The 57463-nt window shown below is 56.1% G+C and carries 52 protein-coding genes and 1 pseudogene (2 of these 53 running past the window's edge); 20 read left to right on the forward strand and 33 right to left on the reverse strand.

The genetic code is table 11. From position 1 onward, the window contains the following. Both mrdA and ABLV75_RS04790 read right to left on the reverse strand, forming a co-directional pair. Window positions 1–1386, reverse strand: partial view of a penicillin-binding protein 2 gene (gene mrdA, locus ABLV75_RS04785; protein ID WP_348854896.1) — the 5' portion only. The gene continues 534 nt to the left of window position 1, outside the view; only the first 1386 of its 1920 coding nucleotides appear in the window; the start codon lies at window positions 1384–1386; the stop codon falls past the left edge of the window. 186 nt (window positions 1387–1572) lie between these two features. Next, a complete protein-coding gene (locus tag ABLV75_RS04790; protein ID WP_004101997.1) occupies window positions 1573–2175 on the reverse strand; it encodes an XRE family transcriptional regulator in 603 nt (200 codons plus the stop codon). A gap of 43 nt (window positions 2176–2218) precedes the next feature. On the opposite strand from ABLV75_RS04790, the gene ABLV75_RS04795 reads away from it, so the two are divergent. After that, entirely contained in the window at window positions 2219–2932 is a 714-nt protein-coding gene (locus ABLV75_RS04795; RefSeq protein WP_032728240.1) for a B3/4 domain-containing protein, read from the forward strand. A 31-nt stretch (window positions 2933–2963) separates the two neighbouring features. Here the strand turns inward: ABLV75_RS04795 and ABLV75_RS04800 are convergent, their stop codons facing one another. Continuing rightward, a complete protein-coding gene (locus tag ABLV75_RS04800) occupies window positions 2964–3428 on the reverse strand; it encodes a DMT family transporter (protein ID WP_004101994.1) in 465 nt (154 codons plus the stop codon). Window positions 3429–3437: 9 nt separating this feature from the next. After that, on the reverse strand, window positions 3438–3872 hold the full coding sequence (locus ABLV75_RS04805; protein ID WP_016809042.1) for a DMT family transporter: 435 nt from the start codon (window positions 3870–3872) through the stop codon (window positions 3438–3440). A gap of 99 nt (window positions 3873–3971) precedes the next feature. Here ABLV75_RS04805 and ABLV75_RS04810 point away from each other — a divergent pair, with 99 nt between their 5' ends. Continuing rightward, the gene (locus ABLV75_RS04810) at window positions 3972–4904 is read left to right on the forward strand and encodes a LysR family transcriptional regulator (protein WP_004101991.1); all 933 of its coding nucleotides are present in this window, start codon (window positions 3972–3974) and stop codon (window positions 4902–4904) included. A gap of 265 nt (window positions 4905–5169) precedes the next feature. Next, window positions 5170–7353, forward strand: a complete 2184-nt coding sequence (gene katG, locus ABLV75_RS04815; protein ID WP_024274156.1) for a catalase/peroxidase HPI — start codon at window positions 5170–5172, stop codon at window positions 7351–7353. 50 nt (window positions 7354–7403) lie between these two features. Here the strand turns inward: katG and mgtU are convergent, their stop codons facing one another. From mgtU to ABLV75_RS04840, 5 genes are all read right to left on the reverse strand, one after another. After that, window positions 7404–7490, reverse strand: coding sequence for a magnesium transporter protection protein MgtU (gene mgtU, locus ABLV75_RS04820; protein ID WP_251009858.1), 87 nt, complete (start codon window positions 7488–7490; stop codon window positions 7404–7406). An 11-nt stretch (window positions 7491–7501) separates the two neighbouring features. After that, window positions 7502–7594: a protein MgtR gene (gene mgtR / locus ABLV75_RS04825; protein ID WP_004101989.1), complete on the reverse strand. Its 93-nt coding sequence runs from the start codon at window positions 7592–7594 to the stop codon at window positions 7502–7504. A gap of 18 nt (window positions 7595–7612) precedes the next feature. Continuing rightward, the gene (gene mgtA / locus ABLV75_RS04830; RefSeq protein WP_004101988.1) at window positions 7613–10345 is read right to left on the reverse strand and encodes a magnesium-translocating P-type ATPase; all 2733 of its coding nucleotides are present in this window, start codon (window positions 10343–10345) and stop codon (window positions 7613–7615) included. A 155-nt stretch (window positions 10346–10500) separates the two neighbouring features. After that, complete coding sequence (locus ABLV75_RS04835; RefSeq protein WP_094298938.1) at window positions 10501–11196, reverse strand: MgtC family protein; 696 nt, start codon at window positions 11194–11196, stop codon at window positions 10501–10503. Window positions 11197–11609: 413 nt separating this feature from the next. Continuing rightward, window positions 11610–12122, reverse strand: coding sequence for an anti-virulence regulator CigR family protein (locus ABLV75_RS04840; RefSeq protein ID WP_004101986.1), 513 nt, complete (start codon window positions 12120–12122; stop codon window positions 11610–11612). Between the two features lie 289 nt (window positions 12123–12411). On the opposite strand from ABLV75_RS04840, the gene ABLV75_RS04845 reads away from it, so the two are divergent. After that, entirely contained in the window at window positions 12412–13821 is a 1410-nt protein-coding gene (locus ABLV75_RS04845; protein ID WP_004101985.1) for an MFS transporter, read from the forward strand. Window positions 13822–13838: 17 nt separating this feature from the next. Here ABLV75_RS04845 and ABLV75_RS04850 read toward each other — a convergent pair whose 3' ends face one another. Continuing rightward, window positions 13839–14846 (reverse strand): MFS transporter, encoded by a 1008-nt coding sequence (locus ABLV75_RS04850; protein ID WP_319793438.1) that lies wholly within the window; start codon window positions 14844–14846, stop codon window positions 13839–13841. Between ABLV75_RS04850 and ABLV75_RS04855 the strand changes: the two are divergent. Then, window positions 14810–15184 (forward strand): annotated as a pseudogene (locus tag ABLV75_RS04855) (LysR substrate-binding domain-containing protein); the annotation flags it as partial. The gene ABLV75_RS04850 and the pseudogene ABLV75_RS04855 overlap by 37 nt on opposite strands. Here ABLV75_RS04855 and ABLV75_RS04860 read toward each other — a convergent pair. Beyond that, a complete protein-coding gene (locus tag ABLV75_RS04860) occupies window positions 15181–16086 on the reverse strand; it encodes a LysR family transcriptional regulator (protein WP_004101980.1) in 906 nt (301 codons plus the stop codon). The pseudogene ABLV75_RS04855 and the gene ABLV75_RS04860 sit on opposite strands and share 4 nt — an antisense overlap. Before the next feature lie 156 nt (window positions 16087–16242). Here ABLV75_RS04860 and ABLV75_RS04865 point away from each other — a divergent pair, with 156 nt between their 5' ends. Together ABLV75_RS04865 and ABLV75_RS04870 are read left to right on the forward strand one after the other, a co-directional pair. Next, window positions 16243–17055 (forward strand): AraC family transcriptional regulator, encoded by an 813-nt coding sequence (locus ABLV75_RS04865; RefSeq protein ID WP_004101978.1) that lies wholly within the window; start codon window positions 16243–16245, stop codon window positions 17053–17055. A gap of 84 nt (window positions 17056–17139) precedes the next feature. Then, entirely contained in the window at window positions 17140–17757 is a 618-nt protein-coding gene (locus tag ABLV75_RS04870) for a LysE family translocator (protein WP_004101976.1), read from the forward strand. Between the two features lie 42 nt (window positions 17758–17799). Here the strand turns inward: ABLV75_RS04870 and ABLV75_RS04875 are convergent, their stop codons facing one another. The 7 genes from ABLV75_RS04875 to ABLV75_RS04905 form a co-directional block, all read right to left on the reverse strand. Continuing rightward, entirely contained in the window at window positions 17800–20100 is a 2301-nt protein-coding gene (locus ABLV75_RS04875) for an FdhF/YdeP family oxidoreductase (protein ID WP_004112920.1), read from the reverse strand. Window positions 20101–20290: 190 nt separating this feature from the next. After that, window positions 20291–21208, reverse strand: a complete 918-nt coding sequence (locus ABLV75_RS04880) for a bestrophin family ion channel (RefSeq protein ID WP_004101970.1) — start codon at window positions 21206–21208, stop codon at window positions 20291–20293. Window positions 21209–21534: 326 nt separating this feature from the next. Beyond that, window positions 21535–22440, reverse strand: a complete 906-nt coding sequence (locus tag ABLV75_RS04885) for a cation diffusion facilitator family transporter (protein ID WP_004112917.1) — start codon at window positions 22438–22440, stop codon at window positions 21535–21537. A 201-nt stretch (window positions 22441–22641) separates the two neighbouring features. Then, complete coding sequence (locus ABLV75_RS04890; RefSeq protein ID WP_049095765.1) at window positions 22642–23511, reverse strand: oxygenase MpaB family protein; 870 nt, start codon at window positions 23509–23511, stop codon at window positions 22642–22644. A 112-nt stretch (window positions 23512–23623) separates the two neighbouring features. Next, complete coding sequence (locus tag ABLV75_RS04895) at window positions 23624–24055, reverse strand: OsmC family protein (protein WP_004101962.1); 432 nt, start codon at window positions 24053–24055, stop codon at window positions 23624–23626. Between the two features lie 80 nt (window positions 24056–24135). Further along, window positions 24136–24615 carry a GNAT family N-acetyltransferase gene (locus tag ABLV75_RS04900; RefSeq protein WP_004101960.1) on the reverse strand — a complete coding sequence of 160 codons (480 nt, stop codon included), beginning with the start codon at window positions 24613–24615 and terminating at the stop codon, window positions 24136–24138. Next, window positions 24615–25517, reverse strand: coding sequence for a LysR family transcriptional regulator (locus ABLV75_RS04905; RefSeq protein ID WP_004101958.1), 903 nt, complete (start codon window positions 25515–25517; stop codon window positions 24615–24617). The genes ABLV75_RS04900 and ABLV75_RS04905 overlap by 1 nt, the downstream gene beginning before the upstream one ends. A gap of 113 nt (window positions 25518–25630) precedes the next feature. Here ABLV75_RS04905 and ABLV75_RS04910 point away from each other — a divergent pair, with 113 nt between their 5' ends. The 3 genes from ABLV75_RS04910 (at window position 25631) to ABLV75_RS04920 (ending at window position 28808) form a co-directional block, all read left to right on the forward strand. Next, window positions 25631–26482, forward strand: coding sequence for a Vmh family MBL fold metallo-hydrolase (locus tag ABLV75_RS04910; protein WP_004101956.1), 852 nt, complete (start codon window positions 25631–25633; stop codon window positions 26480–26482). A gap of 303 nt (window positions 26483–26785) precedes the next feature. After that, entirely contained in the window at window positions 26786–26926 is a 141-nt protein-coding gene (gene sra / locus ABLV75_RS04915) for a stationary-phase-induced ribosome-associated protein (RefSeq protein ID WP_004101955.1), read from the forward strand. Window positions 26927–27110: 184 nt separating this feature from the next. After that, entirely contained in the window at window positions 27111–28808 is a 1698-nt protein-coding gene (locus ABLV75_RS04920; protein ID WP_004101954.1) for an NAD-dependent malic enzyme, read from the forward strand. 61 nt (window positions 28809–28869) lie between these two features. On the opposite strand, the gene ABLV75_RS04925 is transcribed toward ABLV75_RS04920, so the two are convergent. Then, window positions 28870–29544 carry a response regulator gene (locus tag ABLV75_RS04925; RefSeq protein ID WP_004101952.1) on the reverse strand — a complete coding sequence of 225 codons (675 nt, stop codon included), beginning with the start codon at window positions 29542–29544 and terminating at the stop codon, window positions 28870–28872. Window positions 29545–30527: 983 nt separating this feature from the next. On the opposite strand from ABLV75_RS04925, the gene ABLV75_RS04930 reads away from it, so the two are divergent. After that, complete coding sequence (locus ABLV75_RS04930) at window positions 30528–32240, forward strand: ABC-F family ATP-binding cassette domain-containing protein (protein ID WP_004101950.1); 1713 nt, start codon at window positions 30528–30530, stop codon at window positions 32238–32240. A gap of 36 nt (window positions 32241–32276) precedes the next feature. On the opposite strand, the gene ABLV75_RS04935 is transcribed toward ABLV75_RS04930, so the two are convergent. Beyond that, window positions 32277–33245: a helix-turn-helix domain-containing GNAT family N-acetyltransferase gene (locus ABLV75_RS04935; protein ID WP_004101948.1), complete on the reverse strand. Its 969-nt coding sequence runs from the start codon at window positions 33243–33245 to the stop codon at window positions 32277–32279. 197 nt (window positions 33246–33442) lie between these two features. Beyond that, window positions 33443–34042, reverse strand: a complete 600-nt coding sequence (locus ABLV75_RS04940; protein ID WP_004101946.1) for an inorganic diphosphatase — start codon at window positions 34040–34042, stop codon at window positions 33443–33445. Window positions 34043–34299: 257 nt separating this feature from the next. Between ABLV75_RS04940 and adhP the strand changes: the two genes are divergently transcribed. The 7 genes from adhP to ABLV75_RS04975 all read left to right on the forward strand — a co-directional run bounded on the left by adhP (window position 34300) and on the right by ABLV75_RS04975 (window position 42718). Then, window positions 34300–35310 carry an alcohol dehydrogenase AdhP gene (adhP, locus tag ABLV75_RS04945; RefSeq protein WP_004101944.1) on the forward strand — a complete coding sequence of 337 codons (1011 nt, stop codon included), beginning with the start codon at window positions 34300–34302 and terminating at the stop codon, window positions 35308–35310. A gap of 294 nt (window positions 35311–35604) precedes the next feature. Continuing rightward, complete coding sequence (locus ABLV75_RS04950) at window positions 35605–37227, forward strand: TIGR04028 family ABC transporter substrate-binding protein (protein WP_004101942.1); 1623 nt, start codon at window positions 35605–35607, stop codon at window positions 37225–37227. 10 nt (window positions 37228–37237) lie between these two features. After that, window positions 37238–38182, forward strand: coding sequence for an ABC transporter permease (locus tag ABLV75_RS04955; protein ID WP_004101940.1), 945 nt, complete (start codon window positions 37238–37240; stop codon window positions 38180–38182). After that, window positions 38179–39030, forward strand: a complete 852-nt coding sequence (locus ABLV75_RS04960; RefSeq protein ID WP_004101938.1) for an ABC transporter permease — start codon at window positions 38179–38181, stop codon at window positions 39028–39030. The genes ABLV75_RS04955 and ABLV75_RS04960 overlap by 4 nt, the downstream gene beginning before the upstream one ends. Continuing rightward, the gene (locus ABLV75_RS04965; protein WP_348854897.1) at window positions 39027–40631 is read left to right on the forward strand and encodes an ABC transporter ATP-binding protein; all 1605 of its coding nucleotides are present in this window, start codon (window positions 39027–39029) and stop codon (window positions 40629–40631) included. Before ABLV75_RS04960 ends, ABLV75_RS04965 begins: the two co-directional genes overlap by 4 nt. Then, on the forward strand, window positions 40628–41617 hold the full coding sequence (locus tag ABLV75_RS04970; protein ID WP_004112887.1) for a putative FMN-dependent luciferase-like monooxygenase: 990 nt from the start codon (window positions 40628–40630) through the stop codon (window positions 41615–41617). Before ABLV75_RS04965 ends, ABLV75_RS04970 begins: the two co-directional genes overlap by 4 nt. A 9-nt stretch (window positions 41618–41626) precedes the next feature. Further along, complete coding sequence (locus ABLV75_RS04975; RefSeq protein WP_047719852.1) at window positions 41627–42718, forward strand: alkylhydroperoxidase domain protein; 1092 nt, start codon at window positions 41627–41629, stop codon at window positions 42716–42718. A gap of 16 nt (window positions 42719–42734) precedes the next feature. On the opposite strand, the gene araJ is transcribed toward ABLV75_RS04975, so the two are convergent. The 5 genes from araJ to fdnG form a co-directional block, all read right to left on the reverse strand. Further along, entirely contained in the window at window positions 42735–43886 is a 1152-nt protein-coding gene (gene araJ / locus ABLV75_RS04980; RefSeq protein ID WP_048257949.1) for an MFS transporter AraJ, read from the reverse strand. 385 nt (window positions 43887–44271) lie between these two features. Then, window positions 44272–44613: a hypothetical protein gene (locus ABLV75_RS04985; protein ID WP_023320917.1), complete on the reverse strand. Its 342-nt coding sequence runs from the start codon at window positions 44611–44613 to the stop codon at window positions 44272–44274. Between the two features lie 391 nt (window positions 44614–45004). Continuing rightward, window positions 45005–45661 (reverse strand): formate dehydrogenase-N subunit gamma, encoded by a 657-nt coding sequence (gene fdnI / locus ABLV75_RS04990; protein WP_004101923.1) that lies wholly within the window; start codon window positions 45659–45661, stop codon window positions 45005–45007. After that, a complete protein-coding gene (fdxH, locus tag ABLV75_RS04995; RefSeq protein ID WP_004101920.1) occupies window positions 45654–46538 on the reverse strand; it encodes a formate dehydrogenase subunit beta in 885 nt (294 codons plus the stop codon). Before fdxH ends, fdnI begins: the two co-directional genes overlap by 8 nt. Window positions 46539–46549: 11 nt before the next feature. Continuing rightward, on the reverse strand, window positions 46550–49597 hold the full coding sequence (gene fdnG / locus ABLV75_RS05000; RefSeq protein ID WP_142447902.1) for a formate dehydrogenase-N subunit alpha: 3048 nt from the start codon (window positions 49595–49597) through the stop codon (window positions 46550–46552). A 226-nt stretch (window positions 49598–49823) separates the two neighbouring features. Here fdnG and yddG point away from each other — a divergent pair, with 226 nt between their 5' ends. Beyond that, complete coding sequence (gene yddG / locus ABLV75_RS05005; RefSeq protein ID WP_004101917.1) at window positions 49824–50702, forward strand: aromatic amino acid DMT transporter YddG; 879 nt, start codon at window positions 49824–49826, stop codon at window positions 50700–50702. Here the strand turns inward: yddG and benD are convergent. The 7 genes from benD to ABLV75_RS05040 form a co-directional block, all read right to left on the reverse strand. Then, window positions 50699–51472, reverse strand: a complete 774-nt coding sequence (gene benD, locus ABLV75_RS05010) for a benzoate diol dehydrogenase BenD (RefSeq protein WP_004101916.1) — start codon at window positions 51470–51472, stop codon at window positions 50699–50701. The genes yddG and benD overlap by 4 nt on opposite strands. A 9-nt stretch (window positions 51473–51481) precedes the next feature. After that, a complete protein-coding gene (gene benC, locus ABLV75_RS05015) occupies window positions 51482–52498 on the reverse strand; it encodes a benzoate 1,2-dioxygenase electron transfer component BenC (protein ID WP_004101915.1) in 1017 nt (338 codons plus the stop codon). A 9-nt stretch (window positions 52499–52507) separates the two neighbouring features. Continuing rightward, the gene (gene benB, locus ABLV75_RS05020) at window positions 52508–52993 is read right to left on the reverse strand and encodes a benzoate 1,2-dioxygenase small subunit (protein ID WP_004101914.1); all 486 of its coding nucleotides are present in this window, start codon (window positions 52991–52993) and stop codon (window positions 52508–52510) included. Further along, entirely contained in the window at window positions 52993–54375 is a 1383-nt protein-coding gene (locus ABLV75_RS05025) for a Rieske 2Fe-2S domain-containing protein (RefSeq protein ID WP_004101913.1), read from the reverse strand. Before ABLV75_RS05025 ends, benB begins: the two co-directional genes overlap by 1 nt. Before the next feature lie 104 nt (window positions 54376–54479). Next, window positions 54480–55406, reverse strand: a complete 927-nt coding sequence (gene catA, locus ABLV75_RS05030) for a catechol 1,2-dioxygenase (protein WP_004112858.1) — start codon at window positions 55404–55406, stop codon at window positions 54480–54482. 69 nt (window positions 55407–55475) lie between these two features. Further along, complete coding sequence (gene catC / locus ABLV75_RS05035) at window positions 55476–55766, reverse strand: muconolactone Delta-isomerase (protein ID WP_004101911.1); 291 nt, start codon at window positions 55764–55766, stop codon at window positions 55476–55478. A gap of 12 nt (window positions 55767–55778) precedes the next feature. Next, window positions 55779–56945 carry a muconate cycloisomerase family protein gene (locus ABLV75_RS05040; RefSeq protein ID WP_162098326.1) on the reverse strand — a complete coding sequence of 389 codons (1167 nt, stop codon included), beginning with the start codon at window positions 56943–56945 and terminating at the stop codon, window positions 55779–55781. A 121-nt stretch (window positions 56946–57066) separates the two neighbouring features. Here ABLV75_RS05040 and ABLV75_RS05045 point away from each other — a divergent pair, with 121 nt between their 5' ends. Then, on the forward strand, window positions 57067–57463 hold the 5' end (the start) of the coding sequence (locus tag ABLV75_RS05045) for an IclR family transcriptional regulator C-terminal domain-containing protein (protein ID WP_162098327.1). The gene runs 491 nt beyond the window's last position; 397 of the gene's 888 nt are visible here — the first part of the coding sequence; the start codon lies at window positions 57067–57069; the stop codon falls past the right edge of the window.

Raw genomic sequence — 57463 nt, forward strand, 5'->3', positions numbered from 1 at the left:
CGTGGCAATCCAGTAGCCCTGGCCGATGCCGACGGAAATGGTATCCCCCTGATACCACGGTTTTTTATGCACCCGCTGTTTCCACTCCCGGCTCGGTAGCACCCCGGCAAACTCTTCGTTAAGATCGATACCGGTAGACTGACCGTAACCGAACTTGCTCAGCCACTCGTGAATACGGTCGATCCCCATCTCAAACGCCACCTGATAGAAAAACGTATCCGCCGACTCTTCGATCGCTTTGGTGACGTTAAGCATGCCGTGGCCGCTCTTCAGCCAGTCGCGGTAGCGGCGCTGGGTTCCCGGCAGCGTCCACGTCGGCGCGCCGAAGAAGGAGGTGGTTGGCGTGATCACCCCCGCCGATAGCGCTGACAGCGCCATGTAGGGCTTCACCGTCGACGCGGGCGGATAGAGCCCCTGGGTGACACGGTTAATAAGCGGACGGTCGGGGTTTTCGAGCAGCGAACGATAGGCCTGGTAGCCAATGCCTCTGACAAAGGGATTCGGGTCATAGCTGGGGCTGGAAACCATCGCCAGCACGCCGCCGTCGCGCGGATCGACGGCGACCACCGCCGCGCGCTGCCCCTTCAGCACCGACTCGATATACTGCTGCAGATGCAAATCCAGCGTCAGGTAGATGTTCTTCCCGGCCACCGGCGGCACCTCTTTTAGCAGACGCACCACCCGCCCGTGGTTATCCACCTCAACTTCCTGATAACCGGTGGTGCCGTGCAGCGCTTTCTCATAGTAGCCTTCGATGCCCTGCTTACCGATATTATGGTCGGCGGCGTAGTTCTCTTCTTCGCCGGCTTTGGCCAGCTTTTGCAAATCGCTGTCGTTGATCTTCGAGACATAGCCAACTACGTGCGCCAGCTCGGCGCCGTAGGGATAAGCGCGCTGCTGGTAGCTCTCTACGGTAACGCCGGGAAAATGGAACTCATTGACGGCAAAACGCGCCACCTCAACATCGCTCAGGTCCGATTTTAAGGTCACCTCTTTGTAGCGGCTGGTGTGGTGCATATCGTCGCGGAAGTCGGCGATATCCTGCGGGGTTAAATCAACAATCGGCGTCAGCTGCTGCAGCAGCGCCGTCATATCGGCGATTTTGCTCGGGATCACCTGCAAACGGTAGAGGGTAATATTTTGTACCAGCGGGATGCCGTTGCGGTCGAAAATCAGCCCGCGGCTCGGCGCGATGGGCAGCATTTTAATGTCGTTCTGGTTTGAACGGGTCTGATAAAAGTCGTGCTGCTCTACCTGCAGGCGGTAGAGGTTAACAATCAGGACAGCAAAGCAGACCACCACCAGTAGAAACGCAATGACGGCACGGCGGATAAATAGCATCTCTTCCGCTGAATGGTCGCGAATTTCATCTCTCATAAGGGACATTAGCGGGCATTTACCTGGGTTACAAAGGGCCTGAAAAAGGAAAAGCGGGGAAGAATAGCGTTATCGCAGCGGGAGCCCTACCGAAAGGTTGCTAATGATTTGGCAGAAATGTATCAGCATGTTAGAGATTTAAAGTGACACTGTCACTGAAATAACCTCCATCGTAAGATCGACGGAGGCGAATGGCTAGCGCGCTTTTTCACTGACCGTCATGGTGAATCGCGTCACCGTTTCGCCGGCGTTAGCGTAGCTATGCGGAGCGTCGGTACGTGCGACGGCTGAATCACCGGCGGGAATCAAATAGAGGCTGTCGTTCACCGTTAATGTCAGGGCACCCTCGGTCACAAAAAGCAGCTCCGTGGTCCCTTCTCCGTGGCCCGGAGAAGTAAAAATTTCGCCCGGATAAAGACTCCACTGCCAGAGTTCCACCATATCTGGACCGCTGGTTCCGGCCAGCAGTCGCGCGTGGCCGCCCTGTTCACCCTGCCACAGCGTGGGGATATCGCCTGCGGCGATCGCCTTTACCGGCGGCGCGGAGGCAACATTGACGAAATCGGCCACCGCAACGCCCATGGCTGACGCCAGACGGCATAACAGCGCAATGCTCGGGTTAGCCCGGCAGGCTTCAATGTCTACCAGCATCCCTTTGCTGACGCCCGCGCGCCTTGATAGCTCGTCGAGGGAGATCTTCTTTTCCGCCCGATAGCGCTTAATGCGCGCCGCAACGGCTTCATTGATGCTGGCGGCATCAGCACCCGCCCCGGTCGTTATATTGACTTTTTTGGTCATCGGTCGATATCATGCTTTAAAATAGTCGTTAAAGGATTATCCAATGAATAACGTATTACCGTCAATCAGCCCACAGGTGTCGGCGCTGGCTCCCGGCTTTCGCGCCCTGAGCATTGATGTTATCTCTGCTCCCGTACGCGCGCCGCAGGTTGGTGCAGAAGCGCTCCATTCCGCCTGCCGTGCGGTTATCGCCGGTGAGCCGCAGTGGGCGGAAGCACATTTGCAGGCCTGGAACGAGGTATTCCGCGCCTTTGGCGCAAAGCCTAAGCGCACGCCCTGCTCGGCGGAAGCCTTGCGCAGGCGGGTGCTGCGCGATGGCGAAATGGCAGCGCTCGATCCGATCGTCGATCTCTATAATGCGGTGAGCCTGCGCTACGCCGTGCCGGTCGGTGGGGAAAATCTGGCGGCTTACGTTGGCGTCCCGCAACTGAAGATTGCCGACGGCAGCGAGCCGTTCGATACCGTCAAAGAGGGAAAGATCGTCTTCGAAAACCCCGACGCGGGTGAAGTGGTCTGGTGCGATGACGCAGGGGTGACCTGCCGACGCTGGAACTGGCGACAGGGAGTACGCACTCGCCTGAGCGTAGAGAGTCCGCGGATGTGGTTTATTCTTGAAAGTCTGCCGGAAATGCCGCTTAGCGCGCTTCATGAGGCGGGAGAAATGCTGATGGCCGGTCTACTGTCGATGATGCCCGAAGCGAAAATGCATTCGCAGTTGATAACGGCCGACGTCTGGCTGACAGGGGGCGCCCGGTAGCGTATCGCTACCGGGCAAAACAGATGTCTCTCTACTGCTTATCTTCCGCTGCGGCTACTGAACTGGAGCGATAAATAAAGAACAACGCCAGCCCCAGACAGACGATCGCCCCCAGCCTGCCCGGGGAGAAAGCGATGGCGTCATTTCCCAGCCAGCCGAAATTATCAATCAGCAGGCTCATGGCCAGTTGGCCAAAAATCACCGCTACCGTGGCCGTCGCGGTGCCGATACGCTGAACCGCCAGCACCATAATCACGATATAGGGTACACCGCAAAACGCCCCCAGCAGCTGCCATTTCGGCACATCGAGCAGCGTCATCGTCTGGTGAGGCTCAAAATACAAAATCAGCAGCGCGGTGATCAATCCTCCCACGGCAAAGGTGAGAAATGCGCTACGAAACACGCCAACCTGACTACCTAAACGGCCGTTGATCGCCGCCTGCATACTCAGCATCGCGCCGCCGACCAGCGCCAACAAAATCATTATGCTACTCATTTTACAACCTCAGCTTGTGGCAATCAGAACCAGGGCGACAACGATTAACAGCAGAGCAATAAGCCGCCGCCCATCGATTTTACGTTTTGGCGAACCGAACAGACCGTAATGGTCGATCAGCAGGCTTTTACAGACCTGGCCGGCAAGAATGCCGATCATGGTCATAGCGATACCGATCACCGGTACGGCAACGGTTAAAATGACGACGTAAATGGGGCCCAGCACGCCTCCGGTGAGCTGCCAGCCGGGTAAAGAGAAAAATGAGGGGCTCTGGCGCGGGCCAAACAGCAGCATCAGCAAAAACGTGAGGGCGCTCCCGACGCCAAATATACTGAACGTCGCCCATAAATCCCCTACCTGACCGGCCAGCGGTCCCAGTAGCCCGGCTTCGACGGACAGACCCATGCCGCCGGCAATCACCAGAAAAATCAGTAATAACTGCATCATTAAATTCCGCTTATTAATCAGGCGGCAGAGCATAAAACAGCGAAGTAGTGTGAAAAACGGTACAATCAGGGAAACACTTTTGCGGATATTGCATAAATGAGCGATGCGGGTAATGTGAATTTTCGGGCGCTACAGCTGTTCATCGCCGTGTACGACAGCCAGAGCTTTTCCGTGGTGGCGCGACGGGAAGGCGTTTCCCCGTCCATGGTGTCGCGCGTCATTCATCAGCTTGAAGACTCCCTCGGCCAACAGCTGTTTTATCGTAATACCCGCGCAGTGGTGCCCACCGAAGCCGGACGTCTTTTTGCCGAACATGCCAGAGGCATCAGCGAACAGTTCAGCGCCGCCAGACGCGACCTGCAGGATCGGAGCCTTGAGCCTGGGGGGCTGGTGCGAATCAACGCCCCGGTCTACTTTGGCCAGCGCCATATTGCGCCATGGCTACCGGGTCTGAGCGAACGTTATCCACAAATGCAAATTGAGCTGGCGCTGACCGATGATTTTATCGATCCGCACCGGGAGGCGACCGATGTTATTTTCCGCATCGGTAGCCTGCCCGATTCCAGCGTTCATGCCAGAGTGCTGGGGATGCAGCATCACTATCTGGTTGCCGCCCCGCGCTATCTGCAGCGTCGCGGTGTTCCGCAGCGGCCGGAAGATCTTCGCCAGCACAGTACGCTGGTGTACAGCGGTTCAAACGGGCCTAACCGCTGGTTATTTCGCCTCGCGGAAGGCGAATGGGTTCACTATCCGCAAACCCCGCAGCTGGCATCCAATAACGCCGATGCGTTGCTGACCGCCGCGCTGGGCGGCATGGGGGTAGTACTTTTTCCCGACTGGATGGTCAACGAAGCCATTGGCGCGGGAAGACTGATTCATTTGATGCCTCATTACACCGCCGCGATTAGCAGCACGCCTTCGCCAGTGTCGGCGATTTATCCTCACGCTCGCCACCCTTCGCTAAACGTACGGACGGTAATTGACTATTTTGTCGACGTTTTTGGTACGCCTTTATACTGGCAGCGCTAAGCTTTTTTACGCATGAAAATTGTCGTAACGCAAACAATGCGTCTTCCCCGGCGCTGAAGCGGTTTTAACGATTCCTTTACCCTGAGGTTCCTATTATTGTGTTCGCGTTAATACCGAAAACTAATCATTCAACAATGACATATGTTCGGTTTTTACAAGAGTAATTGAACGGAATTATCTATTAAATCCGTAGTTTTATTCACATATCGTTTACTCGAAGCAGTGTATATCGTAATGGCATTCACAAAAGCAAACGGAGCCTGATATGAGCACGTCAAACGATCCATCGAACACCCCATCCGCAGGGAAATGCCCTTTTCACGCCGAAACGCCAACGCCAACGCAGAGCGCGGGCGGTGGTACCGGCAACCGCGACTGGTGGCCTAATCAGCTACGCGTCGATTTGCTGAACCAGCACTCCAATCGCTCTAACCCGCTGGGGGAGAACTTTAACTATCGGGAAGAGTTTAAAAAGCTCGACTATTCAGCGCTGAAAGCCGACCTGCATGCCCTGCTCAATGACTCGCAGGAGTGGTGGCCAGCGGACTGGGGCAGCTATATCGGGCTGTTTATTCGTATGGCATGGCACGGCGCCGGTACCTACCGCACCGTTGACGGTCGCGGCGGCGCCGGACGCGGTCAGCAGCGTTTCGCTCCGCTCAACTCCTGGCCGGATAACGTCAGCCTCGATAAGGCCCGTCGCCTGCTGTGGCCGATAAAACAGAAATACGGTCAGAAAATCTCCTGGGCCGACCTCTATATGCTGGCGGGCAACGTGGCGCTGGAAAATTCCGGCTTCCGTACTTTTGGCTTCGGGGCTGGCCGCGAAGACGTTTGGGAACCGGATCTGGATGTTGACTGGGGTAATGAAACCGAATGGCTGGCTCACCGCCATCCGGAAAGCCTGAATCAGCAGGCCATTGGCGCCACTGAAATGGGTCTGATTTACGTTAACCCGGAAGGCCCCAACGCCAGCGGCGACCCGCTCTCCGCAGCCGCAGCGATTCGCGCTACCTTCGGTAATATGGCGATGAATGATGAAGAGATCGTCGCGCTGATCGCCGGTGGCCATACGCTGGGTAAAACGCACGGTGCTGCGGTGACCACCCACGTAGGCGCAGAGCCGGAAGCGGCGCCGATTGAAGCGCAGGGTCTCGGTTGGGCGAACAGCTACAATAGCGGCGCAGGCGCGGATGCCATCACCTCTGGTCTTGAGGTTGTCTGGACGCAAACGCCGACTCAGTGGAGCAACTACTTCTTAGAAAACCTGTACAAATATGAATGGGTACAAACCCGTAGCCCGGCAGGCGCGATTCAGTTCGAAGCGAAAGACGGCCCCGAAATTATCCCTGATCCTTTTAATCCAGAGATAAAACGTAAGCCGACCATGCTGGTGACTGACCTGACGCTGCGCTTTGACCCGGAATTCGATAAAATTTGCCGTCGCTTCCTTAACGATCCGCAGGCCTTTAACGAGGCTTTCGCCCGCGCGTGGTTTAAACTGATCCATCGCGATATGGGGCCGAAATCCCGCTATATGGGTCCGGAAGTACCGAAAGAAGATTTGATCTGGCAAGACCCGTTACCGGCAGCGATCCACAATCCGGGCGCAGAAGACATCGCCGCGCTGAAAACCGCTATTGCCGATGCTGGTCTGTCGGTCAGCGAGCTGGTTTCCGTGGCATGGGCGTCGGCTTCCACCTTCCGCGGTGGCGATAAACGCGGCGGCGCTAACGGCGCACGTCTGGCGCTGGAACCGCAGAATGCCTGGCCGGTGAACGCTATCGCAACCCGCGTGCTGCCGACCCTGCAGGCGATTCAGCAGGCGTCCGGTAAAGCTTCGCTGGCCGATATTATCGTTCTGGCTGGCGTAGTGGGCATTGAGCAGGCTGCCGTTGCGGCGGGCGTTCAGGTTAGCGTCCCCTTTGCTCCAGGCCGCGTCGATGCGCGCCAGGATCAGACCGATGTCGAAGCGATGGATCTGCTGCAGCCGCTGGCCGATGGTTTCCGCAACTATCGCCGCATTGGCGGCGGCATTTCCACCGAAACGCTGCTGATTGATAAGGCGCAGCAGTTAACGCTGACGGCGCCGGAAATGACGGTACTAGTGGGCGGCCTGCGCGTGCTGGGCGCTAACTTCGACGGCAGCCGTCACGGCGTGTTTACCGACCGCGTGGGCGTATTGAGCAATGATTTCTTCGTCAATCTGCTCGATATGGGCACCGTCTGGAAAGCCGCTGATGAGCACGCTGAGCTGTTTATCGGTCGCGACCGTAAGAGCGGCGAAGAGAAATACACCGCGACCCGCGTTGACCTGGTCTTTGGATCTAACTCCGTCCTGCGTGCGCTGGCAGAAGTGTATGCCTGCAGCGATGCGCGGCAAAAGTTCGTTAGTGACTTTGTCGCCGCATGGACCAAAGTGATGAACCTCGACCGCTTCGATCTGTAACATCTTTACCGGCAGAAATGCACATCCCGGGCCACTGGCCCGGGATCCTCTTATCTAATCCAGATTGTCAGCAGAATAATGATGGCCGCAATAATCGCCACCTGAATAAAGACTTTATCCAGCGATCCTCTGCGCATCGCGCCCCCTTTCAGAACAGGATTTGCCAGATTGCTAACAGCAGCACCAGCAAACCCATCAGGAAAAATATCAGCGCGATGATGGTGTCCGGAGAACGATTCATCTCTGCGCCTCCTTATCATCAGAACCACTGACCGAAACGTTTGATATAGAAACGCTTCATGCCCTGCGCTACCAGGCAATAGCTGAGCAGCGTCGCGACCAGCCATGGGAAGTAGCTCAGCGGTAGCGGCTCCAGTCCGACCATCGCTCCCAGCGGCGAGAACGGAATGTAGATCCCGATAGCCATAATCACCGCGGTGGTGAGCAGCACCGGCAAGGTCGCCCGGCTCTGGATAAACGGAATTTTCTGCGTTCTCAGCATATGCACCACCAGCGTTTGCGACAGCAGTCCTTCAATAAACCACCCGGACTGGAACAGCGCCTGGGCTTCGACGTGATTTGCTGCAAACACGTACCACATCAGCGCGAAGGTGGTGATATCAAAAATGGACGAGGTTGGGCCAATCCACAGCATAAAACGGCCGATATTCTTCGCATCCCACTTACGCGGCTTGCGCAGAAACTCTTTGTCCATTTTGTCCCACGGCAGCGAGAGCTGGGAGAGATCGTACATCAGGTTCTGAATCAGCAGATGAATCGCCAGCATCGGCAGGAACGGAATAAACGCGCTGGCCACCAGTACCGAGAAGACGTTGCCGAAGTTAGAACTGGCAGTCATATTCAGGTACTTAATGATATTGCCGAACGTCTCACGTCCTTTGATCACCCCTTCTTCCAGCACCATCAGATCCTTTTCCAGCAGGATGATATCCGATGCCTCTTTGGCGATATCCGCCGCGCTGTCAACCGAAATGCCGACGTCCGCATCGCGCAGGGCTGGCGCATCGTTGATGCCGTCGCCGAGAAAGCCGACGGTGTGGCCGTTTTTCTGCAGTGTTTTCAGGATGCGCGACTTCTGCAGCGGCGTCAGCTTCGCGAATACCGAGCGCGTTTCCACTTCTCGCTCCAGGTCGCGATCCGTCATCGCTTCAATCTGGGCGCCGGTCAGAATACCGTGGGCATCGATGCCCACTTCCAGGCAAATACGCGCCGTAACCACCGGGTTATCGCCGGTCAGCACTTTCACCGCCACGCCGTTATCGCGCAGCGCGGTAATGGCTTTTCCCGCGCTCTCTTTCGGCGGATCGAGGAAAGTCAGCATCCCTTCAACCGTCAATCCCTGCTCATCGGCGGTGCATAGCGGCGTGGTCAGCGCGGAGTCATCCAGCTTGCGGGTTGCGACCAGTAGCACGCGGAAGCCCTGGGCGTTATAGTCCTTCGTTTTGGCTAACAGCAGATCGCGTCGGGTTTCATCCAGCGCCACAACGTTATCGCCTTCACGAAGATGCGTGGCGACCATCAGCATCTCTTCGACCGCGCCTTTGCAGATCAGGCTTTTGTCACCGTGGCGGACATCTTCCACCGACACCGAGACCCGACGGCGGACAAAATCAAACGGCAGTTCATCAAGTTTGACAAAACGCTCTTTGGTCGCTGGCGCAATCCGCCCCTCGCCAAAGCGCAGCACCGCCCGGTCCATCAGGTTGCGCGCCCCGCTCTGGCTGCTACTGTTAAGCCAGGCCAGCGTCAGCACCCGGTCGCTCTCATGACCGCTGACATCAAGGTGATGCTCAAGGATGATATTGTCCTGAGTTAACGTACCGGTTTTATCGGTACACAGCACGTCCATAGCGCCAAAGTTCTGGATGGCGTTCAGCCGCTTGACGATCACTTTGCGCCGCGACATGGCGATAGCGCCTTTCGCCAGGTTGGAGCTGACGATCATCGGCAGCATTTCCGGCGTCAGGCCAACCGCTACCGCCAGGGCAAACAGCGAGGCTTCAACCCAATCACCTTTGCTGAAGCCGTTAATCAGCAGCACAATCGGTACCATCACCAGCATAAAGCGGATCAGCAGCCAGCTGACGCTGTTTACCCCGCGGTCGAACGCCGTCTGGGTACGCGTGCCGACGATGGATTTCGCCAGCGAACCAAACCAGGTACGGTTTCCGGTGGCCACCACCACCGCCTGCGCCCTGCCGCTGGTCACGTTAGTGCCCATCAGACAGATATTGCCCATCTCCAGCAGGCTTTTATCTTTGTTCGGCTCGGGAAGCCTGTCGCATCCTTTACCGGAAACGCTGGCCAGAACGTCATACTTTTCAACCGGCAGCGACTCGCCGCTGAGTATCGACTGGCTGACAAACAGGTCCCGGGATTCCAGCAGGCGGACGTCTGCCGGAACCAGATCCCCCGCCGCCAGGAAGATGATATCCCCGGGCACCAGCTCCTCAATGGCAATTTCTTCCTGCACCGGCCCCATATTCCCGGGACCGCGACGCAGCACCGTCGCCGTGGTGCGGACCATGGATTTCAGCGCCTGCGCCGCTTTGTTGGTGCGAAACTCCTGCCAGAAACGCAATAACCCGCTCAGGCTAACCATCGTGACGATAATGATGATCCCGGTCAGATCGGTCTCTTCGCCGTTACGCAGCGGTAGCCAGTAATCGGTCACGAAGCTGACGGCGGCCAGCGCCATCAGGACATAGATAAACGGGTTATTGAATGCCTGCAAAAGCTGGATCAACGCCGGCGGCGCCTGCTCATGCGCCACTTCATTGCGGCCGTATTCATCCAGTCGTTCAAGGGCATCTTCGGTGGTGAGCCCGTGGCGACTGCTGTTTAACCGCGCCAGCGTATGATCCGGACTGTTAAATGCCTCGGTTTCAATGGCGAAGCTTTTTTTATGCTGCTTATCATTTTCTGACGCAGACCGGTTTATTTTCCGGTTTTCTATTTTCATGTCAGTCATGATTAATCCTCAAATTTAAGACGTCGTTATCCCTGCATAAATGACTTATGCATAATTCATTTTTACGTTATTAAACGCTTATTACTTTAATCGCCTGGGAATATCCATCATTCCCTCCTTAGACAAATGATTGTCAGAGTGAAATAGTCACGAGGTTAACTCCCCTCGACGCACCAGCGGACTGACGTAATCTTTTCGTCCCCGCCAATTCTTGTCATAATGAGATCTCGCGCTTTTCGACAGTCGGTATTTCCCACCAGTTCGATGCGGATTTCTTTATGCCCTTGTTCTTTTGCTGCTGTCGACACCAGTCCCTGAAGGCTGAGCGTCATCTCTTTACTGATATTAAGCAATAGCTGACGAATCGCGTTTTCATATTCGCTTTGACAGACAATATTCAGAACGTAGCATTTCTCTTCTTCTGTCGCGCCGGGGATCTGATTAATTCTCTGCGCCGCTTCGCGCAGTAGAATATTGGCGCAGAGGATTATCAGCGTTGCCGCCGCTGCTTGCCAGAACTGGCCTAAACCGCAGAGTACACCAATCGCCGCAGAGCACCACAGGGTTGCGGCGGTATTCAGGCCGCGCACGTTCATGCCTTCACGCATGATGACGCCGGCGCCGAGAAAACCAATTCCGGATACCACCTGCGCGGCAATACGTCCGGGGCTGTCCGGCGATGTTGAAATGGAGCTCAGAATAAAAACCGCCGCGCCGGTGGCGACCAGCGAGTTGGTGCGCAGGCCGGCCATACGCTGACGCCACTGTCTTTCAGCGCCAATCAGCGCGCCCAACAGCATCGCGGCGAGTAAATTTGCGATATAAGGAAACATCAACATAGTTTCCTCCATTTTTGCTGGAAGAATTAACTATGTGCTTTATTAAGCACACGACAAATTGTCGCCCGGAAGGCGATTAACGTCGTGTTGACGGTGGAGGGAATAATGTATTTTTAAACATGAACATGACGATTATCCTCGCAGCCATGCTGCGTTATTTTTTATGGGATGCAATCGTCTGGATGAGGAGATTGCTGCCCGCCGGTTGGCAAGCAGCGCAGAAAAAATAGCGTCAGCTTGCCTTGATGTTTAAGTAAGGGTGACTGTCCAACATATTTCTCCTGTGTGAATTTGTGCTCATTATAGTCATTCAATTATTCGAGTAAAGTTAAAATCTCGCTTTAGTGACGATTTGTTTAGAATGACCTTAATGCGCAACTCCCGCCACGATAACCTTAACCCCGGCGCGAACCGGGGTTAATTGACTAATCAAAGACGCCATTAATTATCGATGTCACGATCGCCGTACTCAGCGCGATTAGCACCAAATCCTGGCCCACCACGCGCCATTCATAGCCAGGATAGTACGGCAGTTCGTTAAGCATCGATGCCGGAACCGCTTTTTTGGCAATCCCCGGCGGCAGAGGTTTTCCGCGAGCCAGATTTTTGGCGATTCCCGGCGGCAGCGACTGATAGCCGGTTAAGCCGTAATTAACCGCCAGCGAGCGCGCTCTGGAGAAGCTGATATCGGCAGACACATGGTCGGGTTTACCGTAATTTTTTCTCTGCCCCGGGTTTCCTTCTTTATGACCCTTGTTGCCCTTATCAACGTTGTTTTTACCGCTATTGCCGTTGTTACCGTTATTCCCATGGTTACCGCTATTACCATGATTACCGCCGCCGTTGCCGTTACCGGGGTTGGCGAAAACAGGCGTCGCCATCATGGTCAGCGAAAGCGCCGCCGCCAGCGCCGCTTGCAAAACTTGCTTTCTGGACATGATTTTTTTCCTGAGAGGGAGTACTCGCTATGAATGTAGATGAATAACCTCAGCGCAACAATCTCTCGTTTTCCTAAATGAAATTCTGGTCAAAACTTAGCGGCATGATGGTGAATTCCTTCAACCTTTGGGCGGGTCAAACGCAGAAACCAGCATACAACGCCAACCAAACCTTATTCACATTATTTTATTCTGCAAATGCCTTTTCACCGATGCGATTAAAAATTTAAAACCATTAACAATCAAATAACATTAGCAGGCAAACATTTCATCTAAGGAAAATAATAATATGTCTACCACCCAGGTCCTGGGCGACGCCGCGTTCGCCTCTCCGGGACGCTCCCACTCCAGCCTGACCGCTCGCATTGATGCGCTGCCCGCCTCCGTTGGCCTGTGGTCTTTTATCACCCTTCTGGCGCTGGGCGGTTTCTTCGAACTCTACGATCTTTTTCAGACCGGTTATATCAGTACCGGGCTGCTGGCAGAGAATATTTTCCATACCGGCGAACAGGGTATTTTCGGGATTTCAGACCAGGCCGCCTTTGCCTCGTCCACCTTTATGGGGCTGTTTTTCGGCGCCAGCCTGCTTGCGCCGCTGGCGGACAAACTGGGCCGCCGCCTGACGTTTATGTTCGCCCTCGCCTGGTACGGCGTGTTTTCCCTGATGATGGCCCTGCAAAGCAGCGCTGAAGGGGTTATCTTCTGCCGCTTTCTGGTGGGCATCGGTCTCGGTATTGAGCTGGTGACCATCGACACTTACTTAAGCGAATGGGTGCCGACGCATCTGCGCAATAAAGCCTTCGCTTTCGCCTTCTTTATTCAGTTTTTATCGGTTCCCGCCGTGGCGCTGATGTCGTGGATGCTGGTGCCGATTACCCTTTTTGGCCTGACCGGCTGGCGCTGGGTGATTATCTTCGGCGCGCTCTGCTCATTGATCATCTGGGTCATCCGCAAGAAGCTGCCGGAATCGGCGCGCTGGCTGGAGGAAAAGGGCCGCCATGATGAGGCCCATAAGGTCATGTGCGAAATGGAACAGCGCTGCGGCGTTTCTCCCTCGCCGCGCCATCAGGTGCAGACGCAGGAGCATCCGCGCAGGCTGGGAAGTTTTAAAGCGATCTGGGCGCCGCAGTACCGCAAACGCACGATTATGCTGATGGTGATGAACTTCTTCCAGGCCATCGGCTTCTTTGGCTTCGGCAATTGGCTACCGGCCCTGCTTTCCGGCCAGGGAGCGAGCATCACCCACAGCCTGCTGTATGCGTTTTTTATTACCCTCGCCTATCCGATTGGCTGCCTGTTTTGTACCCGCTTCGTCCATCGTTTTGAAAACAAATGGCAAATTGTGCTTTCCGCGCTGATGACGGTGGTATTTGGTACCCTGTTTGCGCTTCAGAACAGTCCGGTGCTGCTGGTGATCTGCGGGTTTATGATCACCTGGTCAAACGCCTGGCTGACCATTAGCTATCACGCCTACCAGGCCGAAGTTTTCCCGACCCATATTCGCGCGCGGGCGGTCGGCTTTTGCTACTCCTTTAGCCGCCTGTCCACGGCGATCACCAGCATTTTGATCGGCATTATTCTGCAATACGCCGGTACACCCGGGGTAATTAGCTTTATCGTCGCCAGCATGCTGATGGTGATGCTCTCAGTAGGCATCTTTGGACCAAAAACCCGAGGGATTAGCCTGGAGAATATTTGATGACTGCCGCCGCCGGTTTAACCGGCGGCGCGCGCGGCTAATTTTTTCTCCTGAACCCGTAGTAGCCACGGCAGCGGCAATGCGCTCAGGGCGCAGAGCAGCAATATCCCATTCATCGCCCGCACGCCGTTCCCGGCAACCGATAACAACCATGACGAAAGCAGAAAAGCCGCCGCCGTACTTAATGACATCAGGGTATTCTGTAAAAGGGTAAACCCCGCCCTGGCGCCATCCTCTGGAAAACGCATCGCCACTGCCGATGAGGCCACCAGGCGACAGTAGGCGGCCGCTAGAAACAACACCATAAACAGCCCGCCGCCGTGGTTGAAGGTAAAAGCGATGCTCAGGCTCAGTATAAACAGCAGACTGGCCAGCAGGCTGATGCAGTAGCCGCTGTAATGCTGGCATAGCTTGCCGGTAAGTTTAGTGGCGCACAGCCCCGCCAGTCCGCCAGCGAAAAAGATCCACGGTAATTGATCGCCGCTGCCCCCCATTTTCGCCGTCAGTAACGGAACCAGCAGCGGAATGATTAACATCGCACTGAACTGCGCGAGGGCGTTGCCGGAGGCGTAAAACAGCACCGATGAAGACCAGCGCAAATCTGCCTGACGGTTCGCCGCAACGGGCTGTTCCGGCAGCGCGAGTTTTATCAGTGGCAACGCAATCAGGCAGAGTCCGCCGATCGTCGCAGGGGCTATCTGCCAGCCGATTTTTTCACTGAGAAATAACATCGTCGGCATGCCGACGATGCTGACCAGCGAGAATGCGGCAATCGTTGAGGCCAACGCCCGAGGACGCAGGTGTGCTGGCATAATGTTGACCAGCAAACTGCTGCCCACCCCCATCGTTGTTCCGCCGACCAGACCGGCGAGAAAACGCCAAAATAACAATCCGCTAAAACTGGTGGTGGTCAGCGTCATTATCGTTAATCCCCCCAGCAGGGCCATGTTGCAGAGCAAAAAGCGCCGTGGTTTAACGTTACCGACCCATCGCCAGAACGGGTATGCCGACAGACAGCGAGCAATTAACCTCGCTACCCTGTATCACCACCGTCAGCGCCCTCGCGGGGCAAGCCTGGCAGTTTGCCGCGGCGGACGGGAACTTTAAAAAGGTTAACGTCAACGGGCACTATCGCGTCAACAGCGGCGAAATGGCGCTGCATGCCGCTCTTGCCGGTGTCGGATTCGCTATTGTGGGGGAACAACCCTGCCGCCCGTTTATTAATCGCGGGGAGCTACAGGAAGTCACGCTTGAGTTACCGCCGGCGCCGTTACAGCTTTCAGCCCTCTATCGGGAGCGCCATTTTATGCCCGCCAGAATGCGCGCCTGGCTTGAATTTATCCAGAGGCAGATGGCAGGCTAAGCGCCTTCATCCTGCTGGCGTTCGCTAAAAATCGCCTGGGCATCGGCAAAGCATTTTTCCGCCAGCGACGACACCGGCTCTTTGTTGCGCATGATCAGCGCCAGCATCGAGTCGACCTCCGTTTCGGCGATCGGCCTGATTTCCAGGTTATCGCTTAACGCTTCCAGTCCGTTATTCAGCGGCATAATCGCGCAGCAGATCCCGGCCTGCACCGCCTGGATGATCTGAAACGTGGAATCGCTTTCAAAAACGTATTTTGGCGCCAGCCCCTTGGCCTTAAAGCTCATTTCAATCGATTCTCGGTAGTACATGCCTTTGGTCAGAAAGCCCAGCGGCAGCGCGGCCAGCGTCTCCCACTCCGGCGTCGCATCGGTAAACTGATAATGACGTTTATCATGCAGCAGCCCCATACGCGTATGCGGCAGCCAGAGCACGTTGAACAGTTGGCTATCGACGTGGTGCAGGTAGCAGATCCCTAAATCCAGCTGGTTGCGGCTGACGCCGTCGATAATCTGTTCCGACGTCATGGACAGCAGGCTGAACTGCAGCTCCGGATAGTTCTCCGCCAGCGGTTTTATCAACTGCATCGGATTAAGGCTGGCTAAAGGCACCATCCCCACCCTTAGCTGGCCGACCATCTGCCCCCGACAGATAGCCGCCTCGGCTTCTAACCCGTCATGCGCCGCCAGCAGCGCTCGCGCCCAGGCCAGAATACGCTCGCCCTCCGGGGTAAATCCTTCAAAGCGCTGTCCGCGCTGGATAAGGGTTAAATTGAGCTCTTCTTCGAGATTGCGAATACGCATTGATAACGTAGGCTGAGTAATGTGGCACGCCGCTGCGGCCTGGCCAAAATGTCGTGTTCTGTCGAGCGCAATCAGGTACTTAAGCTGTTTAATATCCATTATCATCCACTGTTTGCGCAATCTGCTGCCGGTGCAGCAGGCAAAATGTTAGTTAAATGTTATGTTCAGCGTTGATGAAATTCAAGCGCCGGTCGACCGTTGCTCGTCCTGCGTGCCTGAGGCTACACTCATGGGATGCACCGGCAGGAGAAACCGTTGAAAACTCGCCTTCATTACGTTCAGCAGCACCGGCTGGCCATGCCAGGCCTGGAAGCCATATCGTTAGTCACGGATCAGCGCTTTCCGCGCCATTCCCACGACCAGTTCGGTATCGGGATTTTCACTCAGGGCGCGCAGCATTCATGGAGCCATCTGGGCAAAATTGAGGCCGTCGCCGGAGATATCATTATGGTTAATCCGGGCGAGATGCACGATGGTATTCCGCTGGATGGCCCGCGCAGCTGGCAGATGGTCTATCTCGATCCTGAGCGTGTCGTTGACGAGTTGCAGGGAGAGATGAAGGCTGAAGAGATCCTCCTGCGCCCGATAGTCGGAGACCCGATGCTGCGCGGGCAAATGCAGCGGCTGTTTCGCGAGATCGTTGCCAGCGCGCCGGATGACGCCGCCGTGGAAGAAGCGCTGCTGCTCTGCCTGATGCAGGTTTGCCAATTTCATCTCTGCGCCAGGCGGCCGGGCAAAATCGGCTCCCCCGCCATCGTGCTGGCCAGACAATATCTCGATGATGCCCCCGAAGAGAAAATCTCTCTTGAGGCGCTTGCCAGGCTTTGCGGTCTCAGCCGCTTTCAGCTGATCCGCGGCTTCGCGCGCGCGACCGGCATCACGCCGCACGCCTATCTGATACAGTCCCGCGTTCGTCTGGCGCGTCGTCTGCTGATGGAGGGTCACTCCCTCGCCGATACCGCCTTCATGGCCGGTTTTGCCGACCAAAGCCACCTGACCCGCGCATTTCAAAAACAGTTTGCCGTCACGCCGGGCAGCTACCAGGCTATCGTTCAGGCGAGCCGCTAGCTGAAACTGTGCAATTTTGTTCAATACCCGCGCGGCGCTTTGCGAAATACTCAGGGCCTCGATTCTCTCCCACAGGAAGACATCATGGCATTTATCAGCCCTGAGTTTCTCTTAACGTCGCTTATCGTCGTCATCGCTCCCGGTACCGGGACGCTTTACACGATTGCCACCGGCCTGACGGCGGGCAGACGCATGAGTTTTGCCGCGGCCGTCGGCTGCACGCTGGGCATTATTCCACATATGCTGGCGGCGATAACCGGGCTGGCGGCCATCCTCCACAGTACGCCAGGCGCATTCGAGCTGGTTAAGTACGCCGGCGTTGCCTGGCTGCTGTATCTGGCGTGGGCCACCCTGACCCAGCGCGGGAGCCTTAGCGTGACAGGCATCGAGCAACGCAACTCACGTCAGGTCATCAGCCACGCGATCCTGATCAATTTGCTCAACCCCAAACTGCCGCTCTTCTTTCTCGCCTTTCTGCCGCAGTTTATCCAGCGCAACTCGACGTCGCCGATCGGCGAAATGCTGATCCTGAGCGCTGTGTTTATGCTGATGACGCTGCTGATTTTTCTGCTCTACGGCGCCTTTTCTGCGGCGATGCGCGGATACGTGCTGACGCGTCCGGGGGTTTTACAGGGGCTGAGAGCCTGCTTTGCCGCCGGTTTCGTCGGGCTGGGGGTTAAGCTCATTCTGGCGCAGAGGTAGCGATTTTGCCCACGACGCGACGATCGCCGTGGGCAAAAGGGGTTAGCGAAGCCCTGTCAGCGCGCGAATCTCTTTCGAGCGCAAGGTTAAGCGCACGGGCGCCGATTTATACGATGGCGTTCCACTCTCTTTATCAAGGTAATCCAGAGGAACCAGAACGTTAGCTTCAGGGTAGTAGGCCGCAACGGTGCCCGGGGCGATGTTGTAGGCAACCAGCGTGATATCTTCCAGCCGCTGATGGTGGCCCGGCAGCGCGGAGCGGATATCCACCCGGTCGCCGTGTTCAAATCCCAGCTCAGCCATATCCTGTTCGTTCATAAAGAGCACGTCGCGACGGCCAAACACGCCGCGATAGCGATCGTCCATGGCATAGATGGTGGTGTTGTATTGATCGTGGCTGCGCAGCGTCACCAGGCGCATCACCTCATGCCCTTCTACCTGCTGGTTTTCGTGCACCCCGTCGAAAACGGAAAACATCGCTTTGCCGGTCGGCGTGGGCCAGATACGCTCCGTCGGCGGCAGCGGCATGCGAAAACCGCCGGGATGGCGAATGCGCTGATTGTAGTGGTCAAAGCCGGGGATGGTCTGCTCAATCAGATCGCGGATCCGATCGTAGTCGGCGACCAGCGCCAGCCAGTCAATTTTGCTCTCCGTCAGCGTCGCCATGGCCATCCCGGCAACAATCGCCGGTTCCGAGCGCAGTTCAGGCGAACCGGGTTTCAGTTTGCCCGACGATGCATGCACCATCGACATCGAATCTTCGACGGTGATCGACTGCCGTCCCGTCTCCTGCAGATCGAGTTCGGTTCGCCCAAGACACGGCAGGATAATGGTCTCTTTCGCCACCAGAAGATGCGAACGATTGAGCTTGGTGCCAATATGCACGCTCAAATCCAGCCCCCGCATCGCCGGAAAAGCCCGTTCGCTATCCGGCATAGCCACCGCGAAGTTACCACCCAGGCAGAGAAGCGCTTTCGATTCACCCTCGATCATCGCCTGCAGCGCTTTTACCGCATCATGGCCATGCTCCTGCGGCGGCGTAAAACCAAACACCCGCTGCAGGTTGGCCAGAAACTGGGGGCTCGGCTTTTCCGTGATGCCGACGGTGCGGTTACCCTGCACGTTGGAGTGTCCGCGCAGCGGGCAGATTCCGGCACCCGGCTTACCGATATTGCCGCGCATCAACAGCAGGTCGGCTATCAGGCGGACGTTAGCGGTGCCTTTATTATGCTGGGTAATGCCCATGCCGTAGGTGATAATGGTGGCGTGAGATTTGGCATAGGCCGCCGCTACCCGTTCAAGATCGCCCCGCGTTAAACCCGACTCGCGCTCGATATCCTGCCACTGCGTCGCCTGTAGATCCTGCGCAAAGTCGGTAAAGCCCAGCGTATGCTCATCGATAAACGCCCGATCCAGCACTTTGCCCTGCTCTGCTTCCAGCTGCAGCAGCGCCTTCGCGATGCCCTTAAGCGCCGCCGCGTCGCCTCCCGCTTTGACCTGGAAGTAAGTCGATGCAATGTTGGTTGAGCTGTAGGTCGCCATCTCAATGACGTTCTGCGGATCGGCGAAACGTTCCAGCGCCCGCTCTTTTAGCGGATTGAAGACGATAATCGGCACGCCCCGGCGCGCCAGTTCGTGCAGCGTGCCCATCATGCGCGGATGGTTGGTTCCGGGATTGTGGCCGATAGAAATCACCAGCTCGGTCTTATCAAAATCATCAAGTGAGACCGTCCCTTTACCGATACCGATGGACTGCGGCAGGCCGACGCTGGTCGACTCATGGCACATATTGGAGCAGTCCGGAAAGTTGTTGGTGCCATATTCGCGGGCGAACAGCTGGAACAGGAAGGCCGCTTCGTTAGAGGCGCGTCCGGAGGTATAGAACTCGACTTCATGAGGCTGCAGCGTCCGGAGAATGGCGCCGATACGGGCAAACGCCGCTTCCCATGAGACAGGACGCAGGGTATCGCTGGCCTGATCATAGGCCAGAGGCTGAGTTAAGCGCCCGTAGCCTTCCAGCTCGAAATCACTCCTCGCCAGCAGCGAGGTCACGGTATTGGTCGCCAGAAACTCTGCCGTCACGCGTTTACTGGTGGCTTCCCAGGTCACCGCTTTGGCGCCGTTTTCACAGAACTGAAACGTCGATTTATGCTCTTTGTCGGGCCAGGCGCAGCCAGGGCAATCAAAACCATCCGGCTGATTGGTCCGCAGCAGCGTGGCGGGAGCATCGAGCGCGTCCATTTGCGTACGCACGGCGATCGCGGTGGCTTTTAAGGCACCCCAGCCGCCCGCCGGACCATCATAGGGATGGACGCCGGGAACGACGCGTCTTCTATTACTCATGTTGACTCCTGATGCGCTTTCGGCGGCGGATTGCAGGTGAAATGCCGCCTGATGTCTTATCACCCGCTATCCGTCAAAATAGCGGGCGTTTTGTTAACGAAAGCATAACAATCTGGGCCATGACTGTATAATCAATGTTATCTATCACGCGTTAGATTTAACTTATTTAACGAATAATAAACACACAAAATCAGGTCAGATTGTAGTGGCGGTCCGGCACCAGTTTCTCCGGTAAGGGATATTGTCCGGTCATATCCAGCAGGTTGCGCTCAATGGTGTTACACATCGCGTTCAGCGGCAAATCGTTAGCGGCGGTACCGAACGGATCTTCCAGTTCCTCCGCCAGCGAATCCCACGACAGGAAGGTGTAGGAGATAAACACCGACACGAACGGCGTCATATAGTGAAGATCGCCGACCAGCGCAAACGGCAGCAGCGCGCAGAACAGATACACCGTGCGCTGCAAAATAAGCGTATAGGCAAAGGGCACCGGGGTGCTGGCCAGCCGCTCGCAGCCCCCCAGCGCGTGGCCCAGCTCATCAAGTTTATTGTCCATCAGGCTGAAGGTGATATCGCCAATCTTCCCTTCTGCGCGCAGACGCCCCAGCTCATCACCTGCCAGCAGCAGAATACGGTTGGTCGGCATCGAGCTGGCGAGAATTTCCTTTACGCTGTGCGGCGGCAGCAGACGTGCTAAATCAGCGCTCGGATCCGTCTTACGCAGCTGATGCTTCAGACTCCAGCTAAACGCGACCAGATAGCTCACCAGGCGTTGATGGGCTGCGCTTTCCGTCGGCAGAATATTTTTCAGCTGGCGCACCAGCGTTCTTTGGGCAATCAGCACCGTCCCCCATAAATTGCGCGCTTCAACAAAGCGGTTATATCCGGCGCTATTGCGAAATCCGAGGAAAATAGCGATGGCGATCCCCAGCAGGCTAAACGGCGCGACGGTAAGATGGATCCCCAGCCGCTCATACCATTGATAGCTAATGATGGCGATAATCGACATCATTACGTTAAGCAGCAGGCGAAAAACAATTTTGGACAGCACGGAGCCGTGCCAGTCAAACAAGCGAAGGAACCAGTGTTGTTCTGGCCGGATAATCATTGTATTACTTCCTGAAATTTCGCACGGTTAATATCCCTGTCAAACGGCAAGTTACCTGGACATTGGCTTTCCTCGCACCCCATTCGCTGACAGAAGTCAGATTCTGGGGACTCCCTGCGCCGCCGTCTTCCTGTAACTTGAATTATTCAGGCTATAGAGCGTTTCTATTAACCGATTGGATTCTTATATTGTTTAAAAACACGACATTGTGTCAGCCGGCTATTTATCAGCGATGAAAGAATAGCCGCTGAATTATGGTCCTTTTTTATTTCGCAGGCAATATTATCCGCAATCCGACATAACCCTCGAAAATCCAGGGGAATAATTTACGCGACAATCGCGGCGCTCTCTGCGCGACACGGGTCAATATGAATCATCATATGCAGAACGTTATGGTGGCTTAGCACCCGGGTCCGCACCAGCAGCGCAATATCGTGCCCCTCCGCTACCGATAAATGCCCGGGTACTTCGACATGCACATCGACCAGGATCAAATCCCCGGCACGACGGGTTTTCAGGTCGTGCAGCGCCACGACGCCGGGCGTTGCCAGGATAGTGGCGATTATTTGCCGCTCGCTATCGCTATCCACTGACCGATCCATCAGGTCATGGAGGGCGTCAGACGAAAAGGTATAGCCCATGCGGGTGACCAGCGCGCCGACAACCAGTGCGGCCACTGGGTCAAACCAGGCGTAACCGGCCAGATTACCGATGATGCCGACCGCAACGACTACCGAAGACGCGGCGTCCGAGCGGGCGTGCCAGGCGTTGGCAATTAGCATAGAGGACTGGATTTGCTTAGCCGCCCTTAGCATATAGCGGAATAAAATCTCTTTGGCGGTCAGCGCGGCGAGCGCCACCCACAGCGCGGTAATATGCACACTCTGAATAGATTCCGGTTGCAGTAGTTTGCCGCAAGCAGACCACAGCATACCCGCGCCAACCAGTAACAGCAGCGCGCCAATCACCAGTGAAGCGCCGTTTTCATAGCGCCGGTGCCCGTAGTGATGGTCGCTATCCGAAGGTTTGCCGCTTTTTTTATTGGCCAACAGCACAACGAAATCGGCCACCAAATCGGAAAGAGAATGAATACCATCGGCGATTAAGCCCTGCGAGCCCGAGAATATCCCGGCCAGTATCTGAAAACTGGATAAAAAGAGATTGACCATCACGCTGACCAGCGTCGTTTTACGCGCAACCTGGGAACGCTGCTTATCGTTACTTATTTTCATTACCGACACTTCCCCGAAGAAAAAGAGCAAGACTACGCGTTCAGGCTTAATTTTTCCTGAATAAGTCGCCGCCATTAAGAGAGTGTTTAATTATTTCTTCCGACCTTAAATATATAAATGAGAATAGTTTGCTTTTAAACAAAATAGCCATATCAATAATAGCCATGGCTATATTTCCGCGTATTCAACAAAGGGGCAAAATTAAAACTGATTCATCCGGCGCATTGCGCAATGATACGCGCCGTTGCGCACCGAGGCGCGCAGTATGCGAGCGACGCCGTGAACCGCAAACCGCGCGCTGTGCCGCTGTAGCGTGCTCATCGGCAAATTAAGCATCTCCTGCGCCCACGGCGGCAGCAGGTCAATTCCGGCGCGCATCATTATTCGCCCCACCGGCCGGCTCATACGGCCCGGCAGACGGGTCGACAGCAGAACGTGGGCAACTTCCTGGGTTCGCTCATCGCAGCGCAGCACCGGCCGCATCTCCTGCAGGTAATCAGCAATCTGCCGCGGCGTCTGTGGGATATCCCGCGCCCCGAGGCGACGGGCAACTTCGGCCGCTTCCTCATAGTATTGCTCCTGACGGGCGGCGCTGACCACGGTCCGCTTGTAGCGCAGATGCGAGGCCATAAAGCTGCTGCATTCGGCGACGTGCACCCAGGTCAGCAAGTGCGGATCGCTGGCCTGATAGGGCGTGCCGTCTTTGTCCTGGCCGCCTACCCGCATATGGATCCCCTGTACTTTTGCAATCAACCGTTCGGCATCGGCGGTGGTGCCAAAGGTGGTGGCAGAAATAAACTGGCTGGTGCGGCGCAGGCGGCCAAAGATATCTTCACGGAAATTTGAGTGATCCCAGACGCCCGCCAGGGCCAGCGGATGCAGCATCTGTAACAACAGCGCGCTGACCCCGCCGCAGAGCATGGACGTGAAATCGCCGTGAACCTGCCAGATAGCCGACTGCGGCCCAAAAAGCCCCGGTTCGCCTTTGGGATGTTCAAAATCGATCTCTTTTAGCGCCATGCCGGTTAAGCCCAGAACCTGAGCTTCAATCGTTCCGCGTATGCTGATCATGACCCACCTGCTCTCATTCGTGAGCAAGAAAGATAACATTAATCAACGGCGGGGGCATTGTCCTGAAACGGCTTTAAAGGAGAGCGCCCGCTGAACGCGGGCACCCGAGAGGTCAGGAATTGAGCTGATAATCCAGGGTTATCTCAGCATTCAACACCTGAGAAACCGGACAACCGGCTTTTGCTTTCTGAATAATGCTGTCAAACGCGTCGGCCTCAATGCCTGGCAGCACGATTTTGCTCTGTAGCGCGATCTGGGTAATGGCGAAACCGCCGCCGGATTTATCCAGCGTTACCACTGCCACGGTATCAATGGAGGTCGCGGTGTAGCCCTCTTCGCTCAGCATCAGCGATAGCGCCATGGAAAAACAGGCGGCATGTGCGGCGCCGATAAGCTCTTCCGGGTTAGTCCCCTTCACACCCTCAAACCGGGTGTTAAAACCATAAGGCTGCTGGTTCAGCGCGCCGCTCTCGGTAGAGACGGTTCCTTTACCGCTTTTTAGATCCCCTTCCCAATGCGCCTGACCTTTCTTATGGATTGCCATGATATCGCTCCTTTTGTGACATGAAAGGGTTAAGTATAGAACTCCCTTACGCATTTGGGCGGCACGCGGCGATTTTAGGATCAATCCGCAGCGATATTTTTACTCATATTGATGCCGGTAACGCGAAATCCGGTGACTTCATAGAGTCGGCGAGCGCGCGGATTATCGCCGGCGACGCGCAGTTTTATTTGGCGGATACCCTGGTTTTTTAATTCATGCTCAAAAGCCGCCATCGCTTGTTTACCCAATCCCTGCCCCTGCAAGGACGGAAAAATATAAAAATCACAGATAAAGGCGGAGCGTATTTCTGCGTCAGGCTTATACCAGAGATAGCCAACCCGCTTTTCTGTACCGTCAATTTCATCGAATAAGCAGCGTAAAGCCTGGCCGTGAGTATTGACGCCATCGGGCAGATCCTCGGCAATTTCGCGCTGCGCCTGGGCCAATGCCGCCTCCGGAGAAAGCGCGTAATTGGTCGCGATCTCCGCCGCATAATCGGCAATAAAATAGTTCAGGTACGCGGCGTACTCTTCATCGCGCATTGGGCGAATAACAATCATCACAAGGGTCCTTTTATATCGTTAGGTTGCGCCAGTTTTTGCTGAATCTCTTCAAGAAACAGCGGCAGCGCGCTCGGCTGGTAGTCCCGCGAGAGATAAATCCCATACACGTTTAAGGCTTTTGGCCGCCAGGTCGGTAAAACCTGTTTCAGCGCCCCGCTGTTGAGCGCCCGCTGCGCCTCCAGCTCCGGCAGCATTGCGATGCCGCAGCCGGCTACCGCCGCCTCCATCAACAGCGAGGAGATCCCGGCGCTGAGGTTGCCGGAAACCGCCACCGTCACGCTTTCGCCGCTGGGGTCGCTAAACTGCCAGGTCTGACTGGCAAAATGGCTGTAATGCAGGCAGTTGTGGCGAGTGAGATCGTCCGGCGTATGCAGCGGCCCATTCTGCTGTAGCCAGCGCGGCGACGCGCACAGCACCGAACGGCAAACGCCGAGACGGCGGGCGATAGCTCCCGGCTCCGGATTGTCGGTGATCCGAATCGCCACGTCGATCCTTTCGCCTATCAGGCTTACCGGATGATTGTTGATATCCAGCTCAAGACGCAGGTGCGGATAGCGGGCGAGAAAATCGGGCAAAAGCGGAGAAATCAGCTGCATCGCGGTAAAATGAGCGCAGGCTACGCGCAGCGTTCCGCTGGGGATCGCTCGTTCACTCTGCCCGGCGATCTCATCCGACAGCTGCGTCAGGGTGCGCGTTTTTTGCAGTACCTTTTCCCCCGCAGCCGTGAGCGTCAGCTTACGGGTAGAGCGATGAACCAGTCGGGTGCCAGCCCACTGCTCCATCTGTTCCAGATAGCGGCTCACCATCGGCCGCGACATCCCCAGCGCCCGCGCGGCGGCGCTTAAGCTTCCCAGCTCACAAATACGCATATAGACCTGCGCGGCAATGACTCGATCCATAACTTGATTCCATCTGCACGTTTTATGAAACTCAGCATCTCTTTTTTCAGGAATTTTCGCAAATCAGGAAATCCGTAAAATAGCGCTTATTCACCTGACGAAGAGAAACGAACATGAAATTATCTGCCCTTGCCATCGCCACTACGCTGTTCAGCGCTTCAGTTCTGGCAGCCCCATTAACGTTGCAAACCTATAACCCGCAGGAGAACGGTATTTTCGCGGTTAACTCCACCCTCGCCTCCGGCCCGCATGAAGCGGTGTTGTTTGACGCTCAGTTCAGCGTGAAGGATGGCGAGAAGCTGGTTGAAATGATTCAGAAAAGCGGTAAAAAACTGACCCGCATCGTGATTACTTCCGGCGATCCGGATTTCTATTTTGGCCTGCAGCCGCTGGTCAAAGCGTTCCCGGAAGCCAAAGTGGTGGCAACCGCAGAAGTGGTTAAACACATTAACGCCACCAAACAGGCCAAACTGGCGTACTGGGGCCCGCAGATGAAGGACGGCGCGCCGACCCAGGTTTATGTCCCGCAGGAGCTGACGGCTAATACCTTCACTATCGACGGCGAAAAGGTTGAGATCCGCCAGCCGCAAAATTATGCCGCCTATGTGTGGATCCCGGCGAATAAAGCCATTCTTGGCGGTACCGGCGTGGCGTGGGGTATGCACGTCTGGACGGCGGACACTCAGAGCGTCGAAAGCCGTCAGCAGTGGATAAATACGCTCGACGAGATGGCCGCGTTGCATCCGCAGCAGGTGATCCCCGGCCATTATCTCGGCACGCCGCCAGCCGGTGACCGGGCGATTACTTTTACTCGCGATTATTTGACCCAGTTTGAGCAGGCGCTCAAAGAGCATAAAGATTCCGCTGGCGTCATTAAGGCGATGAAACAGCGCTGGCCGGGGCTCGCGGAAGAGAGTTCGCTGGAGCTGAGCGCCAAAGTGAATACCGGCGAAATGAAGTGGTAAGTCTGGGTATTACGCGGGGATTTCTGCCTGGTGAAGGTTAATGCTATATCCAGGGGGTAAGCCCGCCACCCGCCCGTCGGCCCGGAAAGGCGAACGCCTTACCGGGCACGATCCGCAGAAGCAGAGTGACCCCGGACCACTCTGAAAATGAGGCTGATTGTGCCGTCTCAATGTTGCTAATCCCGGCAAAATGGGCCACGCTAATGATCGCCGCGTGAAAAATAAGCGGCGTATTGAGGGTTAAATTTCGTCCGACAGTCGTCGGGCTTGTCCTTGAAACTGACACAGGATAAAGGAGTAAGAATGAAATCGAACCAACAGGCACGTCATCTTCTTGGTCTGAACTACAAACTTTCTCAGCAGAAAAAGGTCCTGCTGGAAGGCGATGCGGAAACCACGGTTAACCATGTTCGCGCCACCGGCCGCAAGCGCCGCGGTGGCTAATCTTTCAGCTAAGTGATGATAAAAACACCGTCCTTTCTCCAGGATGGTGTTTTTTTAAGACTATCCCCCTCATGTTTACCCTCCTTTGATGTCTTCTGCTTTATACTCTGCCCGCTGCCATTCCCTGCCAGCCCCCCGCCTGTCGCCGCGCCCGGGCTGAAGCGATTATCAAGGAGTTAGTGCGATGCAATTCACTCATAAGAAAAACCGCTCTCTTTACATCCCTTACGCCGGCCCCGTGCTGCTTGAATTTCCGCTGCTCAATAAGGGCAGCGCCTTCAGCATGGAAGAGCGCAGCAGCTTTAATCTGCTGGGCCTGCTGCCGGAAGTGGTCGAAACCATCGAAGAGCAGGCCGAACGCGCGTGGATCCAATACCAGGGATTTAAAACCGAGATCGACAAGCACATTTACCTGCGCAACATTCAGGATACCAACGAAACCCTGTTCTACCGTCTGGTCGGCAACCACCTCGATGAAATGATGCCGGTCATCTATACCCCGACCGTCGGCGCCGCCTGTGAACGCTTCTCTGAGATCTATCGTCGCGCCCGCGGCGTGTTTATCTCTTACCAGAACCGCAATAATCTCGACGATATTCTGCAAAACGTACCGAACCATAACGTTAAGGTTATCGTGATGACCGATGGCGAACGTATTCTCGGCCTCGGCGACCAGGGCATCGGCGGAATGGGCATTCCTATCGGCAAACTGTCGCTGTATACCACCTGCGGGGGGATCAGCCCGGCCTACACCCTGCCGGTCGTTCTTGACGTGGGCACCAATAATCAGCAACTGCTCGACGATCCGTTATACATGGGCTGGCGCCACCCGCGTATTACCGACGATGAGTATTACCAGTTTGTTGACGATGTTATTCAGGCGATTAAAGCCCGCTGGCCGGATGTGCTGCTGCAGTTCGAAGACTTCGCGCAGAAAAACGCTATGCCGCTGCTTAACCGCTATCGCCACGAAATCTGCTCCTTCAACGATGATATCCAGGGCACCGCCTCGGTCACCGTCGGTACGCTGATTGCCGCCAGCCGCGGCGCGGGCAGTCAGCTGAGCGAGCAGAAAATTGTCTTCCTCGGCGCCGGTTCCGCAGGCTGCGGTATCGCGGAGCAGATCGTCGCCCAGATCCAGCGCGAAGGGTTAAGCGAAGAAGAAGCCCGCAAACGCGTATTTATGGTTGACCGTTTCGGTCTGCTCACGGATGCGATGCCAAATCTTCTGCCGTTCCAGAGCAAACTGGTGCAGAAACGCGAACACCTGCAAGAGTGGGACACCACCAGTGACGTGCTGTCGCTGCTTGACGTGGTGCAAAATGTAAAACCGGATATCCTGATCGGCGTCTCCGGGCAGCCTGGGCTGTTCACCGAAGAGATTATCCGCGAGATGCATAAGCATTGCCCACGACCAATCGTGATGCCGCTGTCAAACCCGACCTCAAGGGTGGAAGCCACGCCGCAAAATATCCTCAGCTGGACCGACGGAGAAGCGCTGGTCGCTACCGGCAGTCCGTTCGCTCCGGTAACGCTCAAAGGCAAGCAGTACGTCATCGCCCAGTGTAACAACTCCTATATCTTCCCGGGGATCGGCCTTGGGGTTATCGCTTCAGGCGCTTCGCGCGTGACCGATGAGATGCTGATGGCCGCCAGCGAAACGCTGGCGAAACATTCGCCGCTGGTGAATAACGGTGAAGGTCCGGTTCTGCCGGAACTGAAAGATATCCAGAGCGTTTCGCGCGCTATCGCTTTTGCGGTGGGTAAAATTGCCCAGGAGCAAGGCGTGGCGGTGAAAACCTCCGCCGAAGCGCTGCTGCAGGCGATCGCCGATAACTTCTGGCAGCCGGAATATCGCAACTATCGCCGGACGTCAATATAACCACTAGCGTAACCGGGAGCGTTAATGCTCCTGGTTACCTGGGAAATAATTCTCTGGTTCGCTATTTTTTGATATCAAATCTATAGCCCTGCCGGCGAATCGTCACGATGGACTCAGATGAATAACACGCCCGAATCTTTTTACGTATCCGCCCAATAAGGACCATTAGTGAACTGCTGCAATATAGCTCTCCTTCTGCATACAGCTGGCGCATAAGATCATCCTTGCTGGTAACTTTACCGCAGTTGCGGATTAATGTTTCCATAATAATATATTCAAAAGCGGTCAGATTTAACGTAACACCATTTACTGACAATTCCCGACGCGAAAGATTTAGCAGAAATGGCGGTATTGAGATTAATTCTGATGACAATCCATAGTTGCGGCGAAAAAGCGTATTGATACGCGCAACCATAATATCAATATGAAATGGCTTACGGATGTGGTTGTCCGCACCGGCGTTGAGGGCGTTAACGCAATCCTGCCAGCACTCGCCTGCGCTCATAACCAATATCGGTACAGAAACCCCCTGGCCGCGCCAGTCGCGTATCAGAGCCAGACCCGCTTCACTTGTCGCGTCCAGATCAATAATTGCGATGTCAGGCGGATACTCTACGATATAGTAATTCGCTTCCTTGACGTTTTGTGCATCATCGACGATATGCCCTTGCTGCGTTAGCTGTACTTTCAAATGATGACGCAGCAGAGCCTTATCCGCAAAGACAAGTATGCGCATCTCCCCCCCTATTTCGATAGTAATTAACAGGCGTGACCTTTTTATTTTTTAATAACTATATTGTGCGGCTGTTGCTGTACGTTAAGTAGCATGCGGCATTAAAAACGCTAATAAATAGTTTTTAGCGGTGATAATTAAATTTTTCATAAGCCTGGCTCACGGCGAATAAAAACCCAAAGCGCTTTATAAGGATATAAAGCACCAGACAATTGATATAGTTATCTCAGGAAACGGCCTGGCTAACGTTTATTGAGGATAATCAGTCCTGCTGTCAGATTATCTCGCCAGGCTTATACAGACGAAACAAATATTAAACCACATGCCGTGGCTTATTCAACGTTAGCTATTGATGATCAAAATCTAAGCAAACAGATTTATTTAGCAGCATGAAAACAGTGAGCCCGGTTTTTAAAGTATATAAAACCGATAATCATTTTATCTGAAGCATAAATAGCTATAAGTATGACAAATAATTGATTTTGAACCATTACAGTTTGCAGAAAAATAATGATATATATCAATTGGTAGCGGAAATATTCTTCTTTTCTGTCGAATCGATTATGAAATGAGCGAGATTACGTAAGTTATATTGATTTCATGAATAATTCTTCTGCGTTATCGCTTTTGCGTTGCGCCAAAGCAGCGCTGCTAAGCCTGATAGGGTTCAAGCGCCCAGGATGTTAGTGGCAAAAGCGTGCCCGGCGTAAACGGATCGCTAGCCAAAACGGATTTCACCCATTACACTGCCTGCACCTATCAACTTACTGAATAAAAAAAGGAGGATCCCATGTCGTACCGTGAAATGTTTTTTTCACGTGCATTTGGCGATCGCACCTGCTCAAGCGTTATCGGTATCGTGCTGCGATAACTTCAGCTTGAGCGAAGAAACCAAAGACTGAATCCCTTCCCTCGGGCTTACCGGGTTATCGTCAGCGATGTTTGACGAGGCATAAACATGCCTGTAACTCTTGAGTAAGTTCACCATGAGTACATTACTAACTGCACAATCTCTCCATGTTGATACGGCGTTTGGCCCGCTGTTCACAAACCTCTCCTTTACCCTCAAAAAAGGCGACCGCATTGGCCTGATTGGCTATAACGGCTGCGGAAAAAGTACCCTGCTTAGAGTGCTGGACGGCACGATGATTCCGAATGGGGGCAGCGTGGCGCTGGCCAGCCACTGCCTGATGGCGCGGGTGGAACAGCATCTACCCGATACGCTGTTAGCGCAACCTCTGCTACAGGTGGTCCTGGAAAAACTTCCCGCCCTTGAGCGAGAGAACCAGCGCTGGCAAGCGGAGCGGCTGCTGACGGAGATGGGCTTTACGGCCGATGAAGCCCGGCAGCGGGCGTCAACCCTGAGCGGCGGTCAGCATACCCGGCTGCTGCTTGCCAGGGCGCTGATTCAGCAACCGGATCTCCTGCTGTTGGACGAACCGGGAAACCACCTCGACCTGCCGACCCTCCTGTGGCTGGAAAGCTTCTTGCAAACCTGGCAGGGGAGTTTCGTTCTGGTGTCTCATGACAACATCTTACTGGATGCTGTAACTAATGCGAGTTGGATCCTGCGCGACAAAACCCTGCATGCCTTCTCCCTGCCCTGCAGCGCTGCCCGTCAGGCGCTGGATGAGCGAGATGCCAGCGATGCGCTGCGCCATAAAGCCGAGCAAAAAGAGATTGACCGGGTCGCCGCCAGCGCCAAACGACTGGCTATCTGGGGGCGCACCTATGACAACGAAGATCTCTCGCGTAAAGCTAAGCAAATGGAAAAGCAGGTTCAGCGCCTGAAGGAGAGCCAAACCGATCTCACCGCCGGAACACCCTGGCGGCTAACGCTGCGCGGCGACATGCTGCGGGCAGACAGGCTGCTGGAGATGGATCAGCTTCCCGTCCCGCCCGCGCCGGGTCTGCCGGTCCTGTTTACTGCGGGTCTGGCTCGTCTGAAAAGCGGCGATCGGGTCGCGGTAATGGGCCGTAACGGCGGCGGGAAATCCTCCCTGCTGCGTCTACTGTGGCGACATATGCAGCAGGAATCAGCGGAGGACGGCTTACGCCTGCACCCGCGGCTGAAACCGGGTTATTACGATCAGATCCTGCATCAGCTTGCGGATGACGACACGCTTCTCGACGCGCTGGAGCCTTTTGAGCCGGCGGCGGACGCGCGCAAGCGGGCGCTGATCTCAGCCGGATTTAGCTGGGCTCGTCACGGGCAAAAGGTCGCCACCTTAAGCGGCGGCGAGCGTTCGCGTCTGCTATTTGTCGGCCTGTCTCTGGCCTGCTATAGCCTGCTGCTTCTGGATGAGCCAACCAACCATCTGGATATGGACGGCAAAACTGCGCTGGCAAGAACGTTGTGCGACTACCCAGGCGGACTGCTGCTGGTGAGCCACGACCGCGAACTCATTAACCATAGCTGCAATCGCTTCTGGCTTATTGACGAGCGCGGGCTGAGCGAATGGCACAGCGCCGAAGAGGTGTATGAGGTTTTACGCACCGCCGTTCGTTGTCCGGCCCCGGAGGTCGTGGCGGAGAACCGCCGCGAAGCGGAGGAAGACCATGATACGCTGCTGGAACGGTTAGTGTCGCTTGAGCAACTGCTGGCCGACGATCTGGCCCGTAAACCAAAACATCAAAAACCGCAGCTGCAGGCGCAGTGGCGTAAGGAGATAGCCACCCTCAACGCTTTGCTAAGCTAAATGTTGTTCCCCGGCGCAGCCCGCTGCGCCGGGATTTTACTTAGTATGAGTCGCCGGTCGCGGTTTGATTCGACTAAACTGCTGCTCGGTCATCGTCCTGCCCCACTGTTCGCCCTGCCACTCTTTATCCAGCGTGAAACTAAAGGATTCATACAGCCTGCGGGCGGCGTGCAGGCCGCTGAAGGTCCATAGCTGTACTGATGCAAAGTCCCGGCTATCGCAAAAAGCCATGGCTTCGCTCAGCAGGCGCCGACCAATGCCGCTACCCCGGCAGCTATCGTCGAGAATAAACCAGCGCAGATGCGCCTGGTTATTCCCCAGATCCTCGCCGTCAATCGCTACCGATCCGACAATTTGCTCGCCCTGAACGGCCAGCCAAACACGGTTGCACGGTTTATCGAGACGAGCTGAAAATTCCGCCAGCCCGCTGGCGACTTTACTCTCGAAAAAAGCACCAAACTGATAATGTTTTGCATAATACTCGCCGTGCATTTGCGCTATGCGGCCAATCATTCCAGGCCGATAGCCGGTAGCGATATCAATCGTCTTTTTCGAGCCTGTAGCCTCGACGTCGCGGCATTTTTCCAACGCCCAGGCCCAGGTTGTGAGGCCCTGAGCGACGCACTGTCTTTGCGCATCGCTCAGGTGTTCCAGCGCATCCACTACCCGCATAGCGCCGTAGGCGTTAATTTTTTTGACCGTCGCCGCACCTTGCGCCGTTAACGCAAGCTGCTTAATCCGCCCGTCGCGGGAGGACGTTTTTTCCCGGAGTTCCCCGGCGGCAAGCAGACGGGAAAGCATCCTGCTGACGCTAGACTTTTCCAGCCCCAGGATCTGCACCAGCTGAGCGGCCGTCATCGCGCCGCGTAGAGAAATTTCCACAAGCGTATGTACCGCCGAAGGTGAGTACGCCGTAGCGGCCAGCGTGGTGCTCATAAAGCCCAGTTCACGCACCATCAGGCGGGAAGCGGTACGAATTTCATCAACAAGCGCGGGTGAGTTCATCTGAGGTCAGCTCTGTCAGAAATAGTTGCATGATACAACCATTTTCTGCTGCGTGCTGTCAAGCCGCCGTGTTGCCTCCTCCCTGAACTGGCCTCAACTGAACGGGGTGAATGCTCGCACTTTACTCGCGCGTGACACCATGCCGATACCCACCTTGCGGGGAAAAAGACGCCTGCCGGCTTTACCCGCTTTTGTACTTATTGCGGATTTTTCTCTTTCCACGCTTCCCATGCCGCTTTGATTTCCTGTTTCGCGGCGGCGGCATCGTTAAAGCCGTCCAGCTCGACTTTTTTGCGTCCGTCCGGCAGCTGTTTGTAAACCCGGAAGAAAGCCTGCAGACGCTCCTGCTCAATTTTCGGCAGATCGCTGATGTTAATCACGTCATCGTAGGTTGGATCGATTTTACTTGCCGGAACGGCAATGATTTTGTCGTCCTTCTCGCCGCCATCAATCATCTTCAGCACGCCAATCGCGCGCAGCTTAATCAGCGTTCCCGGGGCCATCGGCGCGCGGGTATAAAACACCACGTCCAGCGGATCGCCATCCCCTGCCAGCGATTGAGTGAGCGAGCCGTAGTTAGCCGGATAGGCCACCGGCATCGACTGGAAACGATCGGCGATCAGAAAGCCGGTTTTGGCGTCCGTTTCGTATTTGATAATGCCGCCTGCCGGGATTTCGGTTACGGCGTAAAACTCTTCAGGGTTGTTGTTCGGCTGCGGAAAATCCAGCACGTTTTGCGCCTCAACGGCGGTAGAAAGCAGAAGGCCTGCGGCCAGGAGGGTTTTCGCCAGATGCATTGTCATGTCGCTCTACGTTAATAAGAAATTGAAAAACAGAACGATAGAGATCGCGGATGAAAATTTCATGACATGCAAGTGACATAAATATGACGCGCAGAAACATAAGAAAAACTGTTCGAAAAACAAACAAAAGGAACCTTTAACCAGCATAAAAATCTATTATTACCTTGATTTATTGGCAATTTAAGCTATTGGTTAACATGCGTAAAAACAAATATTGTGTTAATACGCTTATGTTTAATAAGGAGAACAGAATGAAAGCTGCCGTCGTCACGCAAGATCATCAGGTCAATGTTACGGAAAAAACACTTCGCCCATTACAGCACGGCGAAGCCCTTTTAAAAATGGACTGCTGCGGCGTCTGCCATACCGACCTGCACGTTAAGAACGGCGATTTTGGCGATAAAACCGGCGTCATTCTGGGCCATGAAGGCGTGGGCGTGGTGCAGCAGGTCGGCCCTGGCGTGCACTCGCTCAAGCCGGGCGATCGCGCCAGCGTCGCATGGTTCTTCGAAGGCTGCGGTCACTGTGAATATTGTAACAGCGGTAACGAAACGCTGTGCCGTTCGGTAAAAAATGCGGGCTACACCGTTGATGGCGGGATGGCCGAAGAGTGTATCGTCATTGCCGATTACGCGGTCAAAGTGCCGGATGGTCTTGATTCTGCGGCAGCCAGCAGCATCACCTGCGCAGGGGTCACCACCTATAAAGCGGTAAAAGTTTCCCATATCAAACCCGGCCAGTGGATCGCCATTTATGGCCTCGGCGGGTTGGGTAACCTGGCCCTGCAATATGCGAAAAACGTTTTTAACGCCAAGGTCATCGCCCTTGACGTTAATGATGAACAGCTGAAACTGGCCGCAGAAATGGGCGCAGATCTGACCATCAATTCCCGCAGCGAAGACGCGGCCAAAATTATCCACGAGAAAACCGGCGGCGCCCATGCCGCAGTCGTGACGGCGGTCGCCAAAGCGGCGTTTAACTCTGCGGTGGATGCGGTTCGCGCCGGCGGACGCGTAGTGGCCGTCGGCCTGCCTCCGGAAGCCATGAGCCTGGATATTCCGCGCCTGGTACTGGACGGTATCGAGGTGGTTGGTTCTCTGGTGGGTACGCGCCAGGATCTGGCCGAAGCCTTCCAGTTTGCCGCCGAGGGTAAGGTGGTACCGAAGGTCACCCTGCGCCCGCTGGGTGATATCAACGCCATCTTTAAGGAGATGGAACAGGGACAAATTCGCGGTCGTATGGTGATTGATTTCCGCCGTTAATTTTCTCGCCTCTCTCGCTACGGGAGAGGTTCCATTTATCCCCTTATGCACGTAGCTCTGCTGCGCATATTTACATGATGCCCGGCAGAAATCCTTTCTTACGCTCATCATCGTTCAGCCGATAAATATCGAACCGGCTACCACCTTCATTAACAACGCTCTCCCCGCTATGCGCAGCCTGTGGTATGCAGGATATAAATGCTTTTTACGCAAATGCTTAGCGCAAATCCTTACTTCCTTTGTTAAAACGCGCGCCCGATGATGACTAAACAAGAGATAACAAAGGAATTCACCATGCACATCCGTTTTCGCCTGCCCGCGCTGGCGGCGCTATTTTTAACCGGCGCGTTTTCCGCCTGGGCCGCCGACGCCCCGGTTAAAGGCGGTACGTTAATCTATCTGGAGCAGCAGCCGCATACTAATCTTTACCCACCGGCCGGTGGCTTCTACCCCAACGGCGGCATTCTTAATCAAATAACCGATAAGCTCACCTGGCAGAACCCGAAAACGCTGCAGGTGGAGCCGTGGATCGCCGAAAGCTGGAGCGCCAACGCGGATAAAACCGAATATACCTTTAAGCTTCGCCCCGGGGTGACCTTCTCAGATGGCACCCCGCTTGACGCCAGGGCGGTCGCCAAAAACTTTGATACCTACGGCCTCGGTGATAAAGCGCACCGCCTGCCGGTGTCTGAGGTCATTAATAACTACGATCGCAGCGAAGTCATCGATCCGCTGACGGTAAAGTTCTACTTTAAAAAGCCCTCGCCGGGATTTCTGCAGGGCACCGCCACCATCGGCTCCGGGCTGGTATCCCTCAGTACCCTGGCGCGTAATTTTGAAGAGCTGGGCGATGCCCGCCATATTATTGGCTCCGGACCTTTTACGGTAAAAGATGAAAAGCCGGGGCGCGAACTCACTCTGGTCGCGCGCAAAGATTATCAATGGGGACCGAAAAATCTCACCCAGCAGGGGCCAGCTAATCTCGATGGCATCACTTACATCGTTACCCCTGAAGATGGCGTGCGCATTGGCGCTCTGCTGGCGGGCCAGGCTGATTTTATCCGTCAGGTACAGGCCTACGATGAAAAGCAGGCCACCGGGCAAGGCTTTAAAATTTATGCTGCCCCCACGCGCGGCGTTAACGATAGCCTGAGCTTCCGGCCGGATAATCCGCTGGTTGCCGACCTGCGCGTTCGTCAGGCGCTGCTGCACGCCACCGACGCCAGGCAGGTAGTCGAAACGCTGTTCTCCGCCAACTATCCGCAGGCGACCTCCGTCGTCGCCAGTACCGCCGCCGGGTACGTTAACCTCAGCGACAAGCTGGCTTTCGATCCGGCCAAAGCAAAACAACTGCTTGATGATGCAGGCTGGAAACCGGCTGCCGATGGTATTCGGGTCAAAGATGGCCAGCGGCTGGCCTTAACCGTCTATGAATCTCTGCCGCAACCGCAAAATAAAGAAGTTTTGCAGCTTGTCGCTCAGCAGTGGCGTCAGGTCGGCATCGCGCTGGCGGTCAAAGCCGGCGATGCCGGCAGCCGTACGCTGGATAACCTCGATCCGCTGAAAACGCCGCTCACCGTGTCGGAAGTGGGCCGCGCCGACCCCGACGTGGTGAAAAGCATGTTTTTCCCCACTAACCGCGACGCGCTGCTGCAAAAAGGCGGCTCCAGCGACAAAGTACAGGGGTTCCGCGACGATAAGCTCAACGCATTGCTGAGCGCGATTTCAGCCGAAGTTGAACCGCAAAAACGGCTCCAGCTCACCGGCGATGCCCAACGCTATCTGCTGGATAATGCCTACGTGATCCCGATATTTGAAGAACCGCAGGTCTTCGCCGGCGCCCCGTGGGTGAAAGGCGTCAGTTTTGAAGCGGTAGGCCGCCCGTCGTTCTATGGCGCGTGGCTGGAAAAGCACTGAGGAGCCTGCGATGAGCCATTATCTTCTGCGGCGAACCGGCCAGGGTTTACTGGTGCTATGGGCGGCATTTACCCTCTCTTTCATCCTGTTACAGGTGCTGCCCGGCGATGCGGTACTGATCAAGTTTCAGAATCCGGATCTGGGGCTCAGCCCTGAGCAGATCGCCGAAATGCGCCTCGCCTGGGGGGCCGATAGCCCGGTGTGGAAGCAGTATCTCCACACCCTCTTCGCCATGCTGCGCGGGGATTTTGGTTATTCGCTGCAGGCCGGACTGCCGGTGAGCGCGCTGATCGCCAGCAATCTGCCGCAGACACTAAGCCTCGCGCTCCCCGCCTTTGCGCTGGCGGTGGCGCTGGCTTTTACCCTCGCCTTCGCCTCACGGCTGCCGGGTCTGCGCTGGCTAAGCAATACGCTGCAATCGCTGCCGGTGCTGTTTATCTCCCTGCCGACGTTCTGGCTCGCTATCGCCCTGATACAGCTTTTCTCCTTTCAGCTGCGCTGGATACCGGTGATCAATCCGGGACCGATTGAGGGACTCATTCTGCCCGTCGTCGCCGTCGCGGTACCGATTTCCGCTCCGCTGGCGCAGATTCTGATGCGCAGTCTGGATCAGGTCGCCGCGCTGCCGTTTGTGGCCGTTGCTCGTGCTAAAGGCATGAGCGAGACCGGCGTGCTGTGGCGGCACGTTACCGGCAATGCCCTGCTACCGGTGTTCAATATGGCCGGGCTGCTGCTAGGGGAACTGATCGCCGGAGCTCTGATTACTGAAACCGTGTTTGGCCGCGGCGGGCTGGGTCTGCTGACGCAGCAGGCGGTCAATAATCAGGATATCGCGGTACTGCAGGCGGTGGTGATGATCTCAGCCCTTGGTTTTGTCCTGATTAATCTGCTGGTCGACCTGCTGATGCCGCTGCTCGACCCGCGCCTGAAAACCGCTGAGGGAGGTACGCTATGAGTCTGGTTGATTACGCAATCGCCGCCCGCCGCCGCTCGCCAGACTGGCGCACGCTACGCTTCCAGCCCGGCCTGCTGCTGGCCTGGGCGATTATGATCGTTGCTGCGCTAATGGCCGTTGTCCCGCAGCTGTTTACCGCTTATAACCCGTTGGAAGGTTTCCCCGGCGCCCAGCGCCTGGCCCCCCAGGCGGGTCACTGGCTGGGCACCGACCAGCTTGGTCGCGATCTGTGGAGTCGAATCGTCTACGGCGCTGCCCATTCGCTCTCCGCTGCGCTGGCGGCAGTGGCGATTGGCCTGATCATCGGAACCGCGCTGGGTACGCTGGCCGGCGCGCTGGCGGGACGCGTGGAGTCGATCGTCATGCGGCTGGTCGACGTACTGCTGGCGATTCCATCCCTGTTGCTGTCCCTGACGGTCATTATTCTGCTCGGCTTCGGCACCCTCAACGCCGCCGTCGCGGTCGGGGTGGCGGCAATAGCCAGCTTTGCCCGCTTGGCGCGCGCGGAAGTCGTACGCGTACGGCGCAGCGATTACGTCGAAGCGGCCTACGGCAGCGGCGGCACCTTTTTTGCCGTCTTCTGGCGGCATATTTTACCCAATTCGCTCACCGCGGTACTGGCCTTCGCCACGCTCCAGTTCGGCCAGGCCGTTCTGGCGCTCTCAACCCTGAGTTTTCTCGGCTACGGCACGCCGCCGCCGGTACCAGAGTGGGGATTACTGATCGCCGAAGGCCGTAACTACCTCTCCACCGCCTGGTGGCTAACGACCCTTCCCGGTATGGCGGTGATTGCGGTCGTGCTTGCCGCCAATCGTATTAGCCGTCAATTTAGCGGAGAACGCCGATGAATGTTTTAACCGTAGAAAACCTACGCATCAGCTATCGTTCGCAGAGTGAATGGCGTGAAGTCGTGCATAACGTCAGTTTTCAGGTAAAACGCGGCGAAATGCTGGCGTTCGTCGGCGAATCCGGCTCGGGCAAAACCACTACCGCCCAGGCGATAATGGGTCTGCTGGCGGAGAATGCCCGGCGCGACAGCGGGCGCATCAGTATTAACGGTGAAGACATTAGCGGCTGGTCAGGTAAACGCCTCGACGGCCTGCGCGGCGCGCGAATTAGCCTGGTGCCCCAGGATCCAGGCAACTCCCTCAATCCGGTGAAAACCATCTGCGCGCAGGTAGGTGAAATTCTGCGCCTCCATCAGAAACGCAGCGCCGCGGAACGTAAAACGCAGGTACTGGCGCTGCTGGCGAAGGTTGGACTGAGCCACCCGGAGCAGCGCTTCGATCAATATCCGCACCAGCTTTCAGGCGGCATGAAGCAACGAGTGCTGATTGCCATCGCCATCGCTCTGAAACCGGATTTAATCATTGCTGATGAGCCAACCAGCGCCCTTGACGTGACGGTACAGAAGCGGATCCTCGATCTGCTGGATACCCTGCGCCGGGAGTCCGGCACGGCGGTGCTGTTCGTCACTCACGATCTGGCGCTGGCAGCCGAACGTGCCGACCGCCTGCTGGTCTTTCGTCATGGCGAAATTCAGGAGCAAGGCGCGACCCGCGATGTGGTACGGACGCCGCAGCATGCCTATACTCGCCAGCTGCTCAGCGATCTTCACGACCCGGCGCTGACCATGGCTCCCGCCGGCGGTCGCGTACTGGCTACGCCGGCGATTCGCGTCGACGACATCAGCAAGCGCTTCTCATTAGGCCGGGCGCATTTGCAGGCGCTGGACGCCGTGACTTTTGAGGTTAAGCGCGGCTGCACGCACGCGCTGGTTGGCGAGTCCGGTTCTGGTAAAACGACGCTTGCGCGGATCCTGCTGGGATTCGAAAAGGCGGATAGCGGCCAGATTGCCATCGATGGTATTGATGCCGGGCATCTCAGTCGGGAGGCGCTCCGCCAGCTACGGCGTAAAATTCAGTTTGTCTATCAGAACCCCTTTGCCTCTCTTGACCCACGGCAAACGCTGTTTGAAATCATTGAAGAGCCGTTAAAGAACTTCGACCGCTTCAGCGCCGGAATACGACGCCAGCGCGTCGAAACGGTCGCCGCTCGCGTGGCGCTCGCGCCGGAGCTGCTGTCGCGAACCGCCCGTGAGCTATCCGGCGGACAGCGGCAGCGGGTGGCTATCGCCCGCGCCCTAATCCTTGAACCGACGATCCTTGTCCTCGATGAAGCGACTTCGGCGCTGGACGTTACCGTCCAGGCGCAAATTCTCGCCTTGCTGCAGCAGTTGCAGCAACAGCTGGGATTGACCTATCTGTTTATCACCCACGATTTGGCGACGGTTCGCCGTATCGCCCACAGCGTGACGGTACTGCGGGCGGGCCAGGTTATTGAACATGGCGATGTGGGCCGACTGTTCAGCGCTCCGCAGCATGAGTATACCCGCGAGCTTATTGCCGCTATTCCCCACTTTTCCCCCTCGAACAAGGAGGTCGCATGACGCGTAAACGACTGGGTTTTTTCACTCGCCTGCTGGACCACGTCGCGCCAGGTGAGCGCTATCGGCTGGCTACCGAACAAATTCGCCACGCCGAACGACTGGGTTTCGACAGCGCCTGGGTCGCTCAGCACCATTTTCATGAGCACGAAGGCGGCCTGCCGTCGCCGCTGGTCTTTCTCGCCCACGCGGCAGCGCATACGGAGCGCATTCGCCTGGGAACCGCCATTATCACCCTGCCGATGGAAAACCCGCTGCGGGTTGCCGAGGATGCGGCGGTGCTGGATCTGCTCGCCGATGGACGACTGGAAGTGGGCTTCGGGTCTGGCGGCACGCCGACCTCGTTTTTACCCTTTGGATTGACCATCGACCAGCGCAGCGCAGTCTTTGCCGAACACCTGCATCTGATTCAAAGCGCCTGGCGCGGAGATTCACTTTCGCATCCGGATAATCATCTTTATCCCCAGGCACCGCAGTTGGCGGAGCGTATCTGGATTGCCACCTTTTCCGTTGAGGGCGCGGTGCGCGCGGCTCAGGCCGGACACGGCCTGATGCTTTCGCGTACCCAGCCGCGTCCTTCAGGGCAGCCCACGCTGCCACTGGACGCTATCCAGAATCCGATTATTGACGCCTATCTCGCCGCGCTGCCGCCGGGCGTCGAGCCACGGATCCTCGCCTCGCGGACGGCCTTTGTCGCCGATAGCCAGCAGTATGCGCTACAGGTCGCTGAACCCGGTCTGCGCCAGCAGGCGGCCCAGCATCGCGCCGCAGGTCATCATATTATTGGTGACACTGTCACTGATTTTTTGCCGCAGCTTGACGCGCACGTTGGCGACCCGCAGCACGTCGCCGCTTCGCTGGGGCGCGATAGCGTCCTGCAGCGGGTAACCGATATTTCGTTCCAGGTGCACTCCGTTGAACCCTCGCACCGCGACACGCTTCGTTCCATTGAGCTGATCGCTCAGCATATTGCCCCGCAGATACGATAAGGAGTCACCATGACGCTCAGTCAGGATATATTGGCCGAACTGGCAGAAATTGCCCCCGATTCCGCCTTAGCGGCGGCGAGAGCCGTGCGCGAGGCGGCCACCCATCATGCTCAGGGAAGCTATGAAGCGCTGTTCGGTCAGCAGGATAACGACTTTCCGCTCGACGAACGTTTTGCCATTGCCGCCAGGGTAGCAAAGCTGCATGAGAGCGATGCGCTGGCCGCCCACTATGCCGGGTTTGGGATTGCCGACCCTACCTCGCCGCGGCTGGTTCCGGCGCAGGCCTTTGCCCGGCTGTTGACCTTCGCGCCGGTAGAAGCCACGCCTTCGGCTCTGGAGGCATTAACCCGTGCCGGATGGAGCCCGCGCGCTATCGTGACGCTGGCCCAGCTGATTGCGTTTGTCAGCTTCCAGAGTCGTCTGCTGAACGGTCTACGCCTGCTCAACGGTAAAAGCGCCCCGGTTGCCGGGACCCCGGTCGTAGCCGGATTCTGGCATACCTCACCGCAAACCCTCAGCGGTAAACGCGCGCCGGCGCGCTTCACCCGCGATGAACTGCACTGGGAACCCTGGCTGGCGGCTAAACCGCTGGCGGAATTTACCCCGGATGAGCAGGCGCTGCTGGCGAAATTCGGCCACAGCGACTCGCCCTACTTCCGCCTGCTGGCGCGCAACCAGCCGGTGCTGGAGCAGCGTACGTTAACCGATAAAGGGATTTTTTATACTCCCGGCGGCCTGCCGCGCGCCGAACGCGAGCTGGCGGCGACGGTAGCGAGTAAAATCAACGGTTGTATTTATTGCGCCTCGGTGCATGCTCGCAAGGCCGCGCAGTTAGCGAAAGATGAAACGGCGGTAGAGACCCTGCTGGCGGTGACCCCGGGAGAGAAGCTGAGCGATGGGCAGACGCCGCGCTGGCAGGCGCTCATTGATTTTGCCGCAGCGATTTCCGTTACCCCTCCCGCCCTGGACGCGAGCCACCTTGCGGCCGTCGAGCAGCAACAGTTGGATACCCTTGCCCAACTGGATCTGCTGCAATCGGCAGCCTTCTTCGCCTGGGCCAACCGGTTAATGCTGACCCTCGGGGAGCCGTGGCAGGATTAGCCGCCTGCGGATTTCGTCAGACAGAACGCTGCTGATAGCGGGCATAAATCAGCAGTGAACTGAGCGCAAGAAACGAAAGCAGCGCGGCCGGTAAGGCAACAGAACGCCAGCCAAGGCCGGCCGTAATCATCATCCCGCCGAACAGCGCCCCGATGGCGCTTCCAAGATTAAAGGCGATCTGGCCGCCCGCCGCGCCCAGCATCTCGCCGCCTTTGGCATTTTGCAGCAGCATGATTTGCAGCGGCGCTGACAGGGCAAACAGCGCCGCGCAGCAGATAAACGCCAGGGTTAGTGAGGCGGTTTTATTCTCACCCAGCAGGAACAGGAGTAATAAGGTCAAAACGATAACGCTATCCGTCACGGCGGCAATACGTAACGGACTGTAGCGCGCGGAAACTTTACCGCTAAATAAATTCCCCAGAACCATCCCCAGGCCCACCAGCATCATAATCATTATGATGGCGCTTTCACCGAAGCCGGAGACGTTGATCATAAACGGCTTAATATAGCTAAACCACGCGAAGACGCCGGCATTGCCGAACAGGGTGGCGGCAAAAATTAACCACGGCGCAGGTGAGGTTAAAAAATGAAATTGCGAGCGCAAGCGCGTGGTTGATTTATCAAATAACGTCGGCACCCACCAGGCGATGGACACCAGCACCGCGACGTCAAAGACCGCAATCGCCAGGAAGGTATAGCGCCAGCTGAACTGATGGCCAAGCCAGGTTCCTCCCGGTACCCCCAGCAGGTTGGCGACGGTCATCCCGGCGATCATCCCCGCCACCGCTGCGGTAACCTTGCCTGGCGGCGCAATTTTCGACAGAATTATCGCGCCCACGCCAAAGAATGCGCCGTGCGGAAACCCGGAGATGAGGCGCCCCAGCGCCAGCATCGAGTAGCTGGAGGAGAACGTGAAGATGGCGTTGCCGATAATGCATAGCGCTACGAGAAACAGCATCACTGATTTTAGTGAAAAGCGGCTGGAGAATATCGCCATCACCGGCGCGCCGATCACGACGCCGGACGCATAATATGAAATCATGTTGCCTGCGGCAGGAATGGATATGCCGACATCACGGGCAATTTCAGGTAATACCCCCATGATGCCAAATTCCGCCATTCCGAGACCAAAAGTGCCAAGCGCTAACGAAAAAATAGTCTTTTTCATACATCTAATCACTTGTTATGGATTTTACCGGTCGCATTATTATGCATTCTCTGGCGGTAAACCAGTTTAAAACCTTCCGTAACCTGTTTATCCATAAAACAGCGTGATTACTTCATATCCAACGTTCATAAAAACAGCAATCATTAAATCCTGAATTGGCTTAATACCCAATGGGCAACCAATATAACAATGACAACGGCAGGCGTGAACCAAACGTCAAAATCGAAAGCCCGGTAAATAAGCCCTGTAAGTACTATTGCGCAGATTAATATTACGTGAGTGCGAATGCCGTCATAAATATCCTTTAAAAAATAGCGAAGCATGGCTTTCATGATTTTATTGCCTCGGGCAGTCAGTCGCCGTTAACGCTTCATCCGCGAGTGAATTAGTGAACCTGCTGATGTTTGATCTTTTTCATCACCTTTGCTGCTTTGTATACCTCACTTAGCGGAGCGAAGTGATGCGATACCCCACAGGCGACGACCAGCGGTAGCGCGAAAATAATGAGTTGCGCAGGATGCCAGGTCCCTTCATGGACCGCTTTCAGGATGCCGATCCCGATAATTAAAAGAACGAATACATGGACAAATATTGCCCTGGGCAAGCGCGATGCCGCTTCGTCAACGGCACAGTATAAAAGCGTCTTATATCTCGCCGTTAACTTGTCGATCTGCTTATCTGTAAAGCCACTTTCATGCATGATTTTTATTAATTTAGTATCTTCCATTTTTTACTCAAATATAACCCGGACTTCCTTGAGCCGTATACAGCTTACTCTTTATCACTGCGTAAAGACAACCCATAACATTAATTTCAGTAATTTTCTTTTCTGTGGAAGCCGCCGCGCAAAATACGCAAGAATCCGCCTAAATGATAGCGTTTTTTATAGAGACAACGGATAATGACGTTAATAGCGCTACGTTGAAATAGCGACCCAACTGGCTTAATGGGAAAAAGGGAAATATCTGTCGTCAGAAAAAGAGAGCCCGTCAGAGTGCGCGCCCGGGCATAAATAAATGAGACAATGTTTTCAACGCTGTCAGAGGTGAGCTAATTGATGCCCCTGAGGATATTAACCCCCGTTCCGGCATTAACCGGAACGGGTAATACGTTAAGGCTTACTTCAGCCCTTCGCGATTTTCCCTTTTCGCTTCCAGGCGCTCCACGTCGCGATACCAGCGCGGATGATGCTTCTTCGCCCAGCGTCGGCTCACCTTCCCTTCAATCATGCCTTTAATCGATCCTTTAACCCAGAATGCCATATACATATGGATCAGAATCGCATGGATAAGAATAATGGCCGACGTTGCGTGAATCAGCAGACTATAGCGAATAACCTGAATCGGGAAATAGTGGGCAAAATAAGGCCGCCAGATAATCACCCCGGTGACCAGCAGCACAAATATCATGCTCATGATCGTCCAGAACATCATTTTCTGGCCAGCGTTGTATTTCCCTACCCGCGCCACTTTATGCTCATTGCCCTTAAGCACCTCGATAATCCCTTTCAGCCAGGGAATATCCTGTTTGTCGGGAATATTATGGTGGACAAAGCGCACGAACATAAACATCAGGGCCACGAAAATCAGAACCCCGAAGAACGGATGCAGAATACGCCCCATCTGCGGGGTACCGAAGGTTTCGGTCAGCCACTGCAGCGTCGGGAAGAAAAACGAGATCCCCGACAGCGCCACCAGGAAAAAGCAGATGACCACCGTCCAGTGACAGGCGCGGTCAATAAACTTCGTGCGCACAATCATTTTCGATTTACTCATCATGCTCCTCCTCATCGTCATCCGCTTCCTTGTTCGGCCCAATCCCGATGTAGTGATAGATCAGCCCGGCAAAGGTGGCGATAAAGCCAACGGCGGAGAGCGGCTTCAGCGCGCCTTTCCACAGATTTATCGAGGTATCTATCTGCGGCTCCTTCGGCAGGTTATGGTACAGCTCCGGCTGGTCCGCATGATGCAGCACGTACATCACGTGGGTGCCGCCGACGCCAGGCGGGTTATACACCCCGGCATGGGAATAGCCGCGTTTCTTCAGTTTTTCCACACGCTCGTTGGCCACTTCCAGCATCTCTTGCTTGCTGCCGAAGTGAATCGCGCCGGTTGGGCAGGTTTTCACGCAGGCCGGTTCCTGGCCAACGCTGACCCGATCGACGCACAGGGTGCACTTATAGACCCGGTTATCCTCTTTATTGAGGCGCGGGACGTTAAAAGGGCATCCGGCAATGCAGTAGCCGCAGCCGATGCAGTTTTCCTGCTGAAAGTCGACGATGCCGTTTGCGTACTGAATAATCGCTCCGGCGGACGGGCACGCCTTCAGGCAGCCCGGATCCTCACAGTGCATACAGCCGTCTTTGCGAATCAGCCACTCCAGCTTGCCGTTCTGCTCGGTTTCGCTAAAGCGCATTACCGTCCAGGATTTGGCGCTCAGATCGGCGGGATTGTCGTAAACCCCGACGCAGTGCCCGACTTCATCGCGGATATCGTTCCACTCGGAACAGGCCACCTGGCAGGCTTTGCAGCCTACGCAGGAGGAGACATCAATCAGCTTTGCCACTTCCGCCTTAAAATCCCGCGCGCGCGGCGCGGGGGTGATCGGATTGGTGGCGGAGCGTTTAATGATGTCCTGGGTTTCCATCGCCATTGCTTCGCTCCTTACGCTTTCTCGATGTTGACCAGAAACGCCTTATACTCCGGCGTCTGCGAGTTGGAATCCCCGACGTTCGGCGTCAGGGTATTGGCGATGTAACCTTTGCGGGCCACTCCTTCAAAACCCCAGTGCAGCGGAATACCGACGGTTTCCACCTGCTGACCGTTGACGTTGAGCGTTTGCAGACGACGCGTCACCACCGCCACCGCGCGAATAAAGCCGCGCATGCTGCTGACCGTCACCCGATCGCCATTGGCGATCCCTTTCGCTTTCGCCAGGCCTTCGCTGATTTCGACAAACTGCTCCGGTTGCGCAATCGCATTGAGACGCGCATGCTTGGTCCAGGTATGAAAATGCTCGGTCAGGCGATAGGTGGTGCCGACGTACGGGAATTTGTCCTTCTTACCTAAACGCAGGGCATCTTCTTCATACAGACGTACCACCGGGCTGGAGACCACGCTCGGGTGCAGCGGATTGGTACCAAGCGGCGTTTCCATCGGTTCGTAGTGTTCCGGGAACGGACCTTCCGCCAGCTTATTCAGGGCAAACAGACGCCCCAGACCTTCCGGCTGCATAATAAACGGCCCGGTTTTGCTGCCCGGAGGCGCGGTATTGAAGTCCGGAATATCGTTGCCAACCCACTTGCTGCCGTTCCACTGGATCAGCATTCGCGTCGCATCCCACGGCTTGCCGTTCATATCCGCCGACGCGCGGTTGTACAGCACGCGCCGGTTGAGCGGCCACGCCCATGCCCAGCCGAGCGTATTGCCAAGACCTGACGGGTCGGCGTTATCGCGGTTGGCCATCTGATTGCCCTGCTCGGTCCAGCTGCCGGTATAGATCCAACAAGACGACGCGGTGGTACCGTCATCGCGCAGCAGTGCGAAGCTGTTCAACAGCTGGCCTTTCTTCGCCAGCGGCGCGCCGTTAGCGTCGTAGAGATCCGCCAGCGCGTAGCCGTTGTTCTCTTTCGCGACCTCTTCTGATTCCGGACGATCCGGCTGCTTGTAGTGCCACCCCATCTTCAGCAGCGGCTCGACGCCTTTGCCGCCCTCGGTGCGATACATCTCGCGCAGGCGGTGGTAAATCCCGGCCAGAATTTCGCCGTCGTTGCGCGCTTCGCCCGGCGCATCCTGGCCCTTCCAGTGCCACTGTAGCCAGCGCCCGGAGTTGGCGATGGAACCATCCTCTTCGGCAAAGCAGGTGGACGGCAGGCGGAAGACCTCGGTCTGAATCGCTGCCGGGTCAACATCGTTCGACTCGCCGTGGTTTTGCCAGAAGGTCGAGGTTTCGGTCACCAGCGGGTCGATAACCACCATGTACTTCAGCTTGCTCAGGCTGCGGACCACCTTGTTTTTGTCCGGGAAGGACGCCACCGGATTGAATCCCTGGCAGATATAGCCCGTGACGTTGCCGTTATCCATCATATTGAAATACTTGATAACGTCATAAGCCTGGTCCCATTTCGGCAGCCAGTGGAAGCCCCAGTCGTTCTCTTTTTGCGCCGCGTCGCCGTAGAAAGATTTCATCAGGCTGACGAAGAACTTCGGGTAGTTGCTCCAGTAGTTCACCTGTTCGGGCAGCGTCGCCTTCGGCGTATTGGCAGCGAGATAGCTTTGCAGATCAACCTGCTGTTCCGACGGCAGCGTCAGGTAGCCCGGCAGACTGGTTGAAAGCAGGCCTAAATCGGTTAACCCCTGGATATTGGAGTGCCCGCGCAGCGCGTTGATCCCGCCTCCCGCCATCCCCATATTGCCGAGCAGCAGCTGAATCATCGCCATGGTGCGGATGTTCTGCGCGCCGACGGTATGCTGCGTCCAGCCCAGCGCATAGAGGAAAGTGGTGGTCCGGTCCGCCGCGCTGGTTGAGGCCAGCACTTCGCACACTTTCAGGAAGTCCGCTTTTGGCGTACCGCAGATGTTCTCCACCACCTCCGGCGTATAGCGCGAAACGTGCTGCTTCAGCAGGTTCCATACGCAACGCGGATGCTGCAGCGTTTCATCGCGCATCGCGAAGCCATTTTCGTCGAACTGATAGTTCCACGAAGACTTATCGTACTGACGCTTTTCGGCATCGTAGCCGCTGAACAGGCCATCTTCGAAGGCAAAATCGTCGCGCACCAGCAGGTTGGCGTTGGTATAGTGTTTAACGTACTCGGCATTGATTTTGTTATTTTCGATCAGGTACAGCAGCACGCCCGACAGGAAGGTAATGTCGGTACCGGAACGGATCGGCGCATAAATATCGGCCACCGACGCCGTACGCGTAAAGCGCGGGTCAACGACAATCAGCGTCGCATCATTGTTGTTTTTTGCCTCCATCGCCCAGCGGAATCCCACCGGATGGGCTTCGGCAGCGTTACCGCCCATCACCACCACGACATTGGCGTTTTTAATATCAACCCAGTGGTTGGTCATCGCACCGCGACCAAATGTTGGAGCAAGACTTGCTACCGTTGGTCCGTGTCAGACGCGCGCCTGGTTATCTACCGCCAGCATGCCGAGCGAGCGCACGAATTTTTGCGTTAGCATGCCGGTCTCATTGCTGGCCGCCGACGCGCACAGCATCCCGGTGGACAGCCAGCGGTTAACCGTCACGCCCTGCTCGTTTTTCTCAATAAAGTTGGCATCACGGTCGGCTTTCATCAATTTAGCGATACGGGTAAATGCTTCATCCCAGGAGATGCGCTGCCATTTATCCGAACCCGGCGCGCGGTATTGCGGATAGCGCAGACGGTTGTCGCTATGGACATAGTCCAGCAGCCCTGCGCCTTTCGGGCACAGCGCGCCGCGGCTCACCGGATGGTCCGGATCCCCTTCAATGTGATAAATCGCTTCTTTCGCGTTTTTCGCGCCGTCGCCCAGGCTATACATTAATAGCCCGCAGCCCACGGAGCAGTATGTGCAGGTGTTGCGGATCTCTTTGGCGCGCAGCAATTTGTAATTACGCGCCTGAGCCAGGGCCATTTTGGGCGCAAAACCCAATGCAGCGGCTGTTGTTCCGGCCATACCGCCTGCGCAGATTTTAAAAAACTTTCTGCGGCTGACGTCCATTGTTCCCCTCCATGCGGGATGTCTATTCATTGCGGGAGTGGAAATTAACAGCAATAACCCTGTTTTATTTGCGTCAAATCAATGTCCTGACCCCATGCCCCCTTAATAGTCAGCCGCGTCGAATTTCATTACTCCATTAGGATTAAGCGCTGTGGAAAATATCCCCCGAGGGCGAAAAAAAAGTGTTATAAAAGCCGACTGCGTTTGAACCAACATCAGGTTAAATATGGAGAAGAAAAAAGCCACGCTAATTGGATTCGCCGCCATCGTCCTCTGGAGCACCATGGTCGGGCTGATTCGTGGCGTAAGCGAAGGGCTTGGTCCGGTAGGCGGCGCGGCGATGATCTACAGCCTGAGCGGCCTTTTGCTCATCTTTACCGTCGGTTTTCCGCAAATACGTCAGATCCCCCGCCCTTATTTGCTGGCAGGCAGCGTGCTGTTTGTCAGTTATGAAATATGCCTCGCGCTGTCGGTCGGGCTAGCCGGAACCCGCCAGCAGGCGATTGAAGTGGGCATGGTCAATTATCTGTGGCCCAGCCTGACGATTTTATTTGCCATTGTCTTTAACAATCAAAAAAGCAGCTGGCTGGTTATCCCGGGGTTATTGCTGGCTTTATTCGGCGTCACCTGGGTATTAGGCGGTGAGCATGGCCTGAACATTGACGAAATTATCAGCAACGTGGTTTCCAGCCCGCTGAGCTATATTCTGGCGTTCGTCGGCGCATTTATCTGGGCGGCCTACTGCACGGTCACCGCTAAATATGCACAAGGCAAAAACGGCATCACTCTGTTTGTTCTGCTTACCGCCCTGACCCTGTGGCTAAAGTTTCTGTTCAGCGAACAGCCGCCCATGGTCTTTAGCTGGCCGGTAATAGTCAAACTGATCGCGCTGTCCATTGCCCTGGGCCTGGGCTATGCGGCGTGGAACGTCGGCATCCTGCACGGCAACGTCAGCCTGTTAGCCGCCGCCTCCTACTTTACGCCGGTGCTCTCCTCCGCGCTGGCGGCGGTACTGCTCAGCGCCGCGCTCTCGTGGTCGTTCTGGCAGGGGGCCGGCATGGTGTGCGCTGGCTCCCTGCTCTGCTGGCAGGCGACCCGGCGCTAACCGAGGTCGCCGCCGGCGACCGGCAGCGTCACGCCGGTGATGTAGCTGGCCTCATCGCTGGCGAGAAACAGGATGGCATTGGCCTGTTCCGCCAGCGTACCGTAGCGATGCATCAGGCTGCTCGCCACCGTCTGATCGACCACCTGCTGATACCACGTCTGCTCCTGCGCCGACGGCAGCTCCTCATTCCGCGGCGTCCGGCGCGCAGGCGCCTCGGTGCCCCCCGGCGCCACGGCGTTAATGCGGATCCCGTTTGCGCTATATTCCAGGGCTAGCGAACGGGTCAACGCATTAACGCCGCCTTTCGCTGCGGAATAAGGCACCCGGTTCACGCCCGCCGTTGCCACCGACGAAATATTAACGATACTGCCCTTGCCCTGCTTCAGCATCCACGGTAGCGCAGCCCGACAGCCCCACAGGGTCGGAAACAGCGAGCGGCGAATCTCCTTCTCTATCTGATCCGGCTGATATTCCGCAAACGGCCGCGCCCAGATGGTGCCGCCGACATTGTTAATCAATACATCCAGGTGGCCAAAATGGGCCACGCCGTTGGCGAATGCCCGCTCGGTACTTTCCCATTGTTCAAGATCGGCTTCCAGCGCCAGCGCCTGGCAACCGGCGGCGTTCAGCGCCGCCGCCAGTTCGTGAACATAGCGAGATCGGTCAATCAATAGCAGCCGCGCACCCTCACGCGCCGCTTGCTCTGCGGTCTGTCGGCCAATCCCCTGCGCGGCGCCGGTAATGGCCACGACTTTATGGTTAAATCGCATCGTTGCTCCTTATGCCGCCGCACTCTGGCTGGCGATGAATTTTTCATACCAGAACCCCGCCGGCGAAATGCCTCTCTCGCGCAGCGCCGTGGATACCGCATTGACCATCGGCGGTGGCCCGCACAGATAGATATCCACATCGCCATCGTTGAGTATTGCGTCATTAAGATGGTCGGTCACAAAACCGCGCTGCGGGCATTGGCTTTGCGCATCGGCAACCACCGGCAGCCAGCGATAAGCGGGAAGCTGGCCGGTAACTGCTTCAAGCGCATCAGTTTTCACCAGGTCGCTGTCGCGGGTCACACCATAGAGCAAGGTGACGGGCCGGGCGCTGCGTTGCATAGCCAGCGTTTGCAGTATCGAGAGCAGCGGCGCTAAGCCGGTGCCCCCCGCCAACAGCAACAGCGGACGCTCGCCGCCGCGCAGATAAAAGCTGCCCATCGGGCCGCTTAGCGTCAGACGATCGCCGGGACTGGCCCGCTGCGTCAGCCACTGACTCATCAAGCCGCCGGGCACGTTACGGATCAGAAAGCTCCCCTCACGCGAGCCCGGTAGAGAGCTAAACGAATAGGCGCGCACCTGCGGCGTGCCGGGAACCTGAATATTGATGTACTGACCCGCCAGGAAGTCCAGCGGCTCATCCAGCACGATCTCCAGCTCAATGGCGGTGTCAGACAGGAGATTGACCGCTTTCACCGTCGCCCCCAGGCTTGCCAGCGCGGTCTTGCACTGGGCTGCCGCCGCCGGTACATCAATGACGCAATCGCTGGATGGCACCATCTGACAGGTCAGCACCTGGCGCTCTGCGGCTTCGTCTTCGCTGAGCGCCTCTTCAAGATACTCATCGCCCAAACCATATTCGCCGCTGACGCAGCGGCACTTGCAGGTGCCGCAAACGCCGTCTGAACAATCCATCGGCAGATTAACCTGCTGACGATAGGCGGCATCGAGAACTTTCTCTCCGGCGTGACATTGAATAAAGCGGGTGATGCCGTCTTCAAAATTGAGAGCAATATTAAAGGTCATAAACGCCTCTTAAATGTGGTAAACGTCAATTACCTGACGGATGTAATCGTTATTCAGGCGCACGGTTTTACGGATAATCTGCGGTTTGCCGGCGCTTTCAATCAGCGTGCAGCAGGTAGAGCCAAACCAGGTATCCGTCTGCTGATAGCGATGGCAGTAGGTGACCCAGTTGTAGCGCACCTCCATCCCCTGTTCGGTTTCGCCAAGCAGCTCAACGTTGCCGATCATATGAGTGGTGCGCGGTTCCGGCGTGCTGGCCCCTGAGCGTTCCGTTTTGATGCGGTATACCCGGTCTTCGAGGCCATCGCGGCTCGGGTAGTAAATCAGCGAAATTTCGCGCTGAGGGTCGCGGGTAAGCTTGTCGTCATCTCCCCAGGCGGGCATCCAGTACACCACCTGTGGACTGTAGCAGTTCAGCCAATCATCCCACTGACGATCGTCAAGCAGGCGGGCTTCGTAATAGAGAAACTGGCGAACCTGTTCGAGAGTCAGCATCAGACCACCTCCACGCGTTGCGTGATCGATTGCTCGTAGCGCTGCTGCTCTTTTTCCAGCGCCGCCAGCATCACGTTTTGCCAGTGATGATGGTGGGCGATATACAAAGCTTCATCTTCCGATTTCACCCCGCTTAGCTGCGGCCTGAAGCCCGCCTGAAGAGCGTGTTCGTCAGGGCCATCGACCCAGTGCAGCGCCCCGCGGCTGAGGTCGCTCCATGCCAGATTCTCACCGAGATAGCCGCGCTGGCAGGCGCTGAACTCTTCCAGATCGTCAGGCGTTCCCATGCCGCTAACGTTGAAGAAATCCTCATACTGGCGAATACGCAGCGCCCGCGCCTGGTCAGATTCGCCCTTCGGCGCGAAGCACCAGATGGTGACTTCGGTTTTATCCACCGCGATGGGGCGTATCACGCGGATCTGCGTCGAAAACTGATCCATCAGATAGACGTTTGGATAGAGGCACAGGTTGCGCGTTTCGTTGACCATCTGCTCGGCGCGGGACTGGCCGAATTCCGCCTGCAGCCGTTCACGATGTTCGTAGACCGGCCGCACTTCCGGGTTCAGCACCCGGGTCCACAACAGCATATGTCCATTGTCAAAGCCGTAACCGCCGCCGACGCTTTTCGACCAGCCGTTTGCGTCTACCGCGTGCGTCCCTTCCGCTTCGTAGTTGCGGCGCGACATGGTGGAAGCGTAGTTCCAGTGGACCACGCTAACGTGATAGCCGTCAGCACCGTTTTCCGCCCCCAGCTTCCAGTTGCCTTCATAAACGTAGCTCGATGATCCGTTAAGCACCTCCAGCCCTTCCGGCGCCTGGTCAACGATCAGGTCGATAATTTTGCAGGTTTCGCCCAGGTACGCCTCCAGCGGCTGTACATCGGCATTCAGGCTGCCGAAAAGGAAGCCGCGATACGATTGAAACCTCGGCAGTTTCTTTAAATCGTGGGAGCCTTCATGCTTGAAAGTCTCCGGGTAACCGCCGGTACTTTCATCTTTGGCTTTTAAAAGCTTGCCGTTATTACTGAATGTCCAGCCGTGAAATGGACAGGTAAAGGAACTTTTATTACCGGTTTTACGGCGACACAGCATCGCCCCGCGGTGGGCGCAGCTGTTAATTAGCGCATGCAGTTCATTCTTTTTGTCGCGAGTTATTATTACCGGCTGGCGCCCAAGAGTCAGGGTGTAATAATCCCCAGGCTGCGCAATCTGGCTTTCATGAGCAAGGAACAACCAATTTCCTTCAAAAACATGCTTCATTTCAAAATCAAATAGCTGCGGATCGGTAAATATTGAGCGATGGCAGCGATAAATATGCTTTTCACGATCGACAATTAATGCATTGGTGATTTTATCTTTTAATGTGGTGAACATTTTTTGCATGAGTCGGCCCTCCTGCATAATTCAGGAATAGAAAACTGTGAGGTCGGAATTTCGCTTTATTCTCCGGCCACGACCTGGCCGGAGAAGAGAATTAACGCCGCGCGCTACTCCTGCGCGCGCAGGCGCGTACCGCGGTGTTCTTCATCGGCGTTAAGTGCTTTGCACAGGGTAAAATCAAAGCGCACTTCAGTATGTTCGCCTTCCAGCTCACGCTGCTGAATAAGCTCGCGGTCGCTGACTTTTACCGGATCGGCAATCAGGCCGTCGCGGGTAGCGAACGCGAAATCATCCCACAGGTATTTGTCGCCGTTGAGATTGATTTGGCTGGTCAAATGTTTATGACCCGGCGCGGAAACGAAGAAATGGATATGCGCCGGACGGTTACCGTGACGCCCCAACTGGTCAAGGAGTTTTTGCGTTGGCCCATCCGGCGGGCAACCGTAGCCGGATGGCATAATGCTGCGCACGCTATAGCAGCCATCGGCGCCGGTGCGAATGCGGCGGCGCAGATTATATTCACTCTGGCTTTGATCGAAGAAAGAGTAGTTCCCGAGGGTATTGGCATGCCAGATATCAACGATAGCGTTGGCTATCGGGTGGCCCTGGGTGTCGCGAACCTGGCCATAAAGCCACATCACCTCCCCCGCATCTTTACCATCATCCATGCGGGTATGCCCGTCTGCCAGCGGCGCATTCGCCACGTACAGCGGGCCTTCAATAGTACGAGGAGTGCCGGTTTCCCGCTGCGCTGCGGCATCAATAGCGTCCTGGCGCAGGTCGAGGAAGTGTTCAAGGCCGAGGCCCGCCGCCAGCAGTGCCGCTTCCTGGCGGCCGCCTAATTCATGCAGATAATTCACCGCATGCCAGAACTCTTCTTCAGTGACATTATAGTCATCAATCAGCGTGCAGATGTTTTCCAGCAGACGATGAACAATCGTTTTAAAACGTTCGTCGCCGCCGGTTGCATTTAAACCTGCACTTTCACGCAATAAATGTTGCACAGCATCTTGTTGTACGAATGCATTACTCATAATATTTCTCACTTATCGTTGTAGGATATTCGCCGAATAGTTTCGGCGCGAGGTTAGTTATTATTTTTATTAACGGTCGTCTTCGCGAATCGAGGAGGGATGACGACAGAGCGCCTCCACGCGAATTTGCATAAAGGGATATAACGGTAGAGCCATTAAAATTTGATGCAGCTCTTCAGCATCTTTTACATCGAAAATACTGACATTGGCGTAAAGTCCGGCGACGCGCCAGATATGTCGCCATTTACCTTCACGCTGAAGTTGTTGTGAATACTTTTTTTCTCGCTGCTTAATTTCCTCAATTTCGTCGGCAGGAAACCCCAGCGGAATATTCACGGTCATATCGACTTTAAATAGCATAAAAATCCTCCATTATCCTTTGCGGCTATAGAAGCGCAGTTTGTCTTCATCCAGTTCAGCGCCAAGACCCGGCGTTTGCGGTAGCGTCACTTCGCCTTCGGCGAACGTGAGCGGCACGCTGACAATATCGTCCTTCAGCAATAACGGGCCAAACATCTCGCTGCCCCACTGTAGGGGGAGCGTCGACCAGGCGTGCAGCGAGGCCAGGGTGCCAACGGTCCCCTCAAGCATCGTGCCGCCGTAAAGCCCAATTCCCGCCGCTTGCGCCACCTTCGCCAGCGCCAGCACGCTGTTTGGCCCGCCCGCTTTGGCAATCTTCAGCGCATAGGCCCCGCTGAATCCCTGCTGCGCCAGGCGATAGCCTTCGTAATGGGTCGCTACCGCTTCATCGGCCAGAATAGCCGTGCCGATGTGATGGCTGAGGCGCACCAGCGTAGTGTTATCCTGAGCGCTAACTGGCTGTTCAATCAAATCGACCCCCATCGCCGCCAGCTCGCGGCAGCCCTTTGCCGCGACGGTGGCTTCCCACGCCTGATTCACGTCGACGCGGATGCTGGCCCGATCGCCCAGGGCTTCAACAATCGCGCGGGTATGGCGCAGGTCAGTCGCCAGCTCGCGCGCGCCGATTTTTAGCTTAAAGGCCCGATGGCGACGCTCCGCGAGTAGCCTTTCCCCCTCGGCAATATCTTTCTCGGTGTCGCCGCTCGCCAGCGTCCAGAGAACCGGCAGCGAGGTCGTCAGCGCGCCGCCAAGCAGCGCGGAAACCGGCAGGCCAAGCGCCTTTCCCTGCGCATCCAGCAGCGCGGTTTCGATCGCCGATTTGGCAAAGGTGTTGCCTTTAACCGCGCCGTTCATTCGCGCGGTCAGGGAATTGAGATTATCGGCAGGCTGGCCCTTCAGCAGCGGCATCAGGTAATGGTTAATTGCCGAAACGATAGCTTCCGGGCTCTCCACGCCGTAGCTCAATCCACCGATGGTGGTGGCTTCGCCAATACCGCAAATCCCGTCCGAACGGGTGATGCGGACGATCGCCAGCGTCTGACAGCCCATCGTGGTCATGGAGAGTTTGTGCGGTCGAATGGTCGGGATATCTACCAGCCAGCTTTCAATACGTTCAATGGTCACGGTCATCTTTTTTTCCTGGTGATGAAATACATAACTTTTCATCCCCCTGTTCATAACGTGGGGTAACGATTCTGTTGACAATAGGTCTGCACGGTCGGGACGGTCAACGGCGATAATCGAAATGTTGTGCGATTATCGACGCGGTTGTTAAATTGGGGTTAATAATGTGATCGACATGGTAAAAACAGCACAAGGAATCGCCGCGTTTTTCACCCGCGATATAGTGATGCCCCATGAACCTTTATCTTCAGTAAAAGAGGGGTATATGAGCGAAAAAAAACCAGATACTCTCAGCGTCCGCCAGTCTGAACACGACCCTAACTTTATGCTGTCCCTGGCGCGCGGGCTGGAAGTCCTTAACGCGTTTACCCCGCAGCGGCAGCGCCTGACCATTTCCCAGCTTAGCCAAAAAACGCAGATCTCCCGCGCGGCTGTGCGCCGCTGCCTCTATACCCTCGCCGCGCTGGGAATGGTGCATAGCCCGGATGGCCGCAGCTATGAGCTACTCCCCCGCGTGCTGGCGGTGGGTCACGCTTACCTGGCCGGAACGCCGCTGGCGAAAGTCGCGCAGA

Source organism: Klebsiella sp. CN_Kp066 (assembly GCF_040065135.1).
Lineage (GTDB): Bacteria > Pseudomonadota > Gammaproteobacteria > Enterobacterales > Enterobacteriaceae > Klebsiella > Klebsiella oxytoca.

Excerpts from the sequence above, each read along its gene's own strand:
- ABLV75_RS04790 (WP_004101997.1), bottom strand. The coding sequence starts at position 2,175 with ATGACCAAAAAAGTCAATATAACGACCGGGGCGGGTGCTGATGCCGCC.
- ABLV75_RS04795 (WP_032728240.1), top strand. The coding sequence starts at position 2,219 with ATGAATAACGTATTACCGTCAATCAGCCCACAGGTGTCGGCGCTGGCT.
- ABLV75_RS04800 (WP_004101994.1), bottom strand. The coding sequence starts at position 3,428 with ATGAGTAGCATAATGATTTTGTTGGCGCTGGTCGGCGGCGCGATGCTG.
- ABLV75_RS04805 (WP_016809042.1), bottom strand. The coding sequence starts at position 3,872 with ATGCAGTTATTACTGATTTTTCTGGTGATTGCCGGCGGCATGGGTCTG.
- ABLV75_RS04810 (WP_004101991.1), top strand. The coding sequence starts at position 3,972 with ATGAGCGATGCGGGTAATGTGAATTTTCGGGCGCTACAGCTGTTCATC.
- katG (WP_024274156.1), top strand. The coding sequence starts at position 5,170 with ATGAGCACGTCAAACGATCCATCGAACACCCCATCCGCAGGGAAATGC.
- mgtU (WP_251009858.1), bottom strand. The coding sequence starts at position 7,490 with ATGCGCAGAGGATCGCTGGATAAAGTCTTTATTCAGGTGGCGATTATT.
- mgtR (WP_004101989.1), bottom strand. The coding sequence starts at position 7,594 with ATGAATCGTTCTCCGGACACCATCATCGCGCTGATATTTTTCCTGATG.
- mgtA (WP_004101988.1), bottom strand. The coding sequence starts at position 10,345 with ATGACTGACATGAAAATAGAAAACCGGAAAATAAACCGGTCTGCGTCA.
- ABLV75_RS04835 (WP_094298938.1), bottom strand. The coding sequence starts at position 11,196 with ATGGAGGAAACTATGTTGATGTTTCCTTATATCGCAAATTTACTCGCC.
- ABLV75_RS04840 (WP_004101986.1), bottom strand. The coding sequence starts at position 12,122 with ATGTCCAGAAAGCAAGTTTTGCAAGCGGCGCTGGCGGCGGCGCTTTCG.
- ABLV75_RS04845 (WP_004101985.1), top strand. The coding sequence starts at position 12,412 with ATGTCTACCACCCAGGTCCTGGGCGACGCCGCGTTCGCCTCTCCGGGA.
- ABLV75_RS04860 (WP_004101980.1), bottom strand. The coding sequence starts at position 16,086 with ATGGATATTAAACAGCTTAAGTACCTGATTGCGCTCGACAGAACACGA.
- ABLV75_RS04870 (WP_004101976.1), top strand. The coding sequence starts at position 17,140 with ATGGCATTTATCAGCCCTGAGTTTCTCTTAACGTCGCTTATCGTCGTC.
- ABLV75_RS04875 (WP_004112920.1), bottom strand. The coding sequence starts at position 20,100 with ATGAGTAATAGAAGACGCGTCGTTCCCGGCGTCCATCCCTATGATGGT.
- ABLV75_RS04880 (WP_004101970.1), bottom strand. The coding sequence starts at position 21,208 with ATGATTATCCGGCCAGAACAACACTGGTTCCTTCGCTTGTTTGACTGG.
- ABLV75_RS04885 (WP_004112917.1), bottom strand. The coding sequence starts at position 22,440 with ATGAAAATAAGTAACGATAAGCAGCGTTCCCAGGTTGCGCGTAAAACG.
- ABLV75_RS04890 (WP_049095765.1), bottom strand. The coding sequence starts at position 23,511 with ATGATCAGCATACGCGGAACGATTGAAGCTCAGGTTCTGGGCTTAACC.
- ABLV75_RS04895 (WP_004101962.1), bottom strand. The coding sequence starts at position 24,055 with ATGGCAATCCATAAGAAAGGTCAGGCGCATTGGGAAGGGGATCTAAAA.
- ABLV75_RS04900 (WP_004101960.1), bottom strand. The coding sequence starts at position 24,615 with ATGATTGTTATTCGCCCAATGCGCGATGAAGAGTACGCCGCGTACCTG.
- ABLV75_RS04905 (WP_004101958.1), bottom strand. The coding sequence starts at position 25,517 with ATGGATCGAGTCATTGCCGCGCAGGTCTATATGCGTATTTGTGAGCTG.
- ABLV75_RS04910 (WP_004101956.1), top strand. The coding sequence starts at position 25,631 with ATGAAATTATCTGCCCTTGCCATCGCCACTACGCTGTTCAGCGCTTCA.
- sra (WP_004101955.1), top strand. The coding sequence starts at position 26,786 with ATGAAATCGAACCAACAGGCACGTCATCTTCTTGGTCTGAACTACAAA.
- ABLV75_RS04920 (WP_004101954.1), top strand. The coding sequence starts at position 27,111 with ATGCAATTCACTCATAAGAAAAACCGCTCTCTTTACATCCCTTACGCC.
- ABLV75_RS04925 (WP_004101952.1), bottom strand. The coding sequence starts at position 29,544 with ATGCGCATACTTGTCTTTGCGGATAAGGCTCTGCTGCGTCATCATTTG.
- ABLV75_RS04930 (WP_004101950.1), top strand. The coding sequence starts at position 30,528 with ATGAGTACATTACTAACTGCACAATCTCTCCATGTTGATACGGCGTTT.
- ABLV75_RS04935 (WP_004101948.1), bottom strand. The coding sequence starts at position 33,245 with ATGAACTCACCCGCGCTTGTTGATGAAATTCGTACCGCTTCCCGCCTG.
- ABLV75_RS04940 (WP_004101946.1), bottom strand. The coding sequence starts at position 34,042 with ATGCATCTGGCGAAAACCCTCCTGGCCGCAGGCCTTCTGCTTTCTACC.
- adhP (WP_004101944.1), top strand. The coding sequence starts at position 34,300 with ATGAAAGCTGCCGTCGTCACGCAAGATCATCAGGTCAATGTTACGGAA.
- ABLV75_RS04950 (WP_004101942.1), top strand. The coding sequence starts at position 35,605 with ATGCACATCCGTTTTCGCCTGCCCGCGCTGGCGGCGCTATTTTTAACC.
- ABLV75_RS04955 (WP_004101940.1), top strand. The coding sequence starts at position 37,238 with ATGAGCCATTATCTTCTGCGGCGAACCGGCCAGGGTTTACTGGTGCTA.
- ABLV75_RS04960 (WP_004101938.1), top strand. The coding sequence starts at position 38,179 with ATGAGTCTGGTTGATTACGCAATCGCCGCCCGCCGCCGCTCGCCAGAC.
- ABLV75_RS04965 (WP_348854897.1), top strand. The coding sequence starts at position 39,027 with ATGAATGTTTTAACCGTAGAAAACCTACGCATCAGCTATCGTTCGCAG.
- ABLV75_RS04970 (WP_004112887.1), top strand. The coding sequence starts at position 40,628 with ATGACGCGTAAACGACTGGGTTTTTTCACTCGCCTGCTGGACCACGTC.
- ABLV75_RS04975 (WP_047719852.1), top strand. The coding sequence starts at position 41,627 with ATGACGCTCAGTCAGGATATATTGGCCGAACTGGCAGAAATTGCCCCC.
- araJ (WP_048257949.1), bottom strand. The coding sequence starts at position 43,886 with ATGAAAAAGACTATTTTTTCGTTAGCGCTTGGCACTTTTGGTCTCGGA.
- ABLV75_RS04985 (WP_023320917.1), bottom strand. The coding sequence starts at position 44,613 with ATGGAAGATACTAAATTAATAAAAATCATGCATGAAAGTGGCTTTACA.
- fdnI (WP_004101923.1), bottom strand. The coding sequence starts at position 45,661 with ATGAGTAAATCGAAAATGATTGTGCGCACGAAGTTTATTGACCGCGCC.
- fdxH (WP_004101920.1), bottom strand. The coding sequence starts at position 46,538 with ATGGCGATGGAAACCCAGGACATCATTAAACGCTCCGCCACCAATCCG.
- yddG (WP_004101917.1), top strand. The coding sequence starts at position 49,824 with ATGGAGAAGAAAAAAGCCACGCTAATTGGATTCGCCGCCATCGTCCTC.
- benD (WP_004101916.1), bottom strand. The coding sequence starts at position 51,472 with ATGCGATTTAACCATAAAGTCGTGGCCATTACCGGCGCCGCGCAGGGG.
- benC (WP_004101915.1), bottom strand. The coding sequence starts at position 52,498 with ATGACCTTTAATATTGCTCTCAATTTTGAAGACGGCATCACCCGCTTT.
- benB (WP_004101914.1), bottom strand. The coding sequence starts at position 52,993 with ATGCTGACTCTCGAACAGGTTCGCCAGTTTCTCTATTACGAAGCCCGC.
- ABLV75_RS05025 (WP_004101913.1), bottom strand. The coding sequence starts at position 54,375 with ATGCAAAAAATGTTCACCACATTAAAAGATAAAATCACCAATGCATTA.
- catA (WP_004112858.1), bottom strand. The coding sequence starts at position 55,406 with ATGAGTAATGCATTCGTACAACAAGATGCTGTGCAACATTTATTGCGT.
- catC (WP_004101911.1), bottom strand. The coding sequence starts at position 55,766 with ATGCTATTTAAAGTCGATATGACCGTGAATATTCCGCTGGGGTTTCCT.
- ABLV75_RS05040 (WP_162098326.1), bottom strand. The coding sequence starts at position 56,945 with ATGAACAGGGGGATGAAAAGTTATGTATTTCATCACCAGGAAAAAAAG.